This window comes from Rhodococcus sp. 14C212, assembly GCF_011058195.1.
GTDB classification, from domain to species: Bacteria; Actinomycetota; Actinomycetes; order Mycobacteriales; family Mycobacteriaceae; genus Rhodococcus; species Rhodococcus aetherivorans.
The window spans coordinates 1-57,671 of the sequence record NZ_JAALEH010000013.1 but is presented as its reverse complement, the minus strand read 5'-3'; the positions used below and the strand labels follow the sequence as shown (position 1 = coordinate 57,671).

The 57,671-nt window shown below is 70.5% G+C and carries 49 protein-coding genes (1 of these 49 running past the window's edge); 29 read left to right on the top strand and 20 right to left on the bottom strand.

Annotation, left to right across the window (positions count from 1 at the left end):
- Both dnaA and G6038_RS31825 read right to left on the bottom strand, forming a co-directional pair.
- On the bottom strand, positions 1-889 hold the 5' portion of the coding sequence (gene dnaA, locus G6038_RS08960) for a chromosomal replication initiator protein DnaA (RefSeq protein WP_165037339.1). Its footprint begins 758 nt before the window's first position; 889 of the gene's 1,647 nt are visible here — the first part of the coding sequence; it begins with the start codon at positions 887-889; its stop codon lies beyond the left edge, outside the window.
- Between the two features lie 222 nt (positions 890-1,111).
- Complete coding sequence (locus G6038_RS31825; RefSeq protein ID WP_276613829.1) at positions 1,112-1,240, bottom strand: hypothetical protein; 129 nt, start codon at positions 1,238-1,240, stop codon at positions 1,112-1,114.
- A 279-nt stretch (positions 1,241-1,519) separates the two neighbouring features.
- On the opposite strand from G6038_RS31825, the gene rpmH reads away from it, so the two are divergent.
- The 9 genes from rpmH (at position 1,520) to G6038_RS08915 (ending at position 8,532) form a co-directional block, all read left to right on the top strand.
- Positions 1,520-1,663, top strand: a complete 144-nt coding sequence (gene rpmH / locus G6038_RS08955) for a 50S ribosomal protein L34 (RefSeq protein WP_006934459.1) — start codon at positions 1,520-1,522, stop codon at positions 1,661-1,663.
- A gap of 22 nt (positions 1,664-1,685) precedes the next feature.
- Positions 1,686-2,063: a ribonuclease P protein component gene (rnpA, locus tag G6038_RS08950; protein WP_165037338.1), complete on the top strand. Its 378-nt coding sequence runs from the start codon at positions 1,686-1,688 to the stop codon at positions 2,061-2,063.
- Entirely contained in the window at positions 2,060-2,341 is a 282-nt protein-coding gene (yidD, locus tag G6038_RS08945; RefSeq protein WP_100056990.1) for a membrane protein insertion efficiency factor YidD, read from the top strand. The genes rnpA and yidD overlap by 4 nt, the downstream gene beginning before the upstream one ends.
- Before the next feature lie 70 nt (positions 2,342-2,411).
- Entirely contained in the window at positions 2,412-3,530 is a 1,119-nt protein-coding gene (gene yidC / locus G6038_RS08940) for a membrane protein insertase YidC (protein ID WP_165037337.1), read from the top strand.
- Positions 3,531-3,551: 21 nt separating this feature from the next.
- Positions 3,552-4,097, top strand: coding sequence for a protein jag (locus tag G6038_RS08935; RefSeq protein WP_165037336.1), 546 nt, complete (start codon positions 3,552-3,554; stop codon positions 4,095-4,097).
- Positions 4,098-4,212: 115 nt separating this feature from the next.
- Positions 4,213-4,893 carry a 16S rRNA (guanine(527)-N(7))-methyltransferase RsmG gene (gene rsmG, locus G6038_RS08930; protein ID WP_165037335.1) on the top strand — a complete coding sequence of 227 codons (681 nt, stop codon included), beginning with the start codon at positions 4,213-4,215 and terminating at the stop codon, positions 4,891-4,893.
- 832 nt (positions 4,894-5,725) lie between these two features.
- Entirely contained in the window at positions 5,726-6,730 is a 1,005-nt protein-coding gene (locus tag G6038_RS08925) for a ParA family protein (protein ID WP_165037334.1), read from the top strand.
- Positions 6,727-7,785 carry a ParB/RepB/Spo0J family partition protein gene (locus G6038_RS08920; protein ID WP_165037333.1) on the top strand — a complete coding sequence of 353 codons (1,059 nt, stop codon included), beginning with the start codon at positions 6,727-6,729 and terminating at the stop codon, positions 7,783-7,785. The genes G6038_RS08925 and G6038_RS08920 overlap by 4 nt, the downstream gene beginning before the upstream one ends.
- Positions 7,786-7,842: 57 nt before the next feature.
- The gene (locus tag G6038_RS08915) at positions 7,843-8,532 is read left to right on the top strand and encodes a GNAT family N-acetyltransferase (RefSeq protein WP_165037332.1); all 690 of its coding nucleotides are present in this window, start codon (positions 7,843-7,845) and stop codon (positions 8,530-8,532) included.
- Between the two features lie 9 nt (positions 8,533-8,541).
- Here the strand turns inward: G6038_RS08915 and G6038_RS08910 are convergent, their stop codons facing one another.
- The 3 genes from G6038_RS08910 to trxB form a co-directional block, all read right to left on the bottom strand.
- Positions 8,542-9,726 (bottom strand): N-acetylmuramoyl-L-alanine amidase, encoded by a 1,185-nt coding sequence (locus G6038_RS08910; RefSeq protein WP_165037331.1) that lies wholly within the window; start codon positions 9,724-9,726, stop codon positions 8,542-8,544.
- 127 nt (positions 9,727-9,853) lie between these two features.
- Positions 9,854-10,183 carry a thioredoxin gene (trxA, locus tag G6038_RS08905; RefSeq protein ID WP_165037330.1) on the bottom strand — a complete coding sequence of 110 codons (330 nt, stop codon included), beginning with the start codon at positions 10,181-10,183 and terminating at the stop codon, positions 9,854-9,856.
- 31 nt (positions 10,184-10,214) lie between these two features.
- Entirely contained in the window at positions 10,215-11,183 is a 969-nt protein-coding gene (gene trxB / locus G6038_RS08900; RefSeq protein WP_165037329.1) for a thioredoxin-disulfide reductase, read from the bottom strand.
- Between the two features lie 242 nt (positions 11,184-11,425).
- Here trxB and G6038_RS08895 point away from each other — a divergent pair, with 242 nt between their 5' ends.
- The gene (locus G6038_RS08895) at positions 11,426-12,121 is read left to right on the top strand and encodes a hypothetical protein (protein ID WP_165037328.1); all 696 of its coding nucleotides are present in this window, start codon (positions 11,426-11,428) and stop codon (positions 12,119-12,121) included.
- Here G6038_RS08895 and G6038_RS08890 read toward each other — a convergent pair.
- Entirely contained in the window at positions 12,066-15,281 is a 3,216-nt protein-coding gene (locus G6038_RS08890; RefSeq protein ID WP_165037327.1) for a BTAD domain-containing putative transcriptional regulator, read from the bottom strand. The two genes, G6038_RS08895 and G6038_RS08890, sit on opposite strands and share 56 nt — an antisense overlap.
- Positions 15,282-15,327: 46 nt before the next feature.
- A complete protein-coding gene (locus G6038_RS08885; protein ID WP_165037326.1) occupies positions 15,328-16,527 on the bottom strand; it encodes an NADH:flavin oxidoreductase in 1,200 nt (399 codons plus the stop codon).
- Between the two features lie 81 nt (positions 16,528-16,608).
- Between G6038_RS08885 and G6038_RS08880 the strand changes: the two genes are divergently transcribed.
- The gene (locus G6038_RS08880; protein ID WP_165037325.1) at positions 16,609-17,184 is read left to right on the top strand and encodes a helix-turn-helix domain-containing protein; all 576 of its coding nucleotides are present in this window, start codon (positions 16,609-16,611) and stop codon (positions 17,182-17,184) included.
- Between the two features lie 10 nt (positions 17,185-17,194).
- Here the strand turns inward: G6038_RS08880 and G6038_RS08875 are convergent, their stop codons facing one another.
- From G6038_RS08875 to G6038_RS08855, 5 genes are all read right to left on the bottom strand, one after another.
- On the bottom strand, positions 17,195-17,890 hold the full coding sequence (locus G6038_RS08875; protein ID WP_165037324.1) for a hypothetical protein: 696 nt from the start codon (positions 17,888-17,890) through the stop codon (positions 17,195-17,197).
- A 54-nt stretch (positions 17,891-17,944) separates the two neighbouring features.
- A complete protein-coding gene (gene sigM / locus G6038_RS08870; protein ID WP_165037323.1) occupies positions 17,945-18,490 on the bottom strand; it encodes an RNA polymerase sigma factor SigM in 546 nt (181 codons plus the stop codon).
- An 83-nt stretch (positions 18,491-18,573) separates the two neighbouring features.
- On the bottom strand, positions 18,574-22,410 hold the full coding sequence (gene murJ / locus G6038_RS08865) for a murein biosynthesis integral membrane protein MurJ (RefSeq protein ID WP_165037322.1): 3,837 nt from the start codon (positions 22,408-22,410) through the stop codon (positions 18,574-18,576).
- Entirely contained in the window at positions 22,407-24,746 is a 2,340-nt protein-coding gene (locus G6038_RS08860; RefSeq protein ID WP_165037321.1) for a DUF6049 family protein, read from the bottom strand. Before G6038_RS08860 ends, murJ begins: the two co-directional genes overlap by 4 nt.
- A complete protein-coding gene (locus tag G6038_RS08855; protein WP_006934418.1) occupies positions 24,743-25,336 on the bottom strand; it encodes an NUDIX hydrolase in 594 nt (197 codons plus the stop codon). Before G6038_RS08855 ends, G6038_RS08860 begins: the two co-directional genes overlap by 4 nt.
- 98 nt (positions 25,337-25,434) lie before the next feature.
- On the opposite strand from G6038_RS08855, the gene G6038_RS08850 reads away from it, so the two are divergent.
- The 8 genes from G6038_RS08850 (at position 25,435) to G6038_RS08815 (ending at position 37,071) form a co-directional block, all read left to right on the top strand.
- On the top strand, positions 25,435-26,889 hold the full coding sequence (locus G6038_RS08850; RefSeq protein ID WP_165037320.1) for a CCA tRNA nucleotidyltransferase: 1,455 nt from the start codon (positions 25,435-25,437) through the stop codon (positions 26,887-26,889).
- A gap of 132 nt (positions 26,890-27,021) precedes the next feature.
- A complete protein-coding gene (locus G6038_RS08845) occupies positions 27,022-27,465 on the top strand; it encodes a Fur family transcriptional regulator (RefSeq protein WP_165037319.1) in 444 nt (147 codons plus the stop codon).
- Positions 27,466-27,505: 40 nt separating this feature from the next.
- Positions 27,506-29,692, top strand: a complete 2,187-nt coding sequence (katG, locus tag G6038_RS08840; protein ID WP_165037318.1) for a catalase/peroxidase HPI — start codon at positions 27,506-27,508, stop codon at positions 29,690-29,692.
- A gap of 242 nt (positions 29,693-29,934) precedes the next feature.
- Entirely contained in the window at positions 29,935-33,990 is a 4,056-nt protein-coding gene (locus tag G6038_RS08835; protein ID WP_165037317.1) for a bifunctional nitrate reductase/sulfite reductase flavoprotein subunit alpha, read from the top strand.
- A gap of 60 nt (positions 33,991-34,050) precedes the next feature.
- The gene (locus G6038_RS08830; protein WP_165037316.1) at positions 34,051-34,455 is read left to right on the top strand and encodes a helix-turn-helix transcriptional regulator; all 405 of its coding nucleotides are present in this window, start codon (positions 34,051-34,053) and stop codon (positions 34,453-34,455) included.
- Positions 34,452-35,225 carry a molybdate ABC transporter substrate-binding protein gene (modA, locus tag G6038_RS08825; protein ID WP_346772778.1) on the top strand — a complete coding sequence of 258 codons (774 nt, stop codon included), beginning with the start codon at positions 34,452-34,454 and terminating at the stop codon, positions 35,223-35,225. The genes G6038_RS08830 and modA overlap by 4 nt, the downstream gene beginning before the upstream one ends.
- Positions 35,222-36,016, top strand: coding sequence for an ABC transporter permease (locus G6038_RS08820; RefSeq protein WP_165037315.1), 795 nt, complete (start codon positions 35,222-35,224; stop codon positions 36,014-36,016). Before modA ends, G6038_RS08820 begins: the two co-directional genes overlap by 4 nt.
- On the top strand, positions 36,013-37,071 hold the full coding sequence (locus tag G6038_RS08815) for an ATP-binding cassette domain-containing protein (protein WP_165037314.1): 1,059 nt from the start codon (positions 36,013-36,015) through the stop codon (positions 37,069-37,071). Before G6038_RS08820 ends, G6038_RS08815 begins: the two co-directional genes overlap by 4 nt.
- Before the next feature lie 78 nt (positions 37,072-37,149).
- Here the strand turns inward: G6038_RS08815 and G6038_RS08810 are convergent, their stop codons facing one another.
- Together G6038_RS08810 and G6038_RS08805 are read right to left on the bottom strand one after the other, a co-directional pair.
- On the bottom strand, positions 37,150-38,685 hold the full coding sequence (locus G6038_RS08810) for a DUF4185 domain-containing protein (protein ID WP_165037313.1): 1,536 nt from the start codon (positions 38,683-38,685) through the stop codon (positions 37,150-37,152).
- Positions 38,686-38,757: 72 nt separating this feature from the next.
- A complete protein-coding gene (locus tag G6038_RS08805) occupies positions 38,758-40,035 on the bottom strand; it encodes an MFS transporter (RefSeq protein WP_165037312.1) in 1,278 nt (425 codons plus the stop codon).
- 121 nt (positions 40,036-40,156) lie between these two features.
- Between G6038_RS08805 and G6038_RS08800 the strand changes: the two genes are divergently transcribed.
- Positions 40,157-41,026 (top strand): class II glutamine amidotransferase, encoded by an 870-nt coding sequence (locus tag G6038_RS08800; RefSeq protein ID WP_165037311.1) that lies wholly within the window; start codon positions 40,157-40,159, stop codon positions 41,024-41,026.
- 3 nt (positions 41,027-41,029) lie between these two features.
- Here the strand turns inward: G6038_RS08800 and G6038_RS08795 are convergent, their stop codons facing one another.
- Complete coding sequence (locus G6038_RS08795) at positions 41,030-41,956, bottom strand: NAD-dependent epimerase/dehydratase family protein (RefSeq protein WP_165037310.1); 927 nt, start codon at positions 41,954-41,956, stop codon at positions 41,030-41,032.
- 128 nt (positions 41,957-42,084) lie between these two features.
- Here G6038_RS08795 and G6038_RS08790 point away from each other — a divergent pair, with 128 nt between their 5' ends.
- Positions 42,085-42,780, top strand: a complete 696-nt coding sequence (locus tag G6038_RS08790) for a TetR/AcrR family transcriptional regulator (RefSeq protein ID WP_165037309.1) — start codon at positions 42,085-42,087, stop codon at positions 42,778-42,780.
- A 54-nt stretch (positions 42,781-42,834) separates the two neighbouring features.
- The gene (locus tag G6038_RS08785) at positions 42,835-43,443 is read left to right on the top strand and encodes a YqgE/AlgH family protein (RefSeq protein ID WP_165037308.1); all 609 of its coding nucleotides are present in this window, start codon (positions 42,835-42,837) and stop codon (positions 43,441-43,443) included.
- Positions 43,444-43,455: 12 nt separating this feature from the next.
- Here G6038_RS08785 and G6038_RS08780 read toward each other — a convergent pair whose 3' ends face one another.
- The gene (locus G6038_RS08780) at positions 43,456-44,844 is read right to left on the bottom strand and encodes a glutamate decarboxylase (RefSeq protein WP_165037307.1); all 1,389 of its coding nucleotides are present in this window, start codon (positions 44,842-44,844) and stop codon (positions 43,456-43,458) included.
- Positions 44,845-44,938: 94 nt separating this feature from the next.
- Entirely contained in the window at positions 44,939-45,892 is a 954-nt protein-coding gene (locus tag G6038_RS08775) for a DUF1648 domain-containing protein (RefSeq protein WP_165037306.1), read from the bottom strand.
- Between the two features lie 117 nt (positions 45,893-46,009).
- On the opposite strand from G6038_RS08775, the gene G6038_RS08770 reads away from it, so the two are divergent.
- Positions 46,010-46,663 (top strand): hemerythrin domain-containing protein, encoded by a 654-nt coding sequence (locus tag G6038_RS08770; protein ID WP_165037305.1) that lies wholly within the window; start codon positions 46,010-46,012, stop codon positions 46,661-46,663.
- 24 nt (positions 46,664-46,687) lie between these two features.
- Here G6038_RS08770 and G6038_RS08765 read toward each other — a convergent pair whose 3' ends face one another.
- Both G6038_RS08765 and G6038_RS08760 read right to left on the bottom strand, forming a co-directional pair.
- On the bottom strand, positions 46,688-47,821 hold the full coding sequence (locus G6038_RS08765; RefSeq protein WP_165037304.1) for a helix-turn-helix transcriptional regulator: 1,134 nt from the start codon (positions 47,819-47,821) through the stop codon (positions 46,688-46,690).
- 110 nt (positions 47,822-47,931) lie between these two features.
- Positions 47,932-48,336 (bottom strand): SdpI family protein, encoded by a 405-nt coding sequence (locus G6038_RS08760; protein ID WP_165037303.1) that lies wholly within the window; start codon positions 48,334-48,336, stop codon positions 47,932-47,934.
- Between the two features lie 104 nt (positions 48,337-48,440).
- On the opposite strand from G6038_RS08760, the gene leuS reads away from it, so the two are divergent.
- Complete coding sequence (leuS, locus tag G6038_RS08755) at positions 48,441-51,320, top strand: leucine--tRNA ligase (protein WP_165037302.1); 2,880 nt, start codon at positions 48,441-48,443, stop codon at positions 51,318-51,320.
- A 30-nt stretch (positions 51,321-51,350) separates the two neighbouring features.
- On the opposite strand, the gene G6038_RS08750 is transcribed toward leuS, so the two are convergent.
- Positions 51,351-52,166: an alpha/beta hydrolase gene (locus G6038_RS08750; protein ID WP_165037301.1), complete on the bottom strand. Its 816-nt coding sequence runs from the start codon at positions 52,164-52,166 to the stop codon at positions 51,351-51,353.
- A gap of 290 nt (positions 52,167-52,456) precedes the next feature.
- On the opposite strand from G6038_RS08750, the gene G6038_RS08745 reads away from it, so the two are divergent.
- From G6038_RS08745 to G6038_RS08725, 5 genes are all read left to right on the top strand, one after another.
- Positions 52,457-53,827: a hemolysin family protein gene (locus G6038_RS08745; protein ID WP_165037300.1), complete on the top strand. Its 1,371-nt coding sequence runs from the start codon at positions 52,457-52,459 to the stop codon at positions 53,825-53,827.
- The gene (locus G6038_RS08740; protein ID WP_165037299.1) at positions 53,820-54,833 is read left to right on the top strand and encodes a hemolysin family protein; all 1,014 of its coding nucleotides are present in this window, start codon (positions 53,820-53,822) and stop codon (positions 54,831-54,833) included. Before G6038_RS08745 ends, G6038_RS08740 begins: the two co-directional genes overlap by 8 nt.
- 125 nt (positions 54,834-54,958) lie before the next feature.
- Complete coding sequence (locus G6038_RS08735; protein ID WP_165037298.1) at positions 54,959-55,342, top strand: nuclear transport factor 2 family protein; 384 nt, start codon at positions 54,959-54,961, stop codon at positions 55,340-55,342.
- A 150-nt stretch (positions 55,343-55,492) separates the two neighbouring features.
- On the top strand, positions 55,493-56,779 hold the full coding sequence (locus G6038_RS08730) for a hemolysin family protein (protein ID WP_165037297.1): 1,287 nt from the start codon (positions 55,493-55,495) through the stop codon (positions 56,777-56,779).
- Positions 56,780-56,830: 51 nt separating this feature from the next.
- Positions 56,831-57,671 (top strand): DUF6777 domain-containing protein (locus G6038_RS08725; RefSeq protein ID WP_165037296.1); only part of this gene is annotated, 841 nt, incomplete at its 3' end.

Here is a 57,671-nt window from a genome sequence, read left to right as displayed (position 1 = left end):
CCTTGCGGTCGTCGCGGAGGCTGTTGATGAAGTCGTTCGTGAACTCCTCGGTGGAGACGTACTTGACCCGCATCCCCGGGAACAGGCGTTGCGCATAGTGCCCGGCGGCATGCAGCAGGTGCGTCTTGCCCAGGCCGGAAGCACCCCAGATGAACAGCGGGTTGTACGCGCGGGCGGGCGCCTCGGCGATCGCCACCGCGGCCGCGTGGGCGAACCGGTTGGACGCTCCGATGACGAACGTGTCGAACGTGTACTTCGCGTTGAGGCTGCTGCTGCCGGTGGGTGACACGGCGGCCGGCGGCGGTGGTTGGGTGAAGTAGGACGGCCACGACTCCCGGACCGCGGTCATGGCCTCCCGGTCGTCGTCGACCTCCTCGAGTTCGCCCGTGTCGACCTCGAGCATGCCGTGGTCGAGGGAGGACGGGCGGCGCCGCCGGAACGGATGCACCATCTCGCGGGGGTCGGTCTCACGCGGGCGCGACTCGGGCGGTCCGGTGGGGATCGGCCGCGTATCGAACGAGTGGGGCTCGGGCGCGCGGGGGTCCGGCGGCAGGCCCTCGAGGGGCAGCGTGTCCCGGGGCACGGCGTAGGGGTCCTCGGCGGGATCGTCGACGGCCGCGGAGGGCTCGATGCGCACGCCGAGTCCCTCGACGCGATGCCCGAGGGTGCGGTGGAGCACCCGGAGGATCGGCTCGCGCAGATCCCGCTCGATGGCCTCCTGCGCGAACGACGAGGGAACCGACAGCAGTGCGAAACCCTGCGCCAGGGTGATCGGCCTGACCAGGGCGAGCCACGCCTTCTGGCCCTTGCTGAGGCCCTCGCCGTCGGCGGTCAGCTCCGCGACGACGTCCGGCCACACGTCGGCCAGCGCGTTCGGCTCGTCGTTCACGTCGCGTCCTCCCCAGTTCTCTCGATCCGAATTCCACACGATTATCCACAGATGTGGACAACCACAGGGTGGCGCCCTGTGGGATGTGGATTGGGAGTTGTGGAGGGCGTGGATCGGCAGTTGTAGACGGCAGAGCACACCGAGGACGGGACGCGAGGTCCGGCTCGGACACGAAGTGTCCAGTGTGACATGTCTCGAGAAGCCCGGCGCGCTCGGCCCGGGCTAGCGACTGTGGGTGCCGGGCCGGACCCGGACCGGCGGCCGGGCGCAGCGCCGGTGCCCGCTCGGCGGCAGCGAGTGGCCCTGCTCACCGCGGTGGTGGGCGACGAGGAACAGCCCCGGCGAAACCATGAACGGGAGCGTACCGGAATGTGAACGGAGTCACACGACTTCGTGTTGCGAACGTGACGCGCGAGAAAATGGGTGTGCGGCGTGTCGTCTTGCGTGTGCCGAGGCGGCGCGGTTTGATTTCGTGCTTGCCGCCGAGTAGCCTCGAACAGTCACTCATACAGCAGTGACGGATCCGTGCTGTCACGCAGTATTTTCGCGTGCGGCACGTGTCATGCGATTCCCGTACACGTTGGACCGAGGACGCCGACCGGCGTCATAGAACTTCGAGGAGTGTTGACCGTGGCCAAGGGCAAGCGGACGTTCCAGCCGAACAACCGACGCCGCGCGCGCGTTCACGGCTTCCGTCTCCGGATGCGGACCCGCGCGGGTCGCGCGATCGTGTCGGCGCGTCGCCGCAAGGGCCGCACCTCGCTCACCGCCTGATCCCCGAATCCGGGAGCTCGGGGTGCTACCTGAGCCGTATCGCCTGCGGCGCCGCGCGGACTTCTCCGAGACCGTTCGTCGTGGCCGCCGGCAGGGGCGGCGAGATCTGGTCGTCCACGCGATCGAGCGGGAGCAGGCTGAGCTGGTGGTGAGTTTCGGCGGTCCGCGGTTCGGATTCGTCGTGAGCAAGGCTGTCGGGCCGGCGGTGATTCGACATCGAGTCGCACGCCGGCTTCGTCATATCTGTGTGACTCTCGTCGACGAGGTTCCCGCCGGCGCAGACGTCGTCGTCCGGGCGCTTCCGGGTGCCGCCTCGGCCTCCTCGCAGGAACTCGACCGGCAGGTTCGCTCCGGCCTCGCCCGACTGGGCCTGGTCGCGACGGCGCGGCGGCCGGGATGAACGCGGGTGGCGTGTTGCGGTCGGTGCGCTCCGCACCGGCCCGGATGTTGATCTTCTGCATCGAGCTCTACCGCACGTACGTGTCTCCGACACGCATGCCGACCTGCCGTTTCACCCCCACCTGCAGCGAATACGCCGTTGAGGCCTTGCGTACCCGGGGGTTCGTGGTCGGCTCCGTGCTGACGGTCGTCCGCCTGCTCAAATGTGCGCCCTGGCACCCTGGGGGTTGGGATCCGGTGCCCGAGCGGCGGCACAGGTCGGTCGACCGGGGTCCCTGACCGGCACTGAAGACTTCGGACCGACGCCGCTGGATGGCGACCTTGGACGACCTGAGGAGTACATAGAGCCGTGCTCGACTTCATCTACTATCCCGTGTCCTGGATCCTCTGGGTCTGGCACAACGCCTTCACGGCCCTGCCGGGACTGGAGCCCGACGACGGCGCGACGTGGGCGCTGTCCGTGGTGTTCCTCGTCTTCACGCTGCGCGCGATCCTGTACAAGCCGTTCGTCAAGCAGGTCCGGACCACGCGGCAGATGCAGGAACTGCAACCGCAGATCAAGGCGCTGCAGAAGAAGTACTCCAACGACCGGCAGCGGCAGGCCGTCGAACTCCAGAAGCTGCAGAAGGAACACGGCTTCAACCCGCTGATGGGTTGCCTCCCGGTGCTGTTGCAGGCGCCGGTGTTCATCGGTCTGTTCCACGTGCTGCGCTCGTTCAACCGCACCGGTGAAGGATTCGGTCAGCTCGGCCTGTCGCCGGAGGAGAACGCCCAGCTCGGCAACTATGCGTTCAGCCCGGAGGACGTGCAGTCCTTCCTCAGTGCGCGCCTGTTCGGCGCGCCGATCTCGGCGTGGATCACCCAGCCCGAGGCGTCGCTGGTGGCGTTCGAGCCGTTCGGCGGCATCCCCTCCCGCCTCGACATCGCGCTCGTGGCGATTCCGCTGATGATCGTCGCGGGCATCGCGACCCACTTCAACTCCCGCGCGTCCGTCGCGCGGCAGAGCGCGCAGGCCGCGGCCAACCCGCAGGCCGCGATCATGAACAAGCTGGCGCTGTGGGTGTTCCCGCTCGGCGTCATCGTCGGCGGCCCGTTCCTGCCGATCGCCATCCTCCTGTACTGGGTGAGCAACAACATCTGGACCTACGCCCAGCAGCACATCGTCTTCCGCAAGATCGATCAGGAAGAAGAGGCCAAGAAGCAGGCCGCGATCGCACGCCGCAGCGACAACGCCCCCAAGCCCGGCGCCCGCCCCGACCGGGGCGCGAAGAAGAAGGCTCCGTCCACCACCGGGGAGGACGCTGCCGCCGGCGCCGCCGACGCTGCGGAGATCTCGCTGGAGAAGCCGGCCGCGGACGACACCTCCGGCGGTGCCAAGCCGTCCGCCCCGCCGGCCGGAGGCCCGAAGAACATCGCCGGATCGAAACGCCCGAGCGGCTCGAAGAACTCCAAGCGCAAGCGGCGCTGACCGAAGAAGAGAGAGCGAATCATGGCCAGTGACCTGGACAAGGCACAGGAGGATGCCGACGTGACCACCGAGACGCCGGATCTCGATGCGGATTCCGACTCCGAGGACGATCTCCTGATCGAGGAGGGCGAAATCGCCGGTGACTACCTCGAGCAACTGCTCGACGTCCTGGACTTCGACGGCGACATCGATCTCGACGTGGAGGGTGACCGTGCGGTCGTGAGCATCGACGGCGGCAAGGACCTGTCCAAGCTCGTCGGCCGCGACGGCGAGGTGCTCGATGCCCTGCAGGAGCTCACCCGCCTCGCGGTGCAGCAGGTCACCGGCGAGCGCAGCAAGCTGATGCTCGACGTCGCGGGGTGGCGGGCGGGCAAGCGCGCGGAGCTCAGCCAGCTCGGCACGGCCGCCGCGAAGCGTGTACTCGAGACCGGGGAGCGCGAAGAACTGACCCCGATGACGCCCTTCGAGCGCAAGATCGTCCACGACGCCGTGGCCAAGATCGAGGGTGTGTCCAGCGAGAGCGAGGGCGCCGAGCCGCAGCGCCGGGTCGTCGTCGTCAGGAACTGACCGGCCAGCAGTATCGACCGGACAGCAGTATCGATCGGACAGCGGTGAGTGGGAGGGATCTCGGCGGGTGCGTCGGGATCCCTCCCTTCTTCGAGGCCAGTGTCGTCGGGAGAGGATGTTTCACGTGGAACAGGACGAGGCGCGCATCCACGAGATCGCCGTTCGCGTCTTCGGTGAGCGACTCGGTCTTGCCGAGCAGTACCGGGACTCCCTCGCCACCGACGGGGTGGAGCGTGGACTCATCGGGCCGCGCGAGGTCCCCCGCCTGTGGGACCGCCACCTACTCAACTGCGCTGTGCTCGGTGAACTGATCGACGAAGGCGAACGTGTCGTCGATGTGGGCAGCGGTGCCGGGCTTCCGGGCATCCCGTTGGCGATCGCTCGTCCCGATCTGCACGTGACCCTCGTCGAACCCCTGCTGCGACGGTCGGTGTATCTGGCCGAGTTCGTCGAAACACACGGCCTGACCAACGTGCTCGTCATCCGCGGTCGCGCGGAGCAGCCCGGCGTCGTGAAGGAGGCCGGCGGATCCGACGTCGTCACCTCGCGTGCGGTGGCGCCGCTGGCGAAGCTGGCCAAGTGGTCGCTGCCGCTCGTGCACGAGGGCGGACGGATGCTGGCACTCAAGGGAGCCAGCGCGGCGGAGGAGGTCGAACGCGATCGCGACGAACTCGCTCGTCTCGGCGCCGGCAACCTCGAGGTCCTCGAGTGCGGCGTGGGCCTGCTCGAGACCCCCTCCCTCGTTGTGAAGGCCGAGCGGATGTCGCGGCCGACGCGGCGGCGCAGGAAGCGCTGATCAGGTTTCACGTGAAACCGCTCCCCTCCCCCACTCGAGCGGTCCCCCGCCTCGAGTGGGTCGGCTCGAGATGTGCGCGACTCGAGACTCTCGAGGCGGAGCGGACCTCTCGAGCAGAGGGACTGTCTCGCTGAATTCCGTCCTCTCCGGCTCCCGATGTCGTGACACGAAAGGCCGCATCCCGGCGGCGTCTGCATCACCCTCCTCTCTCCGCACGCTCCGCGCCCGGAAATCCCCCTCCTCGCCAGCGAACTCCGGTCCTGCGCCGCCGCGCCCGCGTGGAAGTCCGCCGTCTGGCGTTGGTTTGATCCCTGTTTCGCCCTAAGTTGTTGTCCGCCTTGTCTATTGGAATCAACGGCGGAATTCGTCCGGGCGCGCGGATCTTTCGCGTCGACCGCCCATCCATGCACCCGACGGCATTTCGTCACTGTGACAGGTGGCTTGTCGTCCGCCGGGGTGGTGCCCGGTCCGGAGCCTCCGCCCGGCGTTGTTTCACGTGAAACGACATCGGCGGAGCTTCTCTGTTTCACGTGAAACGTCAAGTTTCACGTGAAACACCATTGTCGTCGGCGATGTCGTCGCACTCCTCCGGAAGGTGGATGGGATAATGGTCGAAACGAGGAAGCGGAGTGGGCCGGCAACGGTCGCCAACCGGCGTCGGCGCAACCCGCTTTCCGAGTTCACGCATCAGCCACTACGCCTCGGCTCACTCCGCCCGGTCGTGGGACCGAAACGGTGGCCGGCCGGGATGGTCGGTCGTGGACCACCGGCGGGATTTCGCGAGGGGGATGTACCGTGCCAACCGGGTGTGTCGACAACAAAGGAGCGGTCAATGTCGGGTGGATCTGAATCCGCTGTTTCACGTGAAACCGAGGCGCAGAGGCCGACGGGAGCCGCGTCCGAGTCTGTCGAGGACGAGTTCTCTCCGATCCCGTACGAGGGGCTCTCGCCGTTGGACACACCGATCGGCGCCGCCGCGCATCGAGCCAGCCAGGTGCTCCACCCGAGTTCCGTAAACGCACTCCCCAAGCCGGCTCACCGCCGTGTCATCACGATCGCGAACCAGAAGGGCGGTGTCGGCAAGACCACGTCCACGGTGAACCTGGCGTCGGCCCTCGCCGTTCAGGGGTTGTCCGTCCTCGTCGTCGATCTCGATCCCCAGGGCAATGCCAGCACCGCCCTCGGGGTACCGCACCACTCCGGTGTCCCGTCGAGCTACGAGGTACTTCTCGGGGAGGTGAAGGCCGCCGAAGCCATCCAGCAGAGCCCGCACAGCGAGCGCCTGTTCTGCATCCCGGCCACCATCGACCTCGCCGGCGCCGAGATCGAACTCGTCTCGATGGTCGCGCGGGAGAACCGTCTCAAGAACGCTCTCTCCCCCGCCGCGCTCGGTGATGAGGACTTCGATTACGTCATCATCGACTGCCCGCCGTCGCTGGGCCTCCTCACCGTCAACGCGCTCGTGGCGGCGAAGGAGGTGCTCATCCCCATCCAATGCGAGTACTACGCGCTCGAAGGCGTCGGCCAGTTGCTGCGCAACATCGAACTCGTCCAGTCGCACCTCAACCCCGAACTGCACGTCTCGACCGTGCTGCTCACCATGTACGACGCCCGCACCAAGCTCGCCGATCAGGTCGCGGAGGAGGTTCGCGCCCACTTCGGCAGCGCCGTGTTGAGGTCCGTCATCCCCCGCAGCGTGAAGGTCTCGGAAGCTCCCGGCTACGGGATGACTGTTCTCGACTACGATCCAGGTTCGCGCGGTGCGATGAGCTACCTCGACGCGGGACGCGAACTGGCGGCACGCGGGTACCGGAACGAGAAGCAGGGGAACGAATGAGCGCGACACGCAAAGGCGGGTTGGGGCGGGGTCTGGCATCGCTGATTCCGACCGGTCCGGCGGCCGCCCCCGGCCTCGGCAACGCTGCGGCCGACGTGATCATCGGCGACAACCGCAAGAGCGCGGCTCCGAAGACCACGTCGAACAAGGCCGCCGGCACCGAACAGGCGACTCCCCCGAGCGGGAAGGCCGCGGGCAACGGAGCCCCGGTCCGGGCGGACGCCGCCCTCCCCTCCCCCGCCGGAGCGGTCTACCTCGAGATCGAGGCGGACAAGATCGAGCCGAACCCGCGCCAGCCGCGGCAGGTGTTCGACGAGGAGGCGCTCGCCGAACTCGTCCACTCCATCCGGGAGTTCGGGCTCATGCAGCCCATCGTCGTGCGCAGGCTCGACGGAGAGCGGTACCAGCTCGTCATGGGCGAGCGCCGGTGGCGCGCCGGCCAGGAGGCCGGTCTCGCCACGATCCCGGCGATCGTCCGTGAGACCGACGACCAGTCCCTCCTGCGTGATGCGCTGCTGGAGAACATCCACCGGGTCCAGCTCAACCCGCTCGAGGAAGCGGCGGCGTATCAGCAGTTGCTCGAGGAGTTCGGCGTCACCCACGAGGAACTGGCGGCCCGCATCGGCCGATCCCGGCCAGTGGTGACCAACATGATCCGTCTGCTCAAGCTGCCGATCCCCGTCCAGCGGCGGGTCGCGGCGGGTGTGCTCTCCGCCGGGCATGCTCGCGCGCTGCTGTCGCTCGAGGCCGGACCCGACGCCCAGGAGGTGCTCGCCGCGCGCATCGTCGCCGAGGGCCTCTCCGTGCGGGCCACCGAGGAGGCGGTCATGCTGGCGAACCGTGGCGACGGGAAGGACGCCGCGCCGCAGCAGCGCCGCAAGCCCATCCAGATGCCCGGCCTCCAGGACGTCGCGGAGCGCCTGTCCAATTCCTTCGACACCCGCGTCACGGTCAGCCTGGGCAAGCGCAAGGGCAAGATCGTCGTGGAGTTCGGCTCGGTCGACGACCTCGAGCGGATCGTGGCGATGATGGAATCTCAGGCCAACCCCTCTTGACGCCTCGGCACGTCAGGACGACAGTCGAGGATACGGACTTGGAGGCTGAGTAACCCAGTGTCGACTCGAGTCACAACACTCACCCTGGGCGGAATGGACCAGCTGTCGGCACACGCCCGGCGCTGTGTGTTCTGGGAGATGGATCCCGCGGCGGTACACGACGCGGGCGGGTTCTACGATCCGGAGTTCGAGAAGGAGGCATGGCTGTCGATGGTCATGCTCCAGTGGGGTTCCTGCGCCCAGGTTGCCACGTTCGACGACAAGCCCGCCGGGAGCGCGTTCTATGCCCCGCCGAACATGGTGCCGCGCGCTCAGCTGTTCCCGACGTCCCCGGTGAGCGCGGATGCCATCCTGCTGACCACCGTCCGCATCGAGCCGCTCGCGGAGGGCAGCGATCTCGGTGCGGCACTGATCCGCGCGGTGATCTCCGATCTGGTCCGCCGCAACGTGCGCGCGATCGAGGCGTTCGGATATCGGCCTGTCGGCGAGGACCAGAGCGACGTCCCTGGTGCAACGGCCGCACGGGACTGCTCCCCCGCCGAGTGCATGGTCGAGGCCGGCTTCCTCGAGGACATGGGTTTCGAGGTCGTCGCTCCCCATCACCGCTTCCCGCGGTTGCGGCTCGAACTCGATCGCGACCACGAATGGAAGGTGGGGGTCGAGGCGGCCCTGGATCGCCTGCTGGAGGAGGCCGCGCTCACCGTCGCGGGCATGTCGGGGCGTACCCCCGTGGGGGCGGCCCGCTGAGCGGACCGCTCAGCGGGTCTCGGTAATTGACAGTTCCTCGGCGAGCAGTTCGGCGAAGGTGTAGGTGCCGGTGGGCTGATCGTCCTGACCGAGCAGGTACAGCCGCTTGACCGAGATGAGGATGGCTTCGGCGATGATGTCGCGCGAACGCGGGTTACCGAGGACCGCGGCGTCCTGCGTGCTCGTGAGGTAGCCGAGATCGATCTGCACGGTCGGCATGTTCGTCAGGCGCAGCAGATCCCAGGTGCGACCGTGGCTACGGCAGTCCCGCAGCGGCGTGCGTGCCGTCACCTCGCGCTGGATGAATCCGGTGAGCACCTGGCCGATCATCGACTCGGAGCCGTGCGCGTTGCCGTAGTGGAAGCTCGCGATGCCGCTCGCTGCCGGATTGGGGCTGCTGTCGCAGCGCAGGGAGATCATCAGGTCCGCGCCGAACGCGTTGGACGTGCCGGCCCGCTCGATGTTCGACGGATTCGCGTGGTACGGCCGGGAGAGGAACGTCTCCATGCCTGTCGCGGCCATGCGGCCCTCGAGACGACGAGCGAGGTCCCACAGGATGTCGGCCTCGGAGATGTCGCCGTGCGGGCTGCGCACGATGATGCCGTGGTCGCGGCCACCGAGGCCGGGATCGATGACGATGCGCTTGCCGCTCAGATGCGGACCGGACCGGCGGACGATCTCCTCCTCGCTGATGGCGTGCGGCGATCCGCCGGTGACCCGGGTGCCGAGCAGTTCCAGCGACCGGAGGGTCTCAGCGCCGCAGATGCCGTCCGGTGCGAGGCCGATCTCTCGCTGGAAGGAGCTCAGGCCCTCGTGGGTGCGTGGCCCGAAGTAGCCGTCGACCCGGTCCACGTAGAACCCGAGATCCTGCAGGCGGCGCTGCAACGTCGCGACGTCGTCGCCGTAGAGCGGGGCGGAGAGCTGGTAGATGAGGGTGCGGGCGCCGAGCCGGTACGAGGCTTCCTTCAGCGAGCGGTACGTGGCGGGACCGACGATGCCGTCGACGAGCAGACCGCGCTGCTGCTGGAACGCACGCACCGCGCTGTCGAGGTCACGGTCGAACACCGCATCGGAGCCCACCCAGCTGTCGCCGGCGGCGACGTCGGACTCGCCGTGCAGAAATCCGAGGCCGGTGAGGGTGCTCCGGATTTCGGCGACAGCAGGGCCATGGTCGCCGTAGCGCAGTCGGTGCATGTCTCGGCCCTTTCCGTGCTGCTGACCTGCTGTGCCCGGTGTGACACCAGACCATCGTTCGATTGTCGCAGATGCGCCCGGATCACGAATAATCCGGGCGCATCCGTGTCGACGTGGAAACGGTGACTCAGAGCACGTCGGCGAGGTCGCGGAGGAGAGCCGCCTTGCCCTTCGCGCCGACGATCGTCTTCACCGGCTTGCCACCGGAGAACAGGATCATCGTCGGGATCGACATGACCTTGTAGTCGCGCGCTGCGGCGGGGTTGGCGTCGATGTCGAGCTTGGCGATCTTGAGCTTGTCGGAGTGCTCGCCGGCGATCTCCTCGAGAACGGGAGCCACCATCTTGCACGGGCCGCACCAGGTCGCCCAGAAATCGACCAGTACCGGCCTGTCGGACTGCAGGACGTCCTCGACGAACGAGGCGTCGGAGATGGTGACGGTGTTCTTCTCGGCCACGGTTGCTCCTACTCGATGGGTGTGGAAGGGGTCAGTATCCGGCGTTGACGGTGATCGGGTGGCGGTCTTCCTGCTCGGCGAGCCAGCGTTCGGCGTCGAGCGAGGCGGAGCAGCCGGTGCCGGCAGCGGTGACGGCCTGACGATAGAGGTGGTCGACGAGGTCGCCGGCGGCGAAGACACCCGGCAGGTTGGTGGCGGTGGTCCGGGACTGCACCTGGACGTAGCCGGCGTCGTCGAGATCGATCTGGCCGCGGACGAGTTCGCTGCGCGGGTCATGACCGATCGCGACGAACATGCCGGTCACCGGGAGGGTGCTGCGCTCCCCGGTGACGGTGTCCTCGAGGACCAGGCCGGTGACGGCGGTGTCGCCGAGCACCTCGACGGGCTTGGCGTTGGTGACGATGCGGATCTTCTCGTTCGCGCGGGCACGGTCGAGCATGATCTTCGAGGCGCGGAATTCCTCGCGGCGGTGGATGAGGGTGACGCTGCGGGCGAAGCGGGTCAGGAAGGTGGCTTCCTCCATGGCGGAGTCGCCGCCGCCGACGACGGCGATGTCCTGGTCACGGAAGAAGAACCCGTCGCAGGTGGCGCAGGCGGACACGCCGCGGCCGAGGAGCTTCTCCTCGCCCGGGATGCCGAGGTAGCGGGCGGCGGCGCCCATCGCGAGGATGACGGCACGGGCGTGGTAGGTCTGTCCGTTGGCGACGACCTTCTTGACCGGGCCCGTCAGGTCGAGTTCGTCGACGTCCTCGGTGCGGATGTCGGCGCCGAAGCGCAGGGCCTGCTCGCGCATCTGGTCCATCAGGTCCGGTCCCATGATGCCCTCGCGGAAGCCGGGGAAGTTCTCGACTTCGGTGGTGGTCATCAGGGCGCCGCCGAACTGGGTTCCCTCGAACAGCAGCGGGGCCAGCTCGGCGCGGGCGGCGTAGATCCCGGCGGTGTATCCGGCCGGGCCCGAACCGACGATGATCAGGTCGTGGATCGTGGATTCAGTGGTCATGCGAGCCTTCCGGTGTCTGCTGGTACTTCTGTCTGCTGGTACTTCGATACGGGACGGTCGAGCCTGAGGCCCGTGACCGGGACGTCAGTGGTCCACAAGACGTCAGTGGTCCACAACATGGGTCAACAACAGGGTAAGGGGTTGTTGTTCCTGGCGTGCCGTGCGTCACGCCACACCGAGGCGTACCCTGCCCCCACCCGGACGGCAAGCGGACGGCAAGGCCGAATCGTCACGCTGACGGTATGACCGTAACTCCCACATTGCTGTACCGACTCGGCGCCGTGTCCGTCGTCGCCGCGTTCCCGTTGAACCTCGCCGGCGGTCTCCTGCATCCCGTCGTCGACGGCGCCGCACATTCGGTGTCGGCGGTGTCCGCTCCCATCAATCCCCTCCCCCACTTCCTCCTGCTGTCGGGAACACTGCTGCTGATGCTCGGCGTGCCCGCGCTGTACGCCCGGGTCGCCGCCGGAACCGGAATGCTCGGTCTCGTCGCCTACGTCACATACGTCCTGTCCTCGGTGCTGGTGGCGTTCTCGCACCTGGTGATCGAAGCATTCGTCTCCGTGCCGTTCTCGCGCGATCCGGCGACGGCGGAGGCGATCTCCGGGACGGACACCCTCCTCGACTACGAACCCTATGTCGTCATGCAGACCGTCAGCGGACTCGTCTTCATGGGCAGCACGATCCTGTTCGGGATCGCGCTGATCCGTTCGCGCGCGGTGCCGGTGTGGATCGGCGCCATCATGGCGGCGGGCGGTGTCGTTCTCCTGCTCCCGATTCCGGCGATGCCGGGCGTGACCGGACTCGTCGTCGAAATCCCACGCGGCCTCGCGTTCGCGGCGCTCGGGCTGTATGTCCTGTCCGCGACACGAAGGGACGGGCTCAGCGCCACGCCGACCACGCCGGGTCGTGCAGTTGTGCCGACACCGTCGCGGTGAGTGTCGCGGCCGCCTCGCGGAATCGGTGTGCCGCCTCCGTATCGCCGAGCAGCGCCGCGGTCTCGGCGAGGGCAGCGTCCACGGGGCCGGCGTGGAACGAGCCGGAATCCAGGCCGGCGATGCGGCCGCTGAACGGCAGCAACTGCGCATGGCAGTCCCGGGCCGTCGCCGTGTCCGCGAGCCGCGCCGCGGCACGGGCGCGCAGGCAGGTCATCGCCAGCCAGTAGTAGTCGCGCCGGAACGGCCGCTGGGCGCGCCACAACTGCCGCGCCCGTTCGTGCTCGCCGCTGTCGAGCAGGGCGAGGACCAACGGGAACCGGACACTGTGCGGCCGAGCCGATTCGAGCGCCGACAACTCGGCGACGAGCGGAGCGAAGTCCTCGCGTGCCGTGGCCGCACCGATGCGTCCGACGGTACCGATCCACTGCGCCGAAGCGGTGCCCTCCGCCTCGAGTTGTGCTGCGACGGTGTCGTATCCGCGCTGCGCACCTTCCGTGTCGCCGGCGAGGAGACGCACCAGCGCGCGGAACAGCTCGACCACACCGAGGAGCTGGGAGAGTTGCCGGCCGGCCGCGTACCGCACGGCGAGGTCGGCGTGGCGACGGGCCTCGTCGAGTTCGGTGTCTGCGGCTGCGGCGAGGAACCACTGGAAGTGTGCCTGTGCCTGATACGCGGCGTCGCCTACGTCGCCGGCGACGGCGCGGAGTTCCGCGGCGATGTCACGCCGCTGCGCCACGAGGTCCGGTCCGTACGCGACGAATCCGAGGGCGTTGAGCGCACGGCAGCGCAGCCCGGCGTCGGCAGTGCACCGCGCGAGGGCGTGCGCGCGGCGGGCCGCGGCGAGGGCGGCCACCGAGTCGGCGCCCTCGAGTTCGAAGACGGCTGTGACGAGCAGCAGGACCCGGTCGTGGTCACTGAGGGCGATGGTGGCGAGGAGTGACTCCACGGGGTCGAGGATGCGCCGGTCCGGTTCGTCGTCGACCCGGACGCTCCAGATGACCGGCGCGGACCACGAAGTGAGCGCCGCAACGAGGGCCGGCGTGTCACCGATCCGCCGGGCGAGCTCGACGGCGCGTCCGCGCACGACGCGTGCGTTGACCACGTCGCCGGTGTGGGCGAGCGCTCCGACGTATCCGGTGAGCAGGGGCAGCAGGCCGTCTTCCTGTACGACGGTGGACATCTCGTGTGTCGAGACCGCGGCGCGCCACAGGGTGACCGCATCGGCTCGGGCGCCGAGAGCGTCGGCGCGACGGGCCGCCGCGGTGAGGTGCGCGACGGCGTGGTGGGCGGTGGACGGGGTGGCCGCGAGTGCCGCATGGTGTGCCGCCGCGGCCACCTCGGCCGGCCGCAGGGCCGACAACGCCGCAAGGGCCGCGCCGTGCAGACGGGTGCGCCGGAGTCGTGACTGCCCCGCGTACAGGGTTTCCCGGACGAGATTGTGGGTGAACCGGATCCGTTCGGGCGCGGGTTCCTCGAGCAGGCGTGCGCGCAGGGCCGGCTCGAGTGGCTCGAGGAGTGACTCGAGGTCGGTGCCGCACATCGCGGCGAGCACGTCGAGGTCGGCTTCGCGTCCGAGGACGGCGGCGGCGGACAGCACCGCGACGGTGGCCTCGGGCAGCGTGTGGATGCGGTGGTGCAGCACGTCGGCGATCCCGGCCGGCACGTCGTGGTGGAGTGCCCGGACGCCTCTGTCGGCGATCAGCAGCGCGAATTCCCTGACGAACAACGGATTGCGGTCGGTCCGCGCGACGAGCAATGCCATGTCGTCGGGCGGCAGGTCGGCGACGCCGCACTCGTGGACGAGGTGGGCGATGCCGTCGTCGGTCAGTGGGGCGAGCCGGATCCGCCGGCCGGGGCATGCCTTCGTCGCCGCGCAGACGGCGGCGAGTTCGCTCCCCGCCTCGGCGGGCCGATAGGTGGCGACGGCGAGCAGCGGCCGGGTTCGAAGGGCGGCGAGGGTGAGGCGCAGCAGATGCAGGGTCGGTTCGTCGGCGCGGTGCAGGTCGTCGAAGACGAGCAGCAGCGGACGGTCGGTGGCGATGCGGCCGAGGTGCCGGGCGAGGGCACGGGCGAACCCGAACGTGTCGAGGCCGGTGCCGGGCACGGCGAGCCGGGACGTCATCGCGGCAGTGCCGGCGGGGTCGGTGTGGGCGAGGGCGTCGAGGATCTCGATCCAGGGCCAGCCCGGTGGCGCACCGTCCACCTCGGGGCAGTTGCCGCGGGCCACGTGCCAGCCGTCGCCCTCGAGGGCGAGGGAGAGCTGCGTGGTCAGATGGGTCTTGCCCTCCCCCGGCTCCCCGGCCAGCCACGTCAGTCGCGTCTCACCGCGGGCGGCGCGTCCGGCCTCGTCCAGCAGGACACCGAGTTCGGCGGGGCGGCCGTGGCCGGCGACCGGCGCTCGTTCCCGGACCGGACCGGCCGTGCCGGTGAGGATCTCGTGCTCGACGGCGCGCAGTGCCGGACCGGGGTCGAGGCCCAGTTCGGTGGCCAGGTACTGCCGCGAGCGGCGGATGACGGCGAGAGCGTCGGCCGGGCCGTCGGCGCGGTACCGGGCGCGCGCCAGAAGCCCGACGGCGCGTTCGCGGCCGGGGTCTGCCGCGACGATGTCGCTCAGCGACGCGATCAGCGGCGCGACGGGAGCGCCGAGGTCGAGCGCGGTCTCGGCGTACTGTTCCACCGCGGTGCGGCGCAGTTCCCGGAGACGGTCGGATTCGATTGCTGCCCAGGGGTATCGATCGATTCCCGGCAGGGGTTCTCGCCATCGCTCGAGGGCCTGCCCGAGTTGCCGGAGCCGGTCGCCGGATGCGGTGAGGGCGCGGGTGACGGCGTCCTCGAAGGCCCACGCGTCCACCGCCGCGACGGGCAGGTTCAACGCGTACCCCGCGGCACTGCGCGGCAACGGGTCGCGACCCGGACCCAGCACCCGGCGCAGGTGGGAGATGTGCGCGTGCAGCGCCGCCGACGGTTTGGCCGGCGGTGCACCGCCCCACAGGTCTTCGACGAGCCGGTCGGCGGAGACCGGGTTTCCACGTGCCGCCACCAGCCGGACGAGCAGCGCACGACGGACGGGCCCACCGAGGGCGGCGGGCTGCCCGTCGACGAGCGCGGCGACGGAGCCCAGCACCCGCACCTGCACGGGCGGGGTCGTCGCGCTCGTCACCGCCTACCGTCCATGGTGTTGCAGGATAGCCGCGGGCGGCGCACCGTCAGGTGCTGTGCTCCACGGCCCGCAGGGTTTCGCGCACGACGCACCGGGTGCCGGTGTAGATGGTGGGCATGCACTTGTTGCAGTGGATGCACAGCCCTTCGCGCACGTGCTCGTCCCGGAACTTGTTGACGAGGTAGGGGTCGCGCAGCAGCGCCCGGCCCATCGCGACGAACTCGAATCCCTCGTCGAGGGCGTTCTCGATGGTGTCGATCCGGTTGATGCCGCCGAGGAGGATGAGCGGGATGCGCAGCTCGGACCGGAACTGCCGAGCCATCGGGCGGAAGAACGCCTCCTCGAACGGGTAGGTCGGGAAGAGCCGCGGCCCGTAGAACCGCAGTCCCAGCCCGACGAGCCTGGGCTGGGACGCGACGAACTCGGCCAGCGGGACGTCGCCGCGGAAGAAGTACATGCCGTTGAGCAGGGAGCTGCCGCCGGTGAGTTCCATCGCGTCGATGTGGCCGTCGGATTCGATCAGCCGCGCCATGGGCAGGCTCTCGTGGAGCCACAGTCCCTTGGGGACGCCGTCCGTCATGTTGAACTTGACGATGACGGCGACCTTGTCGCCGGCCGCCTTGCGGACCGCCTCGAGAACGCGCCGGGGAAAGGCGGTCCGCTTCTCGAGACTGCCGCCGTAGCGGTCGTTGCGCTTGTTGAGATTCGGGCTGAGGAACGAGCTGAGCAGATAGTTGTGCCCCAGATGCACCTCGAGCGCGTCGAATCCGGCCTCGACGGCGCAACGGGTCGCGTTCTCGTAGTCGGTGACGACCTGATCGAGCTGCGCGAGACTCGCGCCCCGCACCAGGCCCATGGCGGGCGCGCTGATGCGGGTGGACGGGGCGAGGGTCTTCGTCCCGTTGGAGATCTGGTTGGCGACGAGTCCGGCGTGACCGATCTGCGCCGAGGCGAGCGCGCCCTCCGCGTGCACGGCGTCGGTGAGGCGGCGCAGGCCCGGCACGGTGTCGCGGTCGAGGACGACGGTGTTGCGGTGTACGCGCCCACCGGGTGCGACGGCGCAGTACGCGACGGTGGTCAGTGCGGTGCCGCCGCGGGCGACCTCGGCATGGAACTCGACGAGTTCGTCGGTGACGCGACCGCCGGGCATGACGCCCTCGAACGTCGCGGCCTTGAGGATCCGGTTGCGCAGGGTGAGCGGTCCGAGCCGAACGGGTTCGAACACGGCGGGTCGCGACGAGGTCATGCCCCTACTTTCGATGCCAGTGGTTCTGTAACGTGTTGCAACTATAGTGCCGCGCGGTGCCGTGCACCACAATCACCGGTGATGACCACATCCCACCGCTCCCCCACGCCCGCCGGCCGCCCTCGCGATCCGCGCATCGACGCCGAGGTCCTCGCCGTGACCCGCGCGATGCTGCTCGAGGTCGGCTGGGAACAACTGAGCCTGCGCGGCATCGCCGCCCGGGCCGGGGTGAGCCGGGCGGCCCTCACCCGGCGGTGGCCGTCCAAGGCACACCTCGTGCTCGACTCGCTTCTCGGTTCCGCGCCGGACCTGACCCCGATGCACGGGACGGACCGCCGCGGCTGGATCGAATGGGTCGTCCGGGGCAGCGCGGACCTGTTCGCCCGCCCCGACGTCCGCGCCGCCCTGCCCGGTCTCATCGCCGCACTCCGCGATCACGACGATCTGAGGAACACTCTGTGGCGCACCTTCAGCGGCCCGAGTACGGCGCTGTTCTCCCACGGCGACGGCTCCTCCCCCGCCGACCTCGACGCACGTGCCGTGCTCGTCCTCGCCGCGGGTGCGGCGCTGTTCGCGAGCATCGTTGCGGCCGAGGACGACACGTCTGCCCTGCGGGAGCGGATCCTCGATCTGTTGCTGCCCGCCGCGGACGATTGACCCCTGCCGGTCAGCCGATCTGACGGATCACCAGAGTCGCCGGATCGGCCGCGCCGCATTCCGTGCCCACCACCAGTGCCGTCAACCGCGGCGACGCGGCATCACCCAGGACCAGCGCGACGGCTTCCCGGCCGTCGAACCGGATCGTGCGTGACCCCAGCAGTGGCCGGGATTCTTCGAATCCGTTGGCCTCGAGGCATTCTCGAAGTACTGCGTGGTCCGACAGCGGGCCGGTGTCGGACGTGCCGATCATCGCGCGCCACGTCGCCGCGTCGAGCACGTCGGCGCCGGGCGCAGCAGAAGCCGGCGCGGCGGCGGGCGCGGCCACCGGCGCCGCCGCATCGGGGCGTCCCGCGCCGTGGGCGGTGACGGCGAATCCGATCGCCACCGCGGCCGCGGCCCCGGTCCCGGCCGCGGCGAGCAGCCACCGGCGGCGTCGGCGCGCGGCGGCGTCGGCGGTCAGTGCCGCATCGATCCGGGCCGCCACCTCCGGCGGGATCGGCGGGCTCTCAACATCTTCGGCCGCACCGAGGGCCCGGAGCCGGCGGCCGACGGAGTCGAGCGCGGCGATCACGATCATGGCGTCCGGATCCCGCCGCACCGCCGGCCACAACCTGGCGGCGAGTTCGTCGTCCAGGACCCCGGCGTGCAGGTCGGCGAGCAGGTCGGCAGAATACGGCGGCTGCGGCAGCTCGTCCTCGGTCATCCGCTGTCCTCCCAGCCTCCTGGTGTGCCCTCATCAGGATAAGACGGCCGCCGATCACGATCGGTTCCCCGTATCCCGCAGGTCACCGAGAAGCACCGCGAGCCGACGGCGCCCGCGCGCACAGCGGCTCTTGACGGTGCCCTCGGGAACACCGAGCCGACGGGCCGCCTCGCTCACCGGCCAGCCCTCCACGTCGACCGCGACGACCGCGGCGCGCTGCTCCGGTGGCAGGGTGAACAACGCGGCCTCGATGTCGAGCGCAATCTCCCGCTCCGCGATGCGATCCCGTTCGTCGCGGGCGTCCGTGCCGTCGTCGTACAGCGGGACGGTCGGTCGCGTCTTGTTGCGCCGGATGCGGTCCAGGCACGCGTTCACCACGATGGTGTGCAGCCAGCTGCGGACCGCCGCGGTGTTCCGGAATTTCCCCGCCGTACGATGCGCCGACAGCAACGCCTCCTGCAGGGCGTCCGCGGCATCCTCGGGCGAATAGCTGGTGCGGCGTGCCACCTGCCACAGATGGTCGTAGTGCCGTTCGAGCAGTTGCGCGAACGCGCGTCGGTCCCCCGCCGCGTGCGCCGCCAGTAACTCGGCGTCGGACACGGCAATTCCTGCGATCCCCCCCAAAATTCGCACGCGCGGATGGTAGCCGATCGAGGTGGGCGATCGGAGGTGCGTGCGCCGGGCTACTCGGCGGCGGTGAACGTCACCTCGGCGATCGAGCTCTTGTTGCCGCCACCGGACGTGCTCAGCCCCGTGATCCACACCAGCACATCGGAGGTGCGGCCCTCGGCCTCGACGGGGATCTCCGTGACGCCGGACCGTAGCGTCGCCGAGCCGATCACCTGGGTCTGGTCCAGGGAGGCCTGGTCCGACGGTGCGCTGCGGATCTCGACCTTCGTGCCCGGGCTGTCCGACGTCACCGACACCGACGAGAGCGCGGCCGGCTCGGCGAGCGCCACCATCAGTCCCACACCGTTCTTCAGGGCGGGAAACGGCTGGAAGTACGCGTCGGTGCTCCACTCCGTCGACGGATCACCGTCGATCGCCAACCGCGCCGTCGCCGGCGAATCCGGGGTGCCCTGCGGGGAGAAGACCGACACCGCCGACGCCGCCACCGGTCCGGCCGCTGCGGCCGGGGCCGGCGCCTGCGCGACCGGCTCCGACGGCGCCTCAGAGGTCGGGGTGAGACCGAATTCCTGGCTCGTGAGCGGCTCGTCGGAGCTGCCCCCGGCGAGCAGGTTCGCGATCCACCAGCCGATCAGGGCGAGGAGCACCACCGTGGTGATGCCGAGGCCGACGAGCGCGAACAGCATCCGCTCGGACCGCTTCTTCTCCTCGGCGAGGGCCTCCGGGTCCGCGAGGGCGTGGTCGGTGGCGCCGGCACTGCGCTGGCCGAGCCGCAGCGCCGGGATCATGTCGGTCTTCTGGTCCACGACCGAGGCCTGGCCGAGGATGTGCTGCACGGTGGCCGCGGTCCGGATGCCGCCGTCGGCAGCGAGTGCACGCACCGCCACCGCGGAGATCTCGAACGGCACCTCCGCCCGCAGCGTGCGGGGCTCGACCGCGATGCCCTCGGCGGTCAGGTCCGCCGGGCGCATTCCGCCGATCGTGCCGCCGGTGTGCGCCGGGGGCTGTTCCCCGGGCGCGGCCTGCTCGGGCAGCGGCCAGCGTGCGGTGATCAGGCCGTAGAGGCTCGCGCCGAGGCCACGGACGTCGGAGGTCACGTCCGCGTCGGCGAAGGTGGCGGGGAAGGCCAGCACCGCGTCGCCGGCGACACTGATGCGGATCCGGTCGGGGTGATCGATCGAGAGGGCGCCGCCGCTGCGGTGCGCGGCCTCCGCCGCGGCCGCGAGGGCTTGCACAGCGCGGGCCGCACCGAGCGGGGACGGCTCGGTGCCGGACATCTCGCGCAGCGAACGACCGGGCGTCCACTCGGAGACGACGATGCCGCCCGAGCTGCCGCGGACCACGTCGAGCACGCGTGCGAGCCCCGGTGAGTTGATCCGGCCCAGCCGCAGCGTGCGCGACAGGATGGCCTGCGGACCGTCGGGACCGGTCACGTCCCCGGCGCGCTGCTCGGCGTCGACGAACGTCAGTGCCACCTCGCGGTCGAGCTTGACGTCCTGCGCCTGCCAGAATCGCAGACCGCGCGCGCCGCCGTGCGGGGCGAGCAGACGGTAGCGGCCACCGGCAACGGACGCGCCGGGGATCAGCTTCGGTCCGCGCATCGGGGTGCGCGGCGCCGACCCCGGCACCCGCAGCGGAGGCAGCTGGGGCGAGCCGATCGGGATGACGCCGGTGTCGACGTGGGGATCGCGGCGGGGCCGGCCGGCACCGGAGCGGTTCTCGGCCGGGCCGCCGGCGGACTTCTGCGGCGAGGCGGAACGGCCGGGGACGCCGGCCTGCGGGGACTGCGTCGACGTGCCGTCGGTGTCCGTGGACACCGAACCCGGGTCCGTCGATGCGGACTCATCGACCGTGGACTTACCGGTAGCGTGGTCGTCGCTCACCCTCACTCCTTCTTGTTCGACTCGCCCGCCCCGGAGGTAACCGGGAGGCCGTCCGGCATCCGCGAACCGGCGCGATCCGTCCCGGGTGGTACGAACCTGCCGTCGACCAGGGTACGGGAGTTGCCGGTGTGCATCGATGTGGTTCGGCACGTCCCTGATCGCGGGAATCACCTCGGTGACCGCGTCGTACGGGGCCACCCCGTAGTCGCCGTAGTCCAGGCGCGGCAACACGATGGTCTTCTCGGCCTCCGATTCCTCGAAGCGGGCCGCCTCGAGTTCGGCGATCTCGTCGGCATCCGCCTCGGCGACGGCCGGCTCGACGGGCGTGCGCCCGCGCAGCGCGTCGACCTTGCGCCGGACCGCCGCGGTGATCGCCAGGATCTCGGGCACCTTCAGCAACCACATCACCGTGAGGGTCACCAGCAGCATCAGCGCGCCGGTGATCGCGACCCGCACCATCGAGCCGAGGCCGCCGAACCGGTCGCTCAGCGCACCGAGCCGCAGCAGCCGATCGGTGAGCAGCATCGCCACTGTGCCGGCGGCCGAGGCGATCACCACGTGCCACACGGTCCGGCCCACGTTCGCCATCCGCAGGTCGCCGAGGGCGCGGTGCAGCAGGAATCCGCCGATGCCCGCCCCGACCGTGAAGGCCAGGCCGGTCGCCACGCCCAGCAGCAGCACCACCTGGTCGTCGTTGCGGGCGACGACGGGCGCGATCGCGGACAGGCCGATCTTCACGGCGGTGATGCCGAGGATGATCCACGTCGGGGTCCACGCCTGTTCGCGTGCGTAGAACACACGCAGATGGATGAGGACGAGGGCGTAGGGGATCAGGGTGAACGCCGACCAGCTGACCGCCTGGCCCAGCCGTTCGGCGTTGCCCTCGCCGAAGCTGCCGTAGCCGTACAGGGCTGTGCCGATCTGCGGGCCGGCGACGGTGAAGAACACGACGATCGGGATCAGCGCGATCATCGTCAGCCGGGTCGCGACCGACAGGTCGTCCACCACCGCCGGGGTGTCCTCCTCGGCGGCGTTGCGGCTCAGCCGCGGCATGATCGCGGTGAGCACCGTGACGCCGAGGACGCCGTACGGCAGCTGCAGCAGCAGCCACGCGTTGTTGTAGATCGCCGGGCCGGCCGCGTCGGCGCTCGACGAGACGTGTGTCGCGAACACCATGCCGGCCTGGCTGATGAGCACGTACAGCACGATGGCCGCGGCCATGCCGCCGAACTGGCGCAGCCGGTCGTCGAGCCCCCACAGCGGCTTGAGGCTGATCCCCTCGCGGCGCAGCGCCGGCACCAGGGACATCGCCTGGGTCACCACACCGAGGGTGACGCCGCAGCCGAGCAGCAGCAGGTGCGGATCGCTCATGCGCACCGGGTCGAGGGTGATCTCCCCCGGCAGCAGGAAGTACAGGACCAGGACCGTGATGACGACGATGTTGTTCAGCACCGGCGCCCACGCGCCCGGTTTGAACACCTGCCGGGTGTTCAGGATGGCGGTCAGCAGCGCCGACAGGCCGTAGAACAGGATCGCCGGCAGCAGCAGATACGTCAGCGCCGTGGTCAGCGTCGTCGACACCTTGCCCGTGTCGTCGAGGAAGAACCGGGTGACGAGGATCGGCGCTGCGGCGGTGGCCAGCAGGGCGGCGAGGCCGAGCACGGTGAGGGAGACGGTGAACAGGCGCCGGACGAACGCCGTACCGCCGTCCGGGTCCTCGCGTTCCGCGCGGACCAGCACCGGCACGACAATCGAGGTGAGGACGGCACCGAGCACCAGCTCGGAGATCATGTTCGGGATCTGGGCGGCCACCGTGTAGGAGCTGGCGACGGCGGCGCCGAGCAGGGTCAGCAACAGCACCTGCTTGACGAAGCCGGTGATGCGGCTGATCAGGGTCGCGAAGGCGATCGAGCCGGTCGCGGCGAGCAGGCCGGGGCTCTTGCGCGGGGCCGGCTCCGCCGCCGCGGGGGCGGGCGGGGCGACGTCCTCACGGGTCGGATTCCCGGTCATCGTTTCTCGTACCCTTCGTCGGCTGGATCGGGCTCGCCGCGGAAGCGGTGCAGGAGACGACGGCCCGCCAGGAACAGCAGCAGCGCCCCCGCACAGCCGGTGACGATCGCGAGAACCTGGCCGTACGCGTTGGACCGTACCGTCACGTTCGTCGGGGTGCCGAGCGGCAGCCCGGACTCCGTGGTCAGGGCGAACTCGACACCGATCTTCCGCGAGTCGCTGATCTGCGCCGGTACCGTGAGGGTGCGGCTGCCCCGCGGGGGCAGCTGGATGGGCCCGATGTCGGTGATCTTCATCGCCGACGGCGCGTCCACGTGCAGCCGCACGGTGATGCCCACGGGCAGATCGTTGCGCGCGACCAACAGTAGGGGACTCTGTTCCGAGGTCAGCGTGTAGACGCCGCCCGGTGAGAGCACGGTCACTCCCGCGAACATCCCGTCGACGGCGTCGCGCACCTCTTCGCCGCGCTGCTCCGCGTCGCGCGCGGCGACGTCGGGGTCGGGCCCGCGCCGGCCCGCCAGGCTCATCGCGCGCAACAGGTCCTCGCGTAGCGGTGTGGTGAACTGCTGCGGTGTCAGCTGCGCCTGCGGGTCCTCGACGAGCGCCTCCTGGAACGCGTCGAGCCGGGGTGCCTGCTCGCGGGCCGCGTCCATCACGTCGGCCGACGCACCGTCGACGATGGCCTGCTCCGGGTAGGACAGCGCGACGGTGGGGGCGTCCCCGGCGGCGGGTGGGAACAGGGTGTCGAACGGACGCGGGGTGGCCAGGCCGGAGCGGATCAGGGTGCCGACCATCGACAGGACCGCGGCGGCGTCGTCGCCGGACGCGCTCCAGGACTGGGGCGGCACGAACAGTACGGAGCCCGGGGCCGCGGACGCGCCCTCGCCGGTGGACACGGTGCGGGTGGCGTTCTCCGACGTGCGCAGCGCAGGCCAGCTCAGGGCGCCCAGCGCGTCCTGCAGCCGGGCGGCCGGGGAATCCTCGGTGAGGTCGTAGCGGGCATCCTCGGCGGCGAACGACGGCGTCTGGGGAGCGTCGCCCAGCGCGGCGAGCGCGGTGGCGGCGGCGCTGTCGAACAGGACCGCGGACAGACCGTCCACCCCACGCACGGGCATCGGACCCCTGCCCGCCTCCGAGTCCGCGGCGTCGACCGCCGTGTCGGCGAGCAGGGTCGTCACCGGGCCGTCGGCGGCGAGCAGCGCCCCCGACTTCTCGGTGAGCACCCCCGCGTCGGGCCAGACCACGTCGTCCCGGGTCGTGGTGATCCCGAGGGTCGTGTTCACGATCTCGGTCGGTGCGGCGAGCGCGGGCCCGGCGAGGGAGGCGTCGTCGAGTTCGGCGAGGGCGGCCACGTCGACCTGGGCGAAGGGCACCGCGACCGTGCACATCGAGGCCGCCAGGGTGCGCAGCCGTTCCAGCCACGCGACGGCCGCAGCCGTCCCCTCCCCGTCGTGGGTGTCGCCCATCGGCTCGGCGGCGTCCTCGACCACCAGATAGCCGCGGGTCATGTTGGCGACGGTGACGAGCAGATCGGGATCGACGGCCAGGCACATCGTGTCGGCGACGCGGCGGTCCTCGGCGGCGGCCGCTCGCTCGGCGGCGTCGAGCAGTCCGTCGAGCCGGCCGCCGTCGGCGAGCGACGTCGCGAGGTCGTCGTCGACGAGGCGGACCGGTTCCGTCGCCGATCCGGGCACCCCCGCCGCGAGGCGCGGCCGGTCCGCGAGGGGCCACAGCATCGTGACGCCCACGGGTGCGGACGTGTCCGGTGGCACGGGCCGGCTCTCGCGGTTCTCGCTCGCGGGCACCCCCAGCACGGGCAGCAGGAACCGGGCGTCGTCGAGCCGGGCTTGACCGCCGTACTCGGGAGCGCCGTTGACGTTGACGAGCAGCGGATACACGCCGGGGGTGTCGATTCCCAGCGACGGGTCCTCGTCCGAGCGCAGCGCCAGCTCGAGGCGGAACCGCCGCTGCTCACCCCGTGCGAGGACGTCGGTGACCGATTCGAACGGCCCGGTGCGGTCGTAGGCGGTCTGATCCCAGGTCAGCGCCGTGCGCAGCTCCTCGGCGGAGCCGACCGCCGGGGCGCGCTGCAGCCGAACGGCGATGTCCTCGACGTCGCGGTCCCCGACGTTCTCGAGTGTGCCGGTCACGGTCACCACCGGCTCGCTGCTGGTGGACATCGTCGTCGGCGTCACCGAGTCGATGCGCAGCTCGAGGAAGCGCGGGGCGTCGGACGCGTCGCTGCGCGGCTGGGCGACGGCCACGCCGGCCGTCGTCAGGACGAGCGCGAGCACGGCGAGAACGGCCGCCGCGGCCCGGCGAGCTGCCGACGTCATCCGAGACGGGCCTCCGGTCCGCCGGGTCCGAGCAGCATCGACGGATCCATCTCGGCGATCAGCTGGTCGGCGACGTCGGCGAGCCTGCGCTCGTCCGCGTACGCCAGGCGCGAGCGCAGCTCCGGCAGCGGCACCCAGGCCACCTCGGTGACCTCGACGTCGGCGTCGGAGAGCTCGCCGTCCAGGTAACGCAGCAGGTAGTGGTGCACGGTCTTGTGGACGCGCCGGCCCTCGGTGACGAACCAGTAGTCGATGCTGCCGAGCGTGGCGAGGACGGTGCCGTGGATTCCGGTCTCCTCGTGGACCTCGCGCATCGCCGTCTGCTCGGCGGTCTCGCCCTTCTCGATGTGTCCCTTCGGCAGCGACCACAGCAGCCGGCCGCGCCGGTCGGTGCGGCCGATCAACGCCGCGCACAACTTGTCGGGGGGTCCGCCGAGGCCGTCGACCACCAGTCCCCCGGCCGATGTCTCGCGGACCGTGCGCAGGTGAGGCTTCGCCGCGTCGGAGGTGGCCCGGCCACCGGACTTGGCGCCCGCGCCACGCCGCCGCGAGGTGCGGCGGTTGCGGTTGGCACGTTCTGCGGGCGACACCTCATCGATACTAGTTGGCGGGACGTGCGCGACGGTCCAACCAGGCACGTCCGGATCGCGCGACTGCGCGTTCGGCCACCTCGGTAAGGTTCGAAGACGTGAACTCTCCCTCCACCGACACCGAGCGGCGCGCCCGACTGCTCGCCGGGGCCGACGCGACGCTGCGTGCGCTGTCGGACATCCTGGCCCCGCTCGGTGAGCGCTTCACCGCCGCCGGTCACGAGCTGTACCTGGTGGGAGGGAGCGTCCGCGACGCGGTGCTCGGTCGCCTCGGCACCGACCTGGACTTCACCACCGACGCGCGGCCCGAGCAGGTGCAGGCGCTGCTGCGCGGCTGGGCCGACCACCAGTGGGACACCGGCATCGACTTCGGCACGATCAGCGCGGTCAAGGGACCGGAGCAGATCGAGATCACCACGTTCCGCAGCGACGCGTACGACCGCGTCACCCGCCACCCGATCGTCGAGTACGGCACCAGCCTCGAGGACGACCTGATTCGCCGCGACTTCACCGTCAATGCCATGGCGGTGCGGATCGGCCCGACCGGCGCGGAGGACTTCGTCGACCCGCTCGGCGGGATGGACGCCCTGCTCGCCGGGGTCATCGACACCCCCGCGATGCCGAGCGAGTCGTTCCACGACGATCCGCTGCGGATGCTGCGCGCGGCGCGGTTCGTCTCCCAGCTGGGGTTCGCGCTGGCGGAGCGGGTGCACGACGCGATCGTGGCCATGGGTGACGAGATCCTGCGGATCAGCGCCGAACGGGTGCAGGCCGAGCTCGACAAGCTGATCCTCGGTGCCTACCCGATCGAGGGCATCGACATCATGGTGGAGACCGGCCTCGCCGAGCGGGTGATCCCGGAGATCCCGGCGATGAAGCTCGAGATCGACGAGCACCATCAGCACAAGGACGTGTACTGGCATTCGCTGACCGTGCTCAGGCAGGCCATCGACCTCGAGGACGGGGATCCCGATCTCGTGCTGCGCTGGGCGGCCCTGTTGCACGACATCGGCAAGCCCGCCACGAAGCACAACGAGCCGGGCGGCGGCGTCAGCTTCCACCACCACGAGGTCGTCGGGGCCAAGCTCGTCCGCAAGCGGATGCGGGCCCTGAAGTACTCCAAGCAGATGGTCGACGACGTCAGCCAGCTCGTGTTCCTGCACCTGCGGTTCCACGGCTACGGCAAGGGCCAGTGGACGGACTCGGCGGTCCGGCGCTACGTGCACGACGCCGGTGAACTGCTGCCTCGGCTGCACAAGCTGGTGCGGGCGGACTGCACAACCCGCAACAAGCGCCGGGCCGCGGCGCTGCAGGCCACCTACGACGATCTCGAGACGCGCATCGAGCGGATCGCCGAGCAGGAGGACCTGGCGAAGGTGCGGCCCGACCTCGACGGCAACGCCATCATGGAGCTGCTCGGCCTGAGACCCGGCCCGCAGGTCGGGCAGGCCTGGAAGTTCCTCAAGGAGCTGCGGCTCGACCGTGGTCCCCTCGATCGCGCCGAGGCCGAGGCCGAGCTGGTGAAGTGGTGGGCGCAGCAGCCCAAGTCCTAGCGGCCGGGTAGCCGGGCGGGTGCGGGTCCGCGCGACCGCCGCCCGCGCCCCCGGACACCCGCCCGAATTCTGATCACGCTGCGGTTACCCAAAGTCGTGACTCATTCCAGAAAAGTGCGTCATAGTATCCACGTGCCCTCGACGCGGGATTACGTGGAGCAGTTGCGTACGGCGGAGCTGCGCGTGACCCGGCCCCGGATCGCGGTGCTGGAGGCGGTGCACGCGCATCCGCACGCCGACACGGAGACGGTCTTCGGCGCCGTGCGCACCGTTCTGCCCGACGTGTCCCGGCAGACCGTGTACGACGTGCTGCATGCGCTGACCGATGCGGGTCTGGTGCGGCGGATCCAGCCGTCCGGGTCCGTCGCCCGCTACGAGTCGCGTGTCGGGGACAACCACCACCACCTCGTCTGCCGGTCCTGTGGGGCCATCGCCGACGTCGACTGCGCCGTCGGCGAGGCCCCCTGCCTGACCGCCTCCGACCACCGCGGCTTCCTCGTCGACGAGGCCGAGGTCATCTATTGGGGCATGTGCCCCGACTGCTCGGCAGCACACGCTTCGCGATCACATCCGTGATCACCGTCCGATTCACCGAAACCCGGAAGGAAGGGCCGACGTGTCCAACAGTGAAAGCGAAAATCCGGTAATCCCGTCCCCCGAGCCGAAGCCGCATCGGCCCAGGACCAACCGGGACTGGTGGCCGAACCAGCTGGACCTGCAGGTTCTCCACCAGCACTCGCCCCTCTCCAATCCGATGGGCCCGGACTACAACTACGCCGACGAGTTCGCGACCCTCGACGTCGAGTCCCTGAAACAGGACATCTTCGAGTTGATGACGACGTCGCAGGAGTGGTGGCCGGCCGACTACGGCCATTACGGGCCGCTCTTCATCCGGATGAGCTGGCATGCCGCGGGCACGTACCGCATCGCCGACGGCCGGGGCGGTGGCGGCAAGGGCGCCCAGCGCTTCGCCCCCCTCAACAGCTGGCCCGACAACGCGAGCCTCGACAAGGCGCGGCGGTTGCTCTGGCCGATCAAGCAGAAGTACGGCCGGAAGCTCTCGTGGGCGGACCTGCTGATCTTCGCCGGCAACTGCGCCTACGAATCGATGGGGTTCAAGACGTTCGGCTTCGGCTTCGGGCGCGAGGACATCTGGGAGCCCGACGAGGTGTTCTGGGGACCCGAGGACACGTGGCTCGGGGACGAGCGTTACGCCGGCGACAGGGAACTGTCCGGCCCGTTCGGCGCCGTGCAGATGGGTCTGATCTACGTGAATCCGGAAGGGCCCAACGGTAACCCGGATCCGATCGCCGCGGCCCGGGACATCCGGGAGACGTTCGGCCGGATGGCGATGAACGACGTCGAGACCGCGGCGCTCATCGCCGGTGGTCACAGCATCGGCAAGACCCACGGCGCCGCCACGGCCGACCACGTCGGTCCCGAGCCGGAGGCCGCTCCCATCGAACAGCAGGGTCTCGGCTGGAAGAACTCCTTCGGCACCGGCGTGGGCGGGGACGCGATCACCAGCGGTCTCGAGGGCGCCTGGACACCCACCCCCCGGCAGTGGGACAACAGCTTCCTGGAAACCCTCTACGGTTACGAGTGGGAGAAGACCAAGAGCCCCGCCGGTGCGTGGCAGTGGATCCCGAAGGACGGGGCCGGAGCCGACGCCGTCCCCGACGCCCACAATCCGTCGAAGCGGCATTCGCCGGTGATGCTGACGACGGACCTCTCGTTGCGACTCGACCCGATCTACGGACCGATCACCCGGCGCTGGCTGGACAACCCGAAGGAGTTCGAGGAGGAATTCGCGAAGGCCTGGTACAAGCTGCTGCATCGCGACATGGGACCCGTCGCGCGCTACCTCGGACCGTGGGTCCCCGAGCCGCAGCTGTGGCAGGACCCGGTTCCCGCGGTCGACCACGAACTGATCGGAGCGGACGACATCGCCGCCCTCGGGAGCAAGATCCTCGAATCGGGACTGTCCATCCCCCAGCTGGTCGCCGCCGCGTGGGCGTCGGCGGCGAGCTTCCGCGGCACCGACAAGCGCGGCGGGGCCAACGGGGCACGCATCCGCCTCGAGCCGCAGAAGAACTGGGAGATCAACGAACCGGATCGGGTGGCCGAGGTGCTGCAGAGCCTCGAGCGGATCCGGCAGGACTTCAACAGCGCACAGTCTGCGAAGAAGGTCTCGCTCGCAGACCTGATCGTCCTGGCCGGATGCGCCGCCGTCCAGCAGGCGGCGAAGAACGCCGGCGTCGAGATCACGGTGCCGTTCACGCCGGGCCGCACCGATGCCTCGCAGGAACAGACCGATGTGGAGTCGTTCGCCGTGCTCGAACCCGCGGCCGACGGGTTCCGCAACTACCTGCGGGCCGGCGAGAAGCTGCCGCCGGAGCGGCTGATGCTGGACCGGGCGAACCTGTTGACGTTGACCGCTCCGGAGATGACGGTTCTCGTCGGCGGGATGCGTGCCCTGAACGCCAACTTCGGGCAATCCGCCCACGGCGTGTTCACCGACCGGCCCGAGGCACTGACCATCGACTTCTTCGTGAACCTGCTCGACATGCGCACGGAGTGGAAGGTGTCCGAGTCGACCGAGAACGTGTACGAGGGTCGCGATCGTGCCACGGGGGAGGTCAAGTGGACGGCCACGGCCGTCGACCTCGTCTTCGGTTCGAACTCGCAGCTGCGCGGTATCGCCGAGGTCTACGGCAGCGCCGACGCGCAGCAGAAGTTCGTGCAGGACTTCGTCTCGGCATGGAACAAGGTGATGAACCTCGACCGGTTCGACCTCACCTGATCCCTGAGGATCGGGCCTCTCCCGGGCCGATCCTCCACACCTCGGGCGGCATCCCGCCGGCTGTGTCGGCCGGCGGGATGCCGTGCGTTCGGGGTGCGCGCTCACCCTCTCACCGCCCCGGGCGGCGAATCGTGAGCCAGATGTCACCGGGGACTCACCACGGTTAATGCCCACGAAACACGGTGTCGGGAGCATGAGACCCGGCCGGAGGAACGTGGCCGACCCAGGTGAGGAGCGGTTCGATGCAGGGCGAGATCACGAAGGTCAAGACCGCCTGCTCATACTGCGGCGTGGGCTGCGGCATGGTGCTGGAGGTCGGCCTCGACCCCGCCACCGGCGGCCGCCGGGTGCTCGACGCGTACGGCGACAAGGAGCACCCCACCAACTTCGGGCGGCTGTGCACGAAGGGGGCGACCAGCGCCGAGATGCTGGCCGCCGGCGGACGGATGGAGACCGCGTACCGGCGCCCCGAACGCGGCGGTGCGCCGGTGCCCGTGGAGGTCGACGCCGCGATCGCCGAGACCGCCCGCCGGTTGCGGGAGGTGCTCGACGAGCACGGACCCGACGCCCTGTCCTTCTACGTCTCCGGCCAGATGTCCCTCGAAGCCCAGTACCTGATCACCAAGCTCGCGAAGGGGTTCGTCGGCACCAACAACGTCGAGTCCAACTCGCGGTTGTGCATGGCCAGCGCCGGCACCGGTTACAAGCAGTCGCTCGGCGCGGACGGCCCGCCCGGCTCCTACCAGGACTTCGACCACGCGGACCTGTTCTTCGTCAGCGGCGCGAACATGGCCGACTGCCACCCCATCCTCTTCCTCAGGATGATGAACCGGGTCAAGGCCGGTGCGAAGCTCGTCGTCGTCGACCCCCGTCGCACGGCCACCGCCGAGAAGGCGGACCTGTTCCTGCAGATCGCGCCGGGGACCGACCTGGCGCTGCTGAACGGTCTGTTGCACCTGATCGTCGAGAACGGGCACGTCGACCGGGCGTTCGTGGCGGAATTCACCGAGGGCTGGGACGCCATGCCCGGGTTCCTCGCGGACTACACCCCCGCACGCGTCGCGGAGATCACCGGACTGGCCGAAGAGGACATCCGCACGGCCGCGCGGTGGATCGGCGAGGCCGGTGACTGGATGTCGTGCTGGACCATGGGCTTGAACCAGAGCACCCACGGCACCTGGAACACCAACGCGATCTGCAACCTGCATCTGGCCACCGGCGCGATCTGCCGCACCGGCAGCGGCCCGTTCTCGCTCACCGGCCAGCCCAACGCCATGGGCGGCCGCGAGATGGGATACATGGGGCCCGGCCTGCCGGGGCAGCGCTCCGTCCTCGTCGACGCCGAGCGGGCCTTCGTCGAGCAGCAGTGGGGGCTGCCGCCCGGCGCGATCCCCACCACGGTCGGCAAGGGCACCGTCGACATGTTCGAGCAGATGGCCGCGGGCGTCATCCGGGCCTGCTGGATCATCTGCACCAATCCGGTTGCCTCCGTGGCTAATCGGCGCACCGTCGTCGAAGGTCTCGAGAAGGCCGAGTTCGTCGTCGCACAGGACGTCTTTCTCGAGACCGAAACCACCGCGTACGCAGACGTCCTGCTGCCGGGAGCGCTGTGGGCGGAGTCGGAGGCGGTGATGGTCAACTCCGAGCGCAACCTCACGCTGCTGCCACAGGCGATCGACCCCGTCGGACAGGCCCTGCCGGACTGGCAGATCATCGCGCGCGTCGCCTGCGCCATGGGCTACGCCGAGGCGTTCACCTATTCCTGCCCCGAGGAGATCTTCGAGGAGATCACGCGCTTCTGGAACCCCAAGACCGGATACGACCTGCGCGGAATCACGTACGACCGGTTGCGCGAGACCCCCGTGCAATGGCCGTGCCCGCCGGACGCCGCGACCGACCGGAACCCGATCCGCTATCTCAACGACGGGGTGAGCCAGACCCTGCTGAGGTCGGAGGACGGCACCGTCCCCCGGCTGCGGTTCGCCACCGCCACTGGCAGGGCCGCGTTCCACCCCCGACCGCACATGCTGCCGGCCGAGATGCCCGACGACGACTTCCCCGTCGTGCTCGGCACCGGCCGCGTCCAGCACCAGTGGCACACGCTCACCAAGACGGGGAAGGTCGCCAAGCTCAACAAGCTGAATCCCGGACCCTTCGTCGAGATCAATCCCGTTGATGCGCAAATACTCTCGATCGCGGACGGTGACCAGGTGGAGGTCGCGTCCCGCCGGGGCCGGGCGGTGCTGCCGGCCGTGGTCACCGACCGGGTGCGGCCGGGTAGCTGCTTCGCCCCGTTCCACTGGAACGACATGTTCGGGGAGTACCTGTCGATCAACGCGGTCACCAACGACGCCGTCGATCCCGCGTCGCTGCAGCCGGAGTTCAAGGTGTGCGCGGTGTCGCTGACCAAGGTGGCAACGCCCGCCCGGCCCGAACCGTCGGGTGCGCCGGCCGACCGGCTCGCCTCGACGCTCGGGCTGGGGGACGTCGCGCCGCCTGTGCTCGACGATATCGAAAAACGTTATCTGACAGGATTTCTCACGGGATTCCGGGAGTCCGGACAGGTGGGTGTGCCGGTGCTCCCGGCGTCCGCCCCTCTTCCGGCTGCCACCCGGGCATGGGTGGACGGGCTGCTCGCGGGGCACTTTTCGCACGCCGTACCGGACCGCGACGAGGCCGACGGTGTGCCGCCGGTGGTGGTGGCGTGGGCGTCGCAGACCGGCAACGCCGAGGAGTTCGCCCGGATGTGCGCCGAGCGCCTCCGCGCCGCGGGCCGGCCCGCCTCCCTGGTCGGGATGGACGACTACGACGTGTCCGCGCTGACCGGGGTGCGCGACCTGCTCGTCATCACCAGCACCTTCGGCGACGGCGACGCCCCGGACAACGGCACCGCCTTCTGGAACGCCCTCAACAGCGACGACACGCCCCGCCTTCCCGACACCCGCTACGCCGTGCTGGCGTTCGGGGACTCGAGCTACGACGACTTCTGCGGTCACGGCCGCCGCATCGACGAGCGGCTCACCGAACTCGGGGCCACCCGGCTCACGCAACGGGTGGACTGCGAGCCCGACTACGACGAGCCGGCCGGCGAATGGCTCGCCACCGTCGAGCAACTCGTGCGTCCCGACGGTGCCGCGCCGGCCCCGATCATCTCGGGGCCCCCGGCGAAGTCCGAACCTGCATACAGCCGGAGGGCACCGCTCGTCACCCGGCTGACCCGGAACGTCCCGCTCAGTGGACCGGGATCGTCGAAGGACGTGCGTCAGTTCGGATTCGAGCTGTACGACCCGGACTTCGTGTACGAGGCCGGGGACGCGCTCGGCGTGATGCCCACCAACGGACCCGAGACGGTCGACGAATGGCTGCAGGTCACCGCGCTCGACCCGGAGACACCCGTGGAATTGGCCGATCTGCCGACCATCCCATTGCGCGAGGCCGCCACCCGGCACCTCGAGATCGCTCGCGTGACCCCCGAGCTGCTGCGGTTCGTCCACGAGCAGACCCAGAGCGCGGAGCTGGCCAAGCTGCTGCGGCCGGGTAACAAGATCGAGCTGCAGCAGTGGTTGTGGGGCAAGCAGGCGATGGACGTGATCTCGGCGTATCCGTTCAAGGCGCCGATCGAGGAGTGGCTGCCCGTGCTCAAGCGGCTGCAGCCCCGCATGTACTCGATCTCCTCGAGCCCGCGGACCAACCCCCGCGAGGTGCAGCTGACCGTCTCGGTGGTGCGCTACAGCTACGAGGGCATCGGCCGGGCCGGGGTGTGCTCGAGCTTCCTCGCCGACCACAGCCACGGCGTCGACATCCCCATCTTCGTCCAGCGCAGCAACCACTTCCGGCCGCCCCGGACGCCGGACACCCCGATGATCATGGTCGGTCCCGGCACCGGCATCGCGCCGTTCCGTGCCTTTCTGCACGATCGCCGCGAGATGGGCCACACCGGCCGGAACTGGCTGTTCTTCGGCGATCAGCGTTCGTCCACCGACTACCTGTACCGGGACGAGATCGAGGCGATGCACGCCGACGGCTTCCTCACCCGGCTCGATCTGGCCTTCTCCCGCGACCAGCGGCAGAAGGTCTACGTGCAGGACCGGATGCGCGAGCACGGGGCCCAGCTGTGGAAGTGGTTGCAGGACGGTGCCCACTTCTACGTGTGCGGCGACGCGAGCCGGATGGCCAAGGACGTCGACGAGACGCTGCGCGAGGTGGTGCAGGTGCACGGCAGGCTCGACGAGGAGGACGCCGAAACGTACGTCGAGCAGCTCGCCGCCGAGAAGCGCTACGTGCGCGACGTGTACTGATCCGCAGATTCGTTCCATAGACCTTGATAGGTCCGCAGAAGCGGAAGTAGTGTCTGCTTTGTGACGCAGATTCGCATCAAGGATGCCGCCCGGCTGCTCGGCGTCAGCGACGACACCGTCCGGCGGTGGATCGATCAGGGTGCCCTGCCGGCCGGCAAGGACGGGGCCGGCCGCAAGATCGTCGAGGGAGCCGACCTTGCCGAGTTCGCCCGCCGGCAGGCGGACGAGGCACCCGATCTGCTCGGCGTGGGCAGCTCCGCCCGCAACCGGTTCGCGGGGATCGTGACCCGCGTGGTGTCCGACACCGTCATGGCGCAGGTGGAGATGCAGTGCGGCCCGCACCGCGTCGTCTCGCTGATGAGCAGCGAAGCCGTCCGTGAACTCGGCCTCGAACCGGGCAGCCTCGGGGTGGCCGTCGTCAAGGCCACGACGGTGATCGTCGAAACCCCGGCGGCTGCGTCGTGAGACGGCCGGAGGCAGTCGTCTTCGCGCTCTCGGCGCTGATGCTCTCCTCGTGCGGCTCCGGTGGCGACGGCGACCCTGCGCCCGCCACGGCGGTCGCCGGCGAGCTGACCGTGTTCGCAGCCGCGTCGCTGCAGGTACCGTTCCGGGAGATCGAGGAGCGGTTCGAGACCGAGAATCCGGGCACAGATGTCATTTTCGACTTCGCCGGCTCGGCCGACCTCGTCGCGAGGTTGTCCCAGGGTGCCCCCGCCGATGTCTTCGCCTCCGCCGACACGGCGAACATGACCGGGGCTGTCGATGCCGGTCTCGTGGCCGGCGAGCCCGTGAACTTCGCGGCCAACACCCTCACCATCGTCACCGAACCCGGAAACCCCGAGGACGTGCGGACTTTCGCGGACCTGACCCGACCCGGACTCGACGTCGTCGTGTGTGCGCCGCAGGTGCCGTGCGGCGCCGCGACCGCCCGCATCGAGGACGCCGCCGGCGTCGCCCTCGAGCCCGTCAGCGAGGAGTCCTCGGTGACGGACGTGCTCGGCAAGGTCGCCACCGGGCAGGCCGACGCCGGGCTCGTCTACGTCACCGACGCTCTGCGGGCCGGCGACGACGTGACCGCCGTGCCGTTCCCCGAGTCCGCGGCGGCCGTCAACACCTACCCCGTCGCCGTCCTCGCAGACGGCGCGAACCCCGCGACGGCGGCGGCGTTCCTCGCGTACGTCACCGGCCCCGAGGGACGACGGATCCTCGCCGAGAAGGGATTCGCGGCCCCGTGACGCGCGTCCGACCGGCCGGGCTGCCGACGTGGATCCACGTCCCCGCGATCATCGGCGGGTTGTTCGTCGCCCTGCCGTTGCTGTCGCTGATCCTCGCCGTCGACTGGCGGCGCTTCCCGGAACTGGTGACGTCCGAGGCATCCGTGCAGGCCCTGACGCTGAGCCTGCGCACCGCGGCGGCCGCCACGGTGCTGTGCATCCTGCTCGGCGTGCCGATGGCGACCGTGCTCGCGCGCAGCACCTTGCGCTTCCTTCCGGTGCTGCGCGCGCTCGTGCTGCTGCCGCTCGTGCTGCCGCCCGTGGTCGGCGGGATCGCACTGTTGTACACCTTCGGGCGCCGCGGACTGATCGGCGAGCACCTCGAGCTGCTCGGAATTCGTATCGCGTTCTCCACCACGGCAGTTGTCCTCGCGCAGACGTTCGTCGCGCTGCCGTTCCTGGTGATGAGCCTCGAGGGTGCCCTGCGCACCGCCGGCACCCGGTACGAGGTCGTCGCCGCGACGCTCGGGGCACCCCCCACCACCGTCTTCCGCAGGGTCACCCTGCCGCTCGTGCTGCCGGGCCTCGCGTCCGGCACCGTGCTGGCCTTCGCGCGGGCGCTCGGCGAGTTCGGGGCCACCCTCACCTTCGCCGGCAGCCTCCAGGGTGTCACCCGCACGTTGCCGCTCGAGATCTATCTCCAGCGCGAAACCGACGCGGACGCGGCGGTGGCGTTGTCGCTGTTGCTCGTCGCGGCCGCCCTCGTGATCGTCGTCGCCGCGCGGGGGCGGCGGATCGCGGGTGGACTGTGACCGGCCTGCGGCTGCGGGCCCGGGTCGCGTCCCGGGACGTCGATCTCGCTGTCGCCGTGGAGTCCGGCAGCGTGCTCGCCGTCCTGGGACCCAACGGCGCGGGTAAGTCGACGCTGCTGAACGTGATCGCCGGCTTGCTGCAGCCCGACGACGGTCGCGTCGAACTCGACGGGCGCGTGCTCACCGACACCGCGGCGGGCGTGGCCGTGCCGCCACACCGTCGCGTGGTGGCCCTACTCGCCCAGCAGCCGCTGCTGTTCCCGCACCTGAACGTCGTCGACAACGTCGCCTTCGCTCCCCGCAGCGCGGGCCGTGGCCGATCGGCCGCCCGCGCCGAGGCGTTGCGGCAGCTCGCCGCGGTCGACGCAACGGAACTCGCCGACCGCAGGCCGCACCAGCTCTCCGGGGGGCAGGCCCAGCGCGTTGCGATTGCCCGCGCGCTGGCGGCCGACCCGCGGTTGCTGCTGCTCGACGAACCGATGGCCGCCCTCGACGTGACGGCCGCCCCGGCCGTGCGGTCGCTGCTGCGCACCGTCCTGCGCGCACCGGGACGTACGGCGCTGGTGGTCACCCACGACCCGCTCGACGCCCTGGCGCTCGCCGACCGGGCGGCGGTGCTCGACGACGGCCGGATCGTCGAGGAGGGCACGGTGCGCGACGTGCTGTCCCGGCCGCGCAGTGTCTTCGCGGCCCGCATCGCAGGCCTCAACCTGCTCGCCGGCACCGTCACCGCGGACGGACTCGACACCCCCGTCGGCCGGGTCCGCGGTGTGCTCGACGACGACTGTGCCCCTGGGAATTCGGCAGTGGCGGTGTTCACCCCCGCCGCCGTCGCGGTCTATCCCGAGGAACCCCACGGCAGCCCCCGCAACTCGTTCGTCGTCGTCGTCGGCGAACTCGAGGTCCGCGGTGCCACCGTCCTCGTCCGGGCCGCCGAGTCCGGAATCACCGCCGAGGTCACCACGTCCGCGGCCGCCGATCTCGCGCTCGGACCGGGTGCGACGATGTGGTTCGTCGTCAAGGCCACCGAGGTCCGCATCCATGCCGCCCGCTGACCGAGCGAATGTATCGTTCCGTCGGACTGAGGAGGTGAACGATACATTCGCTCGGCTCACGCTGCGCGCGAAAGCGATTCAGTTCAGGCGGGCGCGCATCAGGTAGACGTTGTAGCTGTCCCACTCGGAGACGGTGAAGTACAGATCCGCACCGTGGGACCACGGGTGCATGAAGCCGCCGTATGCCTTCGGGTAGTCCGAGGTCCGTACCAGCGTCGTGGCATCGGACCAGACGCCCTGCGGCGACTCCGACTCGCGGAGAACGATGTTGCCCGCGATCGGGTCCAGGTAGCTCATCTGCCAGCGGCCGCGTCCGGCGTCGAACCGCACCGACAGCTCGCTCGCCGCACCGTCGACGAGCGGGGTGGCGAGCTGCTCGAAGACGGGCATCCAGCGGTCGTGCACCCAGAACTGGTACGCGGAGGGATTGAGCACGTCGTCGACCGGCACGCGGGCCAGGCCCACCGACCCGATGCGGCCGTTCGGAGTGCCGAACATGTAAACGTGGTCGCCGTGCGGCACCATCGTCGCGACCTGGAACCGGCCGAGCCCGAACACGTTGTCCCAGCGGGCATGCGGGTCCTTCGTCCACGTCTGGCCGTGGTCGTCGGAGTAGGCGATGCCGCCGTGGTTGGTGTACCACATGCCCGGCACGACGCTCCACCGTCGCACTGACATGTAGCTCACGTACTGGCGGTCGCCGATCGCGAAGCCGGAGGTGGGGATGACGGTCGTCTCGAAGTTCTTCACATGCCGGGCGTCGAGGATCTCCGCGGCGTGGCAGGGGCTGTCCTGCACCATCGCGTCGATGGTGAGGCCGTCCGACAGTTCGGTGTCGCGGCTGAATGCCAGGACGTTGCTGCGCCAGTCGCCGCCGGCCCCGCCCGGCGGCGACCATTCGAGCCCGAACGTGTCGCCGAACGCGAGGGCGACCTCGCCGGGGCGCGTCTCCCACACGATGCCGAGGTCGGTGCCGTGCACGGCCCAGCGTGCATCGGTGCGGTTCTCCGAGCCGGGACCGGTCAGCTGGGAGACCAGCGCGACGTCGCCGACGGCGGGGGCGGGCGGCCGGGCGGTGACGGTACCCGGCTCGAACGGCGGATTCTCCCGTGGCGGGGCCGGTGATACGGGTGCACCCGGCACGCCGGGCACGGGAATCGGGATCGTCTCCGGCTGTGGATCCAGCTCGACGCGCGGCAGGAAACTCGAGGATCCGCTCGAGCCGGCGGACCCACTCGAGCCACTCGAGCCACTCGAGCCGCCGGGCAGGGCGTCGGGAGCGTCCGGCGCGAGACCGAGGTCCGGGCACGGGTCGGCGCACGGGTCGGCGGGCAACGGCTGCTGCGGTACGCGGGTGTCATCCGGCGCCGGGCCGGGGACCGGGACCGGGACGATCTCGGGGTACGGCAGGGGAATCTTCACGACGGGCGGGATGTCGATCCGTGGCAGCTGCGGCGCGCCGGGGTCCGGGGGCTCGACCGCGGGATCGAAGCCCGGTTCGCAGCACGAGTTGACGGGCGGGGCGGGCGACGCCTGGGCGGGCAGCGCGGACAGCGGCAGGGTCAACGAGACCAGGGCGAGAACAGCCAGCGGCGTGCGGTGCCTGCGTGCCATCGCGTTCTCCTCCGGATACTCGGGAAAAGCCCCGGAGAACCTAACAAATCCGGCGCCCGAAACCGCGGAGACTCACATGCGGAGCCGGCGGATCGTCGTCGCCGCGACCAGACCGGCGACGTACACCGCCACCCCGGCGAGCGCGAGCGCCGGGCTGCGGCCGTCGGGCGCGACGACCAGGGCGCCCGCGACGACCGCCGCGAGGAACGCCATGTTGAACACGGTGTCCTGCAGGGCGAAGACCTGCCCGCGACGGGCGTCGTCGATCTCGATCTGCATCGCGGCGTCCCCGGTGAGCTTGATGGTCTGACCGACGAGACCCAGCAGGAACGCGGCGACGAGCAGTCCCGTCTCGTCGAACCCGGTGACCAGGACGAGCTGGACGACGCCCGCGCAGATCAGTGCCGTGACGACGGTGCGGGGCCGGCCGAGGCGCGGGATGACGAGCGGGGCGGCGACCGCCGCGACGAGCATCCCGGTGGCGGTGGCGCCTACGGCGACGCCGAACCCGACAAGCCCGCCCGGCAGCGTGGCCCCGTCGGCGTCGCGCAGCACCAGCACCATGATGAGCGTGTCGATGCCGAAGACGATGCGGTGCGCACCGATGCCGATCATCGCGACCGTGACCCCCGGCGCCTCCCACACCGCCGTGGCACCGGTGTGCAGACCGGCGGCGACGGCCCGGATCGGGTGGCGCAGCACGGCACGGTCGGGACCGAGCGCATGACGGGCGAAGCCGCCGGCGGCGAGCGCGGCGACCACGGAGCCGGAGACGCCGAGCGCTACCGCCACCCCGGAGCCGAAGTCGCCTTCCCCGACGAGGCCGATCGTGGTGACCGCGACGCCCGCCCCGAGGGCAGAGATCCCCGATCCTACCGTCGCGAGCACGGAATTGACCGGTACGAGCCATGATTGGCGCACCACGTGCGGGAGGGACGCCGATACCCCGGCGAGCACGAAGCGACTGACGCCGACGGCGGCGAGGGCGAGCAGCAGCAGCGGGGTGGATCCGCCGCCGGTGAGGAGCAACGCCGACATGGCGAGGATGAGCACGCCGCGCAGGGCATTGGCGGCGAGCAGTACCAGCCGGCGGTCCCAGCGGTCGAGCAGCGCGCCGGCGAACGGCCCGACCACCGAGTACGGCAGCAGCAATACCGCGAATCCCGCGGCGATCGCGGCGGGATCGGTCTGGCGCTCCGGATTGAACAGGATCGCCCCACCGAGCGCGGCCTGGAAAAGTCCGTCCCCGAACTGGCTGGCGAAACGGACGACCGTCAGCCGCGCCAGTCCCGGCGATCGGCGCAGAGCCGTCGCCGTGGATCGCCATGCCTGCCGCCTCGACTCCCGCACAGTGTCCGACACTATCCGTCCGGTGCGGGGTCGCCCCACGACGACGGTTCCACCTCCCCGGCGAGGTCTACCGGCCTACCCTCGGCGCAACCGGCAACTTCCGGAGGAGGGGACGTCCGTCATGTGCCGACTGTTCGGGCTGACCGCCGCGCCGCACCGGGTGCACGCCACGTTCTGGCTGCTCGACGCTTCGGATTCGCTCGCCCGGCAGAGCCGGCGTGAACCGGACGGCACCGGGCTCGGGACGTTCACCGACGACGGCCACCCGGTGGTGGAGAAGCAGCCGCTGGCGGCGTACGAGGACCGCGCGTTCGCCACGGAGGCGAAGGAGCGGCGTTCGCAGACGTTTCTCGCACACATCCGGTTCGCCTCGACGGGAGGCCTGGACGTGGGCAACACCCATCCGTTCGAGCAGCGCGGGCGGCTGTTCGCCCACAACGGCGTCCTCGGCGATCTGCCGCGGCTCGAGGCCGAACTCGGCCCGTACCGCGACCTGGTGACGGGCGAGACGGACTCGGAGCGGTTCTTCGCGCTCGTCACCCGTCGCATCGACGAGCACGGCGGCGACGTCGGCGCCGGCCTGACCGCCGCGGTCCGGTGGGCCGCCGGGAATCTGCCCGTCTACGCGTTGAACGTCGTGCTCACGACCGCGACGCAGTTGTGGGCGCTGCGGTATCCGGACACCCACGACCTGTTCGTCCTCGAGCGTCCCGCCGGCGGTCCGCACGGCGGCCGCCATCTCGAGCACGCCAGCGAGGCCGGCACGGTCCGGGTGCGCTCGGGCCACCTGGCGCGGCAGCCGGCGGTCGTGGTCGCCAGCGAGCGCATGGACGAGGATCCGGGCTGGTCGGACCTGCGCTGCGGGGAGCTGCTGCACGTCGACGGCGAGCTCCGGGTCACCCGCACCGTCGTCGTCGACGAACCCCCGCGGCACCCGATCACCCTCGCGGACCTCGACGAGCGGGCGGCCGCCTCCCAGACCGGGAAGTGAGCGTCACCGCTCGCGCCACCACCGCACCGTCGCGGCCGCGGCCTCGGGCAGCGGCGTCGGGCGCAGGCCGAGGAGTTCCTCGCTGTACGCGGAGTCCATGACGAACGGATCGGTGAACTGGTAGAGCATCTCGGTCAGTTCGCGGGCGTCGCGGTTGACCAGCGCGGCACCGCGCAGCATCCAGGTGGGTATCGTGCCGACCTTCGGAGCCGGCACCTGCGCGGCCGCGGCGAACGCGGCGACGAGTTCGCGCTGCGTGCCGGCCGGACCGGTGGGGGCGTGCAGGACCCGGTTCCACGCCGCCGGATTCGCCGCGGCCGCGATCATGGCGGCCGCCAGGTCCGGCACGTATGTGAACGAGTGCGGCACGTCGGGTGAGCCGAGCACGCGGGGGCTGCGTCCGGCCAGGACGGTCGGCACCATCCGCTCGCCGGCGTGGGCGTTGCGGGCGTGTGGTCCGAAGAAGTCGGACGCGACCAGGCTGACGGTCCGGGTGTCGCTCTCGGCGCGGCGGTCCAGCAGCCGGGCCCGCACGCCCCGCTTGCCGGTGGTGCTCGCGCGCGGCGAGTCCTCGGTCATGACCCGGTCCGGTTCGCTGTACGAGTACAGGCTCTCGGGGAAGACCACCACCGCGCCCGTGCGCCCGGCCGCCTCGAGGACCGTGTTCTCCGCCGTCGGCAGTTCGCGCTCCCAGGTGTCGGCGCGGTACGCCGATCCGTGGATGCAGTGGTACACGGCACCGGCACCCTCGAGCGCGGGGCCGAGCCGGGCTGGATCGGAGACATCGGCCCGGCGGCGTTCGACGAGCGGGTGCTCGGGGCCGTTGCCGGACCGGGTGAGGACGCGGACGCGGTGGCCCCGGTCGGCGAGTTGTTCGGCGACGGTCCAGCCGACGGGCCCGGCTCCGGTGACGACCTGCAGATTCGACATGGTGGTCAGCTCCTCCGAAATGTGAGCACTGCTCTCTGTCTGACATCACGATGCACCTCCGCGTGCGCAAAGTCAAGAGCACTGCTCACTGTTGTTGACGGTGCTCACACATCTGGCAGGGTGAGGACATGACCGGAACCCCCCGCGCCCGCGCCCGGCAGCAGACGATGGCCGACATCCTGCGGATCGGCCGCGAACACCTCGCCACCCACGGTGCCGCCGCGCTGTCCCTGCGCGCCGTCGCCCGCGACCTCGGCGTCGTCTCCTCGGCGGTGTACCGCTACGTCGCGAGCCGCGACGAACTGCTCACCCTCCTCGTCGTCGACGGCTACACCGAACTCGCCGACACGGTCGACGAGGCGCTCGCCGACGTCGCCGCGGACGCCCACACCGAGCAGTTCCGCGTGCTCGGCCACGCGGTGCGCGCCTGGGCGCTGCGCGAACCCGCGCGCTACGCCCTGCTGTTCGGCAGCCCGGTCCCCGGCTACCACGCCCCCGCCGAGCGGACCACGGGTCCGGGCACCCGCGTCGTCGTCCGGCTCGTCCGCATCCTCGGCGACGCCCACGTCGCCGGCACCCTCCGCATCCCCACCACCGTCGCCGTGCCGGACACCCTCACCGCCGACCTCGGCCGGATCCGCGCCGAACTCGGCACCGGCATTCCCGACGCCGTCCTCGCGCGCGGCGTGCTGGTCTGGGCCGCCCTGTTCGGGGCCGTGAACTTCGAGGTCTTCGGCCAGTACGGCACCGACACCTTCACCGACCCCGGGCAGCTGTTCGACCATCACCTCGCGGTGCTCGCCGAGACCGTCGGGCTGTCCTGAACAACTCCCCGCCTTGCCGCCACGCGCCGTCGGCGACGGTGGGATGATGTCGGGGTGGCGCAGCATCAGGACGAACCCGAGGACCGCACGGCACCGGCGACACCGGCCGTCCGGCCCGGAACCCTGCTCGTGTCGGCCACCGACCTCGTCGAGCCGACCTTCCGGCGAACGGTCGTCTACATCATCGAGCACGGCGACGTGGGCAGCCTCGGCGTGGTGCTCAACCGCACCAGCGACACCGCGGTCCAGGCCGTGCTGCCGCAGTGGACGGCGCTCAGCGCCGATCCGAAGGCGCTCTACGTCGGCGGACCCGTCCGGCGCGACTCGGCGCTGTGCCTGGGCACGCTGCGCGTCGGCGTCTCCGTCGAGGGCGTGCCGGGGGTGCGCCGGATCGACGGGCGGGTGGTCATGATCGACCTCGACTCCGACCCGGCCGCCATCGGCCCGCTCGTGGAAGGCATCCGCATCTTCGCCGGCTACGCCGGGTGGAGCGCCGGCCAGCTCGAAGGCGAGCTCCGCAACGACGACTGGATGGTCATCTCCGCCCTCCCCCAGGACATCCTCGGACCGCCGCGGGTCGACCTGTGGGCGCGGGTGCTGCGCCGGCAGCCGCTACCGCTCGCGCTGCTGGCCACCCACCCCATCGAGGTCGAACGGAACTGAGCGACCCGGCGGTCAGTGCGCGAAGTGCTGCTCGCCGGCGTGCCGGAGCGGTCCCTCCTTGCGCAACTCGGCGCACACCCGCTCGAGGTCGGCGAACAGCTGCCGCGCGAGGTCGGCGCTGAACCCCTCCCGGACCACGATCCGCAGGACCGCCACGTCCTGGGCGTCGGCCGGCATCGTGTAGGCCGGCACCTGCCAGCCGTGCGTCCGCAGTTCGTGCGAAACGTCGAACACGGTGAAGCCCGGATCCCCGGTGAGCTCGAACGCGATGACCGGGATGGCGGTGCCGTCGGAGATCAGGCGCATCCCCTCGATCCCGGCGATCTGCTCGGCCAGCCGGCTCGCGGTGGACCGTAGCGTCTTCATCACCCGTCGGTACCCGTCGTGGCCGAGCCGCAGAAAGTTGTAGTACTGGCCGACGATCTGGTTCCCCGGCCGGGAGAAGTTCAGGGTGAAGGTCGGCATGTCCCCGCCGAGGTAGTTGACCCGGAAGACCAAGTCTTCGGGCAGGTATTTCTTGTCGCGCCAGACCACGAATCCGATGCCCGGGTAGGTCAAGCCGTACTTGTGCCCGCTGACGTTGATCGACACCACCCGCGGCACCCGGAAGTCCCATTCCAGTTCCGGATGCAGGAACGGCACGACGAATCCGCCGCTCGCCGCGTCGACGTGCAGCGGCACGTCGGGACCGCCCGCGCCGGCCACGTCGTCGAGCATCCCGGCGATCTCGGCCACCGGTTCGAGCTCACCGGTGTACGTGGTGCCCAGGATCGCGACGACACCGATCGTGTTCTCGTCCAACGCCCCCCGCACCTGCTCGGGGGTGATCACGTAGCGGCCGGGTTCCATCGGCAGGTACTTCGCCTCCACGTCGAAGTAGCGGCAGAACTTCTCCCACACCACCTGAACATTGCTGCCCAGCACCAGATTCGGGCGTGAGGAGTCCTCGCCGGCTGCCTGCCGCCGGGCCCGCCAGCGCCACTTGAGCGCCAGGCCCGCGAGCATCACCGCTTCGCTCGAGCCGATCGTGGACACACCCGTCGCGGCCGCCGGATCGACGTCGGACAGTCCCGGCGCGTGGAACAGGTCGGCGACCATCGCCACGCAGCGTTCCTCGATCGCCGAGGTCGCCGGGTACTCGTCCTTGTCGATGAGGTTCTTGTCGAAAGTCTCGGCCATGAGCACATCGGCCTGCGGTTCCATCCACGTGGTGACGAAGGTGGCGAGATTCAGTCGCGAACTGCCGTCCAGCATCAGCTCGTCGTGGATGTACCGGTACGCCTCCCCCGGATCCATCGAGTGCTTCGGCAGTCGCAGCGCCGGAACCGGTTCGCTGTCGATGCGCCCGGTGTACGCCGGTGCGAGGACTCCGTCCGGGTGCAACTGCTTCCGATGGCTCACGTCGGCCTCCGTACTCGTCGGCGATCGCTCCCATTAGACCGGATCGGCCGCGTACTCGCGGCGGGTTCGGCAAGCGGCATCCGCACGTGGGAGGTCAGCGACGATCGGCGAGGGTGTTGAGTGCGCCGGCCATGCGCTCCGCCTGCGACGCGGTGACGGTGAACTCCTGCCCACCGGCGACGGTGACCACCAGCGCGGGGCCGGTGATCGTGACGAGGCCGTATCGGCCCCGGCCCTTGGCGCGCAGTCCCCACCCGCCCCAGTCCTGGAAGGGGCGGACGTGAGCGACCTTCGCGCCGGCGATTTCGTCGAGACCGTAGTCCACCGCGGTCATTCCGAGATTCTGCACCCGCACGCCCGTGGCGTCGACGACGACGCGGAACCGCAGCAGACTCAGCACGAGCACGGCGACCGGCAGGAAGATCGCCAGCGGCCACCAGCTGCGCGCCGCGCCGCACACGAGGACAGCGGGGGCCAGGACCAGCGCCGCGAGCACCAGAGTGGTGCGGGTTCCGGTGCCGACCTGCTCGACGATCGGCAGTTCGACCGGCCCGCGCGGCAGCGCCGGATCGGGGCGGGCGGTCGCCGTCCGCCGGACCCGATGATCCCGCAGCAGCGACGCCCCGAGTATCCCGACCGCGACGCCGAGCGCGACGCCCGCGCCGACGCTCCACATCGGCAGCTGCGCCTGCTCGGCCGGGATGTCCAGTTGGCTCGCGAGCACCGTCGCACCCAGGGTGAACAGCAGGCCGGTCACCCCGAGACCGAGCACCAGCATGTAGCGGCGCATCATCAGCATCGCGGGGGCCAGCGCCGCGATCGCGCTGCAGCCGCCGCCGACCAGCAGGATCACCAGCGCCATCGTCCACGAGAACGACACCGGGTCCGAGAAGCCGTCCGGTGCCGACCCGGACCAGTGCGTGGCGATCCGTGGGGGCAGCCGCGATTCCCACACCCGGGGCAGCAGCAGTGTCGCCGCGGCGGCGACGAGGGGCAGGCCCAGTCCGAACAGGGCCCCGGCGGGGTCGATCACGCGGCGGGTGGTCACGGGCCCAGCGTAGGAAACGGCGTCACAGATGACCCCCTCGAACGGGGGATTGAAGGCCGGTGCCCGGGGGTCGCAGGCTCATAGAGAGAACTCGCGCACGACAGGATCGAGGCCGACATGACCACCACCAAGTCCACTGCCCTGACCGACGACGACATGGACGTGATGACGCTGCTGCACGCGGCGTTCCGGCGTGACGTCGGGCGCCTGGCGAACGTGGCGCAGACGTACGGCACCGAGACCGACGAGGTCCACGACGCGCTGCTCGTCGGCTGGCACGGCTTCAGCCGGGAACTGCACCACCACCACAGGATCGAGGACACGCACATCTGGCCGTTGATGCGCCGCAAGCTCGCCGACCGTCCCGACGATCTCGTGGTGCTCGACGACATGGAGGCCGAGCATTCGCGCATCGATCCCACCCTCGCCGCGCTCGAGGAGGCGTTCGACGACCGGGAGCACGGCCCACAGCAGGTGCCTCATCGCATCGACGACCTCGTCGAACTGCTGCGGTCGCACCTCGCGCACGAGGAGCGCGACGCGTTCCCGCTCATCAGGGAGGTGATCACCGCCCAGGAATGGCAGGCACTGTCGAAAGCTGCCGTCAAGGAGCTCTCCTACAGCGACATCGCCCAGTTGGGGCCGTACGTCGTCGAGGGCGCCACCCCCGAACAGGCCCGCCGGGTGCTGAGTGAGCTGCCCGTGCCGCTGAGGCTCGTCCACCGCTTCTGGTGGAACCCGCGCTATCAGCACGTGCGCCGCTGGGAGTGACGGCGGTCCCTCGGCCCGCCGGCTTCAGTTCACCGGGGACGGTTGCGGCGACCGCTCGAAGAAGCCGTCGGCGCCGACGCGCGTGCCCAGGCGCGGCACGTACTCGGTGTGCGCGAGCTTGGCGACCAGGGTCGCGCGGCTGTTGACGCCGGTCTTGGCGAACACCGCCTTCAGATGGTCCTGCACGGTGTACGGGCTGATGCCCAGCACGCGGGCAATCTCGTGACGAGTCTTGCCGGCGAGAAGCCAGGCGAGAACCTCGGATTCGCGCCGGGTCAGTCCGTGCGCTGCCGCCACCAGGGTGACGATCTCGGGTAGTTGCGCCCGTTCCACGGTCATCAGCACCCGCCGGGGCGGATGCTCACTGTCGAATCGTCCGACGCGGATCACGAGCCATTGCCCGTCGAGGGTGCGGGCCCGCAGGACGGCGGCATCCGCCCCCGACCGCCGCAGCCACAGTGCCGCCGACACCGCGGGCGCAGCAGCTTCGGGATTGCCGGGCGGGCCCCAGCCGAGTCGTTCGAAGTACTCGAAGGCGGAGGCGGTGATCGACTCGAACTCGTCGCCGGGTCCGACGATCGCCACCGCCGGACCGTCCGGGCGCGTGGCCGGAGGGTGGGTGCTGCTGCGGAACAACGTGGTGCGCAACCCTTCCCCGATGTCGGTGAGGACCGTGCCCAGAGTCTCGATTTCCTCGTCGGTGAACTCCGAACCCGGTCGCCTGGCCATCGTGCACGCGCCCCAGCACGCCCCGTCGCGACCGAGGAAGAGCATGCGTACCTCGTCGTGCATCCCGTTCGGTGCGAGCACGTCGGCGTAGTGCCGGCTGCCCGTCACGCGGTTGCCGGTCACCTCGCGGAGCGTGCGAATGGGGACCGGCCGGCCCAGCAGCGAGCCGAAGCGGCTCGGCACCGGATCCGGACCGTATTCGAGTTCCAGGGCCGTCGCGTACACGCGGGGGGTCTCGTAGCCGCGAGTCGTCAGCGCAGTGGGGATCAGCACTGCGGGATCGGTGGTGGCCAGGCAGACGCCGTCGTAGGGCACCCGGGCGCGGATCGCGTCCAGGACCACCTCCCGGAACTCGATCGAGTCCGTCGCCGCGGCCGCCGCATCGCGGATCGTGGACCGCAACCGGGCACCGGCCGATGCCGGGGTCACCCTGTCAGTATCTCGCTCGAACGCGCGCTCGGGAACCCTCCCGCAGGCCCTGCGCTGCGTTCAGGCGGTCACACCGCGCCTGTCGCTGCGTTCAGGCGGTCACACGGCGCTCAGGCGGTCGGCTCGCAGGCGCCGCGCAGGCTGCAGGCCCCGCACGACGTTCCGCACCCGGAGGTCTCGGCCGGTGCGCTGGCCGCCGCGACGCGGGCGCCGATGGAGCCGCCCACACCGGCGGTGAAGAAGGCCGCGATCACGGCACCCACGACGGCGATCAGGCCCGGGACCGTATCGAGCGCGAGGGCGCCCACGCCGCCGAGGACGAGCAGGCCTGCCGAACCGAGCTGACTGGGGGCGGCGACCTTGTTGGCCAGGGCAAACGTCGTCTCGTCGCGCAGGGCGTCGGCGGTGCGTACGCCCGCCCACCGGTTACGCGGGAGCCGCCCGGTCAGTCCGGCGACGGCGATCCCGCCGACGGCGAGAGCGAGCACGAACAACACGATGGCGACGATCAACACCCCTCGAGGATACGTGGGAGGCACAGCCGCTGGTCGGGCCGGGTCGGGGCAGGCTCTACCCTGGTCGGAGGTAAATGACGTCAGCCAAGTAGATAGCGACCACCGTGACTCGTCCTGTGCAGCCCTCCACACCGTCGTCCGACGCCACCCCGCAACACCGATACACCGCCGATCTCGCCGGCCGGATCGAGCGTCGTTGGCAGGATCTGTGGCGTGAGCGCGGCACGTTCAACGCGCCGAACCCGGTCGGCCCGCTCGCCGGCGACGTCCCCGACGACAAGCTGTTCGTGCAGGACATGTTCCCCTACCCGTCCGGGTCCGGCCTGCACGTGGGTCACCCGCTCGGCTACATCGCCACCGACGTCTACGCCCGCTACCACCGCATGCTGGGCCACAACGTCCTGCACACGCTGGGCTACGACGCGTTCGGGCTGCCGGCCGAGCAGTACGCGGTGCAGACGGGCACGCACCCGCGCACCACGACCGAGGCGAACATCGAGAACATGCAGCGGCAGCTGCGCCGGCTGGGGCTGGGCCACGACGAGCGCCGCTCGGTCGCGACGACGGACGTCGACTTCTACCACTGGACCCAGTGGATCTTCCTGACGATCTACAACGCCTGGTACGACCCGGAGCAGAACAGGGCGCGCCGCATCGACGAGCTCGCCGCCGAACTCGACGCCGGCACCCGCACGCTCGCGGACGGACGCGACTGGGCGTCGCTGTCGAAGGCGGAGCGGCGCGCCACCCTCGACGAGTACCGGCTGGTGTACCGCTCGGACTCCCTCGTCAACTGGTGCCCGGGTCTGGGCACGGTGCTGGCCAACGAGGAGGTCACCGCCGACGGCCGCTCCGAGCGCGGCAATTTCCCGGTGTTCCGCAAGCACCTGCAGCAGTGGATGATGCGGATCACCGCCTACTCCGATCGCCTCATCGACGACCTCGAGTACCTGGACTGGCCCGAGAAGGTCAAGACCATGCAGCGCAACTGGATCGGGCGCTCGCACGGGGCACAGGTGAAGTTCGCCGTCCGGGCCGAGCGAAACACCGGCGAATCCGCCGCCGACCATCCGGATGCCACGATCGAGGTGTTCACCACGCGCCCCGACACGCTGTTCGGCGCGACCTACGTCACGCTGGCGCCCGAGCACGCACTCGTCGACGAGATCGTCGCCGACGCGTGGCCGGAGAGGGTCGACGAGCGCTGGACCGGTGGCGCCGCCACCCCGGCCGAGGCCGTCGCCGCCTACCGGGCGTCGATCGCCGCGAAGTCCGACCTCGAGCGGCAGGAGAGCAAGGAGAAGACCGGCGTCTTCCTCGGTGCCTACGCCGTCAACCCGGTGAACGGGCAGTCGCTGCCGGTGTTCATCGCGGACTACGTGCTCACCGGGTACGGCACGGGCGCGATCATGGCCGTGCCCGGCCACGATCAGCGCGACTGGGAGTTCGCCACCGCGTTCGGCCTGCCGATCGTGGAAGTGATTGCGGGCGGCGACATCTCGGAGGAGGCATACACCGGCGACGGGGCGCTCGTGAACTCCGGCCACCTGAACGGGCTGAGCGTCGCCGACGCGAAGAAGGCGATCATCGCAAAGCTCGAGGAGTCCGGTGCGGGCACCGGCACCATCCAGTACAAGCTGCGGGACTGGCTGTTCGCCCGGCAGCGGTACTGGGGAGAGCCGTTCCCCATCGTCTACGACGCCGACGGCAACCCGCATGCTCTGCCGGAGTCTGCGCTTCCGGTCGAACTTCCGGATGTCGAGGACTATGCGCCGGTGTCGTTCGATCCCGAGGACGCGAGCTCGGAGCCGTCGCCGCCGCTGGCCAAGGCCGACGAGTGGGTGAACGTCGAGCTCGACCTCGGCGACGGGCTGCAGCACTACACCCGCGACACCAATGTGATGCCGCAGTGGGCCGGCAGCTCGTGGTACCAGCTTCGCTACATCGATCCGACGAACCCGGACGAGTTCTGCGCCAAGGAGAACGAGGCGTACTGGACCGGTCCGCGCCCACAGGTCCACGGCCCGCACGACCCGGGTGGGGTCGACCTGTACGTCGGCGGTGTCGAGCACGCCGTGCTGCACCTGCTGTACGCGCGGTTCTGGCACAAGGTGCTGTTCGACCTCGGCTACGTCACCTCGTCCGAGCCGTACCGGCGCCTGTTCAACCAGGGCTACATCCAGGCGTACGCGTACACCGATTCGCGCGGCGTGTACGTGCCCGCCGAGGAGGTCGAGGAGCGCGATGGGAAATTCTTCCACCGTGGCGAGGAAGTCCACCGCGAGTACGGGAAGATGGGCAAGTCCCTGAAGAATTCCGTTGGGCCGGACCAGATCTGCGACGACTACGGCGCCGACACGCTGCGTGTGTACGAGATGTCGATGGGTCCGCTGGACCAGTCCCGGCCGTGGGCGACGAAGGACGTCGTCGGCGCGCAGCGGTTCCTGCAGCGGGTGTGGCGGGCCGCGATCGACGAGGAGACCGGTGCGCTGCGGGTCACCGACGCCGAGCCGACCGACGAGACGCGGCGCGCCCTCAACAAGGCGATCGCGGGCGTGTCCGACGACTACGCGGGCCTGCGCGACAACACCGCCATCGCCAAACTGATCGAGTACACCAACCACCTCACCAAGGCGTACCCGGACGGCGCGCCGCGGGCCGCGGTGGAGCCGCTCGTGCTCATGCTGGCCCCGGTGGCGCCGCACCTCGCCGAGGAGCTGTGGTCGCGGCTCGGGCGCACCGAGTCGCTGGCCCACGGTCCGTTCCCGGTGGCGGACGAGAAGTGGCTCGTCGAGGACACGGTCGAGTACCCGATCCAGGTCAACGGGAAGGTGCGCAGCCGTATCACCGTGCCCGCCGACGCGAACCGGGAGGCGATCGAGGCCGCGGCGCTCGTGGACGAGAAGATCGCCGCCATCCTCGAGGGTGCCGCGCCGCGGAAGGTGATCGTCGTACCGGGCAAGATGGTGAACGTGGTCAAGTAGGCGGCTGCGCCGCCGTGTTGTCCTTCCGGATCACCTCCGGTCCGGAAGGACACCACGCACGAAATCGACGACGTCGTCGAGCACTTCGTCGCGGTTGGTCTCGTTGAAGATCTCGTGCCGTGCGCCGGGATACACCTTCGACGTCGACCGTGGTCCGGCGAACGTGGCCCAGCCCTCGCGGCTGCCCGAGAGCGGGACGAGCTGGTCGTCGTCGCCGTGCAGCCACAGCACGGGCACGTCGCCGACGGTGCCTGCCCCGGTGACGGCGTCGAGGCAACGCTGCAGTGCCTCGACGGTGGGCCGCTTGAAGGGGCCGTGCCACACGAGTGGATCGTCCACGTACGCGCGGCCCACCTCCGGGTTGCGCGACAGCGTCGCGGGGTCGATGGGTGCGTCGGGGATCTCCTCCGCCGCGAGCATCGCCTCGAGGGCGGGCCAGCGACCCAGCACCGGACCGGACAGCACCACAGCGGCCAGTTCGGAACCGTGGCGCTGCGCGTAGCGGGCGGCGATCAACCCGCCCATGGAATGCCCGACGAGCACCACCGGCAGGCCGGGGTGCTCGCTGCGGGCCTTGACGTCGAGCAGACGGAAGTCGTCCACGACCTTCTCGAAGTCCTCGATCAGGACGCGTTCCCCCTCGCTGAGCCCGTGCCCGGCGTGGTCGACGGCGTAGACCACGGCACCGTCGGCGACCAGCCGGGTGGCCACGTACTCGTAGCGGCCGGCGTGCTCGCCGTAGCCGTGGCACAGCAGCACGACGTACCGCGGGTGGTCGTGGACCCAGCACCGGGCGGACAGGGTGCCGGCGTGTCCGGGCAGGGGGAAGGCGGTGGTCTCACTCATCGGGGCTCCTCATGATGTGGCCGTGTGCCAGAACAGCCAAGCACCGCCGACGGCTCCGGCGCGGTATTCGCGTCGTCGGCGCCCGGGTGTCGCGCCGTCGTCCGGTGCCGGACCCTGTGACCGGGTCGGCACCGCACGAGGGAACTCGCCGGCGGCCCGATTCGTCGTATTCTGTGACAGGAAGTCGTCGCCTATGCAGAGAGAGCCATGAGACGCGCCAAGCGCAAACCTCGAAGACCCTTCCCGCCCCCGAGTGACGCCCCGCCCGTCACCGCCCCTCGGAGCCGACCGTGCTGACCGCCCTCGGTATCGCACTCGGCATCCTCGTGGTCCTGGCCATCACAGCCCTGACCGGCTATTTCGTGGCCCAGGAGTTCGCCTACATGGCGGTGGACCGCTCCCGGCTGAAGGCGCGTGCCGAAGCCGGCGACGCCGCCGCGGCCCGCGCCCTGTCGGTCACCCGTCGCACCTCGTTCATGCTCTCCGGCGCCCAGCTCGGCATCACGGTCACCGGCCTGCTCGTCGGCTACGTCGCCGAACCGCTCATCGGCAGCGGCCTCGGCGAACTCCTCGGGGGTGTCGGCATTCCCACCGCGGTCGGGGTGGCGGTCGGCACGGTGCTGGCGGTGCTGTTCTCCACCGTGGTGCAGATGGTCTTCGGTGAGCTGTTCCCGAAGAATCTCGCGATCGCGCGGCCCGAGCCGGTCGCTCGATGGCTGGCGCTGTCCACCACGCTGTACCTGAAGCTGTTCGGCTGGCTGATCCGGTTGTTCGACGCCTCGTCGAACCTGCTGCTGCGCGCGCTGCGGATCGAGCCGGTCCACGACGTGGAGCACTCGGCCACCGTCCGCGACCTCGAGCACATCGTGGCCGAATCGCGCGACGCCGGCGATCTGCCCAGGGAGTTGTCGACCCTGCTCGACCGGATCCTCGATTTCCCGACCCGCACCGCCGAGCACGCCATGATTCCGCGGGCCCGCGTGGACTACGTCCGGGCCGGGGAGCCTGTGGCGCAGGTGCTGGCGCGGATGAGCGAGGGCCACACCCGGTACCCGGTGGTCGGCTTCTCCGCCGACGATCTGCGCGGGGTGGTGCATCTGCACGATCTGCTCGCCCTGGACGCGACGGCCGGGACGGCCGGGACGATGTGCCGGCCGGCGGTGATCGTGCCCACCACGCTGCCGCTGCCGGACGTGCTGGCCCGGTTGACCGAGGGGCAGGAGGAGATGGCGTTGGTGGTCGACGAGTACGGCGGCTTCGCCGGCGTCGTCACCGTCGAGGACATGGCCGAGGAACTCGTCGGGGAGATCGCCGACGAACACGACACCGCCGTCGAGGCACAGGTGATCACCCGCCAGGGTGAGGGCTGGGTCATCCGCGGCGACGTGCACCTCGACGAGGTCGCCCGCACCCTCGACCAGGAGCTGCCCGAGGGCGACTACGAAACCCTCGCCGGGCTGGTGATCGCCGAGTTCGGCGGGCTGCCCGCCGTCGGCGACGCCGTGGAGATCGCCCTCGCACCCGACCCGGCGGAGCTGGTGCACGAGAGCGCATCCCCGACACGGACGCTGCTCGCGGAGGTCCGCGAGATCGACCGGCACGTGCCGGCCTCGGTGTTGGTGACCGTGCGCACCGACCACAAGGGGAGCGATCATGAGTAATCCCTGGATCGTTCTCGCTGTGACGGTCGGCCTGATCGGGGCGAGCGCGTTCTTCGTCGCGGTGGAGTTCGCGCTCATCGCCGCCCGTCGGCACCGCCTCGAGGACGCCGCCCCGCACAGCCGTGCCGCTCGTGCGGCGCTGCGCAGCGCTTCGGAGCTGTCGGTGCTGCTGGCCGGCTCCCAGCTCGGCATCACCGTGTGCACCCTGGCCCTGGGTGCGGTGACCAAACCCGCCGTGCACCACTGGCTGACCCCGGCGTTCGAGGACTGGGGGGCGCCGCTGTGGCTGGCGGATGTCGCCGGCTTCGTCCTGGCGCTGATCATCGTGACGTTCCTGCACCTGGTGGTCGGGGAGATGGCTCCGAAGTCCTGGGCGATCGCGCACCCGGAGAAGTCGGCGACCATGCTCGCGATCCCGATGCGCGCGTTCATGTGGCTGACCCGGCCGGTGATCGTGCAGCTCAATCACCTGGCCAACTGGTGCCTGCGCCGGATCGGTGTCGTCCCGGTCGACCAGGTCGGCGCCGGGCAGGACCCGGATGCCCTGCGACATCTGGTCGAGCACTCGGCCACCGTCGGCACCCTCGACGAGCGCTACCACGGGCACCTGACCAGCGCGCTCGAACTCGAGGCCCTCACCGTCGGCGACATCGTCACCCGCGAGGCGCGTCCGAGCAGCGTCCCGCCCGCCGCCACCGCCGCGCAGATCCAGGACACTGCCCGGCGCACCGGGCACCTGCGGCTGCTCGTGCGGGGCAACGGACACGTCGACGGGGTGGTGCACGTGCGTGACAGCCTGCACGCCGCAGAGGGGATCACCGCCGCCGAGTTGATGCGCCCGGCCCTGACCCTCGAGACGACGGTTCCGGTGTACGAGGCGCTGCGCACCATGCGCGACACCCGTAACCACCTGGCCACCGTCACCGACAACGGTCGGGTGGTCGGGTTGATCACCCTTGCCGACGTTCTCGAACGCCTTCTCCCGACGGCCGATGCAGGGGCCTGACCCCGGCGCGGGGGTCGCGGTTCGCGGGGGTGAGGCGTAGCGGCGGCAACGCCGGGCATTCCCAGTCCCGGCGCGCGCTGCTAACCTCCGTTGCTAGAACGCGTTCTAGCAACGGAGGTTTTCGCATGGCCCCCACTCCCGCCGCGATCCGCGCCACCGTCGAGTCCTACATCCGTTCGGTTGCGAAAGGGACCACCGACGAGGTGCTCGCCCTCTACGCCCCCGGTGCCACGGTGGAGGACCCGATCGGCACGGACGTTCGCACCACCGAGGCGTCCCTGCGTGAGTTCTACGCGATGATCGAGCCGCTCACCCAGACCGGTGAGTTGCTCACCCTGAAGATCGCCGCCGGCAACGCTGCCTTCCTGTTCCGGCTCACCACCCACCTCGGCGAGCAGGACCTCGTCATGGAGGTCATCGACGTCATGACGTTCGACGACGACGCGCGGATCACGAGCATGAAGGCCTACTGGAGCCAGGAGGACATGCAGACGGTCCCTGCCTCCTGAACCGGGGCGGAACTGTTTCACGTGGAACATCCCGCTCCGGAGGCCGTGCGATCGGTATCCGAACCGCCGCCGCGTTCCTAGACTGGGAGCCGTACCCCGCGTCTTCCCGGTGAGGTGACACGACATGGCCGACGGTCCCGGGTGGCCGCCATGACCGGGTCGGCGCTCGTCGACATCCTTCTGGTCCTGGTGTTTGTCCTGATCGGCGGCGTCTTCGCCGGCACCGAACTGGCCCTGGTGTCGTTGCGTGAAAGCCAGATTCGTGCACTCGAGGAACGCGGCGGGCGTGGCCGCCGGACGGCCGCGCTGGCGAAGGATCCCAACCGCTTCCTGTCCGCGGTGCAGATCGGCGTGACGGTGGCCGGGTTCTTCTCCGCCGCCTACGGCGCCTCCACCATCGCACCGAACCTTGCCCCGGCTCTCGAGTCGTGGGGGCTTCCCGCCGCGGCGGCCGGCGCCGCCGCCCTGATCGGCACCACCCTGGTGATCGCCTACCTCTCCCTGGTACTCGGCGAACTCGTCCCCAAGCGCATCGCCCTGCAGCGGGCCACCGGGGTGTCGCTGCTGACCGCACCGGCCCTGGACCGGTTCGCCACCCTGATGCGACCGGTGATCTGGCTGCTGTCGGTCTCCACCGACGGACTCGTCCGGCTGCTCGGAGCCGATCCGGCGCGCCGGAGCGAGGAGATCACCCACGAGGAGCTGCGCGAACTGCTGCTCGGCCATTCGGCGGTGCCGGAGGACGAGCGCACGGTGCTCGCGGAGGTCTTCGACGCCGGACAGCGATCGCTGCTCGAGGTGATGCGCCCGCGCACCGAGGTCGACTTCCTGCCCGCGGACACCCCGATCCCGGCGGCGCGCGAACAGGCGCTGGCGGGCACGCACAGCAGGTACCCCGTCGTCGGATCGTCGCTCGACGACGTCGTTGGCTTCGTGCACCTGCGCGATCTGCTGCTCGCCGATCCGGCGAACGCCTCGACCGTCGCCGACGTGTGCCGGCCCATCCTCTCGCTGCCCGGCTCCAAACCGGCACTCGCGACGCTGTCGCTGATGCGCCGGAACAACGACCAGATCGCCCTCGTCGTCGACGAGTACGGCGGCACCGCCGGGATCGCCACGCTCGAGGACATCGTCGAGGAGATCGTCGGCGAGATCGGCGACGAGTTCGAACCGACCGAGCAGGCCTCGGTCGCGCCCGCTCCGGCGCAGCCCGAAACGCAGCAGGTGGACGGTCTGCTGATCGTCGAGGACTTCGAACGCGCCACCGGGATCGGGCTGCCGGAAGGCCCCTACGAGACCGTCGCGGGGTGCATGCTGCACCGCCTCCAGCGCCTTCCACGACTCGGCGACAGCATCACCGTCGACGGCCATCGACTCACCGTGAGCGAGTTGGACGGCCGCCGGATCGCCCGCCTCCGGCTGACGCCCGACGGCTGAAGCCGACCGAAACCACCCGGGACGCGGAGGGGTTCCGCCTACCATGGGCGGGTGGCCGCCGACACCGCTGCGCGCGGAATCGGGATGGTACTCGCGCTGACTGCGCTCGCCGTGGGGGGATGCTCCACGGACGGTCCGTCGCGAACCGAGCCGATACGCCTGGACCTCGCGACGTCGCGGGGTGAGCATCCGTGGAGCGGCCTGCTCCTGCCCGACCAGGTCCCCGTCGCCGTTCCACCGGCACCGCAGGCCGAGCTTCCCGTCCCCGACGGTGGCCCGGTGACGGTGTCCGGAGACCGGACCGGGCTCTACGGCGGCAGCCTGGAGCGCGAGCTGTGCGACCGTGAACGGCTCGCCGGCACGCTCGAGCAGGACCCAGCCAAGCAGGAGGCCTGGCTCGACGTGTTCGACGTCGCCGACGCCCGGGGATACCTGCGCACACTGACGCCGGTGCTGCTGCGTGCGGACACCCGGGTCACCGATCACGAGTATCGCGGCGGGCGCGCGGTGCCCGTGCAGTCGGTCCTCGAGACCGGAACCGTCGTTCTCGTCGACGACCGGGGCGTCCCCCGCGTGCGGTGTGCACCGGGGAGCCCACTGCTCTCCCCCGTCCTGTCCTCGGGTCAGGATCTCGAGGGCGAGGGCTGGTCGGGCCTCGACGAGGAACGGCTGTTCGTGGTGCAGCCGGGCGCGGCACCCGTCGGTGAATTGACCGTCGTCGACGTCACCACCGGAAATCTGCTGACGGTGCCCATCGGTGCCGGCCCCAAGCAGCCTGCACCCGGGGCGATCGACCCGGTACCGCCGCCCGCACCGGAACCGTCTCCCGCGCCGGTGCCGGACGTGGACATCGCGGCGCCCGCCCCCCGGGCCCCGGCGCCACCACCGGAGC

What these genes read in the sequence shown, in the direction of transcription:
- G6038_RS08910 (WP_165037331.1), bottom strand. Translation starts at nt 9,726, where the DNA reads ATGCACCGACTGCGCTACGGCGACCATGGCCCTGCTGTCGCCGAAATC.
- rsmG (WP_165037335.1), top strand. Translation starts at nt 4,213, where the DNA reads ATGTTTCACGTGGAACAGGACGAGGCGCGCATCCACGAGATCGCCGTT.
- G6038_RS08740 (WP_165037299.1), top strand. Translation starts at nt 53,820, where the DNA reads ATGAGTAATCCCTGGATCGTTCTCGCTGTGACGGTCGGCCTGATCGGG.
- G6038_RS08770 (WP_165037305.1), top strand. Translation starts at nt 46,010, where the DNA reads ATGACCACCACCAAGTCCACTGCCCTGACCGACGACGACATGGACGTG.
- G6038_RS08795 (WP_165037310.1), bottom strand. Translation starts at nt 41,956, where the DNA reads ATGTCGAATCTGCAGGTCGTCACCGGAGCCGGGCCCGTCGGCTGGACC.
- G6038_RS08810 (WP_165037313.1), bottom strand. Translation starts at nt 38,685, where the DNA reads ATGGCACGCAGGCACCGCACGCCGCTGGCTGTTCTCGCCCTGGTCTCG.
- G6038_RS08730 (WP_165037297.1), top strand. Translation starts at nt 55,493, where the DNA reads ATGACCGGGTCGGCGCTCGTCGACATCCTTCTGGTCCTGGTGTTTGTC.
- yidD (WP_100056990.1), top strand. Translation starts at nt 2,060, where the DNA reads ATGAACGCGGGTGGCGTGTTGCGGTCGGTGCGCTCCGCACCGGCCCGG.
- G6038_RS08895 (WP_165037328.1), top strand. Translation starts at nt 11,426, where the DNA reads ATGACCGTAACTCCCACATTGCTGTACCGACTCGGCGCCGTGTCCGTC.
- G6038_RS08790 (WP_165037309.1), top strand. Translation starts at nt 42,085, where the DNA reads ATGACCGGAACCCCCCGCGCCCGCGCCCGGCAGCAGACGATGGCCGAC.
- G6038_RS08925 (WP_165037334.1), top strand. Translation starts at nt 5,726, where the DNA reads ATGTCGGGTGGATCTGAATCCGCTGTTTCACGTGAAACCGAGGCGCAG.
- G6038_RS08860 (WP_165037321.1), bottom strand. Translation starts at nt 24,746, where the DNA reads ATGACGTCGGCAGCTCGCCGGGCCGCGGCGGCCGTTCTCGCCGTGCTC.
- murJ (WP_165037322.1), bottom strand. Translation starts at nt 22,410, where the DNA reads ATGACCGGGAATCCGACCCGTGAGGACGTCGCCCCGCCCGCCCCCGCG.
- G6038_RS08750 (WP_165037301.1), bottom strand. Translation starts at nt 52,166, where the DNA reads ATGAGTGAGACCACCGCCTTCCCCCTGCCCGGACACGCCGGCACCCTG.
- G6038_RS31825 (WP_276613829.1), bottom strand. Translation starts at nt 1,240, where the DNA reads ATGGTTTCGCCGGGGCTGTTCCTCGTCGCCCACCACCGCGGTGAGCAG.
- G6038_RS08920 (WP_165037333.1), top strand. Translation starts at nt 6,727, where the DNA reads ATGAGCGCGACACGCAAAGGCGGGTTGGGGCGGGGTCTGGCATCGCTG.
- G6038_RS08935 (WP_165037336.1), top strand. Translation starts at nt 3,552, where the DNA reads ATGGCCAGTGACCTGGACAAGGCACAGGAGGATGCCGACGTGACCACC.
- G6038_RS08880 (WP_165037325.1), top strand. Translation starts at nt 16,609, where the DNA reads ATGACCACATCCCACCGCTCCCCCACGCCCGCCGGCCGCCCTCGCGAT.
- G6038_RS08875 (WP_165037324.1), bottom strand. Translation starts at nt 17,890, where the DNA reads ATGACCGAGGACGAGCTGCCGCAGCCGCCGTATTCTGCCGACCTGCTC.
- G6038_RS08835 (WP_165037317.1), top strand. Translation starts at nt 29,935, where the DNA reads ATGCAGGGCGAGATCACGAAGGTCAAGACCGCCTGCTCATACTGCGGC.
- G6038_RS08735 (WP_165037298.1), top strand. Translation starts at nt 54,959, where the DNA reads ATGGCCCCCACTCCCGCCGCGATCCGCGCCACCGTCGAGTCCTACATC.
- G6038_RS08800 (WP_165037311.1), top strand. Translation starts at nt 40,157, where the DNA reads ATGTGCCGACTGTTCGGGCTGACCGCCGCGCCGCACCGGGTGCACGCC.
- trxB (WP_165037329.1), bottom strand. Translation starts at nt 11,183, where the DNA reads ATGACCACTGAATCCACGATCCACGACCTGATCATCGTCGGTTCGGGC.
- G6038_RS08885 (WP_165037326.1), bottom strand. Translation starts at nt 16,527, where the DNA reads ATGACCTCGTCGCGACCCGCCGTGTTCGAACCCGTTCGGCTCGGACCG.